Raw genomic sequence first — 41,520 nt, forward strand, 5'->3', positions numbered from 1 at the left:
CAACCATCACTTCTTTTCCTACCATCATGTCGCCGTCGTGATCATGATGATCATCATCGTGTCCACCATCGTCATCGCCGCCATCATCGTCATAAGACATCTCGCTGGTTACTTCTTTTACTTCTTCTTTAGTTGATTCTTTACAAGAGTTCAATCCTGTCATTAATCCTAGTGCCAAAATGGCTAGTGTTATTTTTTTCATGGTTGTAAATTTTGATTAAAAGTAAGCAACTTGTTTAGATTTTTATCATAAGAGTTTCTCAAATTTCATAGGATCGTGATTCCCTATTTTGAGATTTTCCATGGCGTTTAAAGCTAGGTCCACACGTTTTTGAGAACTATTTGCTCGATAAACCATAAAGATAATGTTGCGTTGTTTTCCTGGAAGTAAAGATTCAAAGATTTCATAAGCCTCATAATCACTGAGTAAAACGGCTTCTAGTTCCTCAGTCATGGGAGCTTGATATTTACTGGTGTCTTCACACATAGAAATAGATAGCTGGTCACCTTCGGTAACTTCGAGTTTTTTTTGGTTGGCCTTAGAAAACATCATTTGAGCAACACCGTGTTTTTTACCTACTGCGGCATATAGCGTCAATTCATTCTTGCTCGATGTGATGGTCGCCACGACTCGCTTGATTTTATCTTGAGCGATTTGTGCCGCAATATCCTCAGGAATAAGAATCGCACCGCTGAATCCGTTGTGTCCTAAAGTAGTTGTGAATGTGAAGGTCATTAATTAAAGTCTGTCAATCTGCGCTCGATGCAGAATTTGTTAGGTAGGGAAAGTTAAGGAAATTTTGATTTCAATCGGCAGTAGGCAGGTTGATTTTAGGAAAGCTGCGCTTCCTAAAATGTGAGTAGGCAGTGGTTTGTTTTTTGAGTTTTTCATTGTGAGTGAGACTTAGTCGAGCTTGGCAATCTGTTTATCTTATTCTCAAATGCAGATTACTTCGTCGTTGCTCTCCTCGTAATGACTGTTTTAAAGTTTTAATTTTATGTCAAGTGAGCAAAAAATCTCACCCTTTAGGGTTGGGGAAAGGATTTTGGTTTAAAACAACTTATCGTATTTCAACCTTTCCGACCAAATTTCCGTAAACTCCAATTTGCCCACCTTTCCTTTTCTAAGGAAAGGAGCTTTTTTTTAAGTATGGTGATAAAAGCTCCTCGCCTAAGATCCTGCATCCGACGAGCGAAGTTTACGTAGCGAGAGGAATGCACAGGACAGATTCAATTTTGACATGTCAAGAATTGAATCAGGAGTGGTTGAAAACACGATTGATTTTTCAAACGACTTTTCGTTTATCAACCTATCCGTCTTCCGACTATGTCGGAATCCACCTTTCCTCTCCCAGAAATTTGTGAGAATAAATTATCAAGGATCTGAAAGGAGCTTTTTTTTGTATTCTAATAAACTCACAAACTCACCAACTCAAAGACTCAAAGCTCACAGCTCACAAACTCACAGACTAAAAAACTAATCCACCAACTTAGTAATGACTTGCGTCTCGCTGTGTAGCGTTCTGTGGACTGGGCATTTGTCGGCAATGAGTAGTACTCGTTTTAATTGTTTTTCGTCCAGGTTGCTGGTGATTTTAATTTCGCGTGTAAAAGTGTCTATTTTTGCAGTATCGTCATCGCAATTTTCACAATCTGCTGCGTGTTGTTTATCATAATTCACGTGACATTCTACGTTTTTGATGTCCCATTTTTTACGTCGGGCATACATTTGAATGGTCATTACTGTACAAGCTGCTAGACCGCTAGAAAGCAAATCATATGGTGTAGGACCAAAATCGTTGCCACCTATACTCGTAGGCTCGTCTGCGGTAAAGTAGTGATTTCCTGCCTTCATTTGTGTGGTAAATAATGTCTCTTGATCCAGACTTGCGACCACATTATGTGTTGAATTTAGAGCAGTTTCTTTTTCAACATCTAGATATCGCGATGACCATCCAGCAATCACTTCACCTACATAAATGGAATCTTTTTTATTCATCAACAAATGGTCTGCACCGTCTAGACTTACAAAACTCTTAGGGTGAATGGCCGCGTGGTATAATTTCTCAGCATGCTGAATTCCCACAGTATCATCTTGTGGAGAGTGCATGATAAGTACCGGTTTGCGCAGTTCTTTTAAGGTTTTGGTCACCATTTGCTCGTTGAGATCTTTGAGCAATTGCTCTTTGATTTTGAACGGTCTGCCGCTTAATTGTACGGTAGCTTCTCCGTTTTCTACGATGGCATTGAGTTGGTCTCCAAATAAATGTCTTACATGTTTAGTATCACTCGGTGCACCTATGGTAGCAACTGCTTTTATGGAGCTCGCTTTCGCGGAAGCGTATATCACAGCCGCACCACCTAAACTATGACCTACCAGTAGAGTAGGAGCTTTATAGTGTTCTTTTAAATAGTCAATAGCGGCCAATAAATCATCTACATTTCCAGAGAAATTAGTGTCGGCAAAATCACCGTCGCTGTCACCTAAACCCGTGAAGTCAAAACGCAACACACCAAAACCAGCACTAGTCATGGCACGTGTAATATTCTTAGTCGCGCCGAAGTTCTTACTGCACGTAAAACAATGCGCAAATACAGCATAATTATGTGGTAATCGGTCTGCTGGTAATTCTAAACGACCGCTCAGTTCATAACCAGCAGCGTTTTTAAAATTGATTTTCTCGAAGTTCATGGGTTTTTATTTGGTTCCTACAATTTACAACATCGCTCTGTATTAAAGACTATGGGCGGGAAATATGGGTAAGGAAAAAGGAAATTTATTCCTCAGTCTCAATCTCAGTCCACAGTCTGCAGTCACAGTTTTCAGTCTGCAGCTCAGTAGGCAGTAGGCAGGTCGCACAGTCGCTTCGCTCTTTTAGCGGGAAGTAGGCAATTTTTAAGCTGAATACTTATATGAAATTGAACACGATGACTGCCTACTTACATTTTAAGTTGCGGAGCAAACTTAAAATCAACCTGCCTACTGCCTACTTTTACGAGAAACGAAACCTTTCATTGATCTTAAAACGTGAAGTTCTAGTATCAACCGACAATTGAATGTCACCTCAATTTTTAGGCGTTGTTTTAAGTTTTCCGAAGTGATTTGGGTAGGGATATCGGTTCTGAACCATCAGTCGTGATCCAACCTTTCCGACCAAATTTCCGTAAACTCCAATTTGCCCACCTTTCCTTTTCTAAGGAAAGGAGTTTTTTTTTAACTCTAATGATAAAAAGCTCCTCGCCTTAGATAAGGCGAGGACAGATTCAATTTTGACATGTCAAGAATTGAATCAGGAGTGGTTGAAAACACGATTGATTTTTCAAATGACTTATCGTTTATCAACCTATCCGACCAAAATTACGCTAAGCTACATTTTGCCCACCTTTCCTTATCTAAGGAAAGGAGCTTTCCTAATTTCTAATAAACTCAAAAACTCAACGACTCATCAACTCAAAAACTAATTTCATTCCCACAAATCAATCGTTACTTCTTTCATTTCTACAACAAAAGGATCCCAGTTTTTAGTAAGCCATTGTTGAGATTCTAGGACTTTCTTTTCGGCTAGGTTTTTAGCTTGGTTGTACAATTGAGTTTCTGTAGCGGTTTGTGGTCCTTGACGGCTGCTTATGTACTGATTAGCCAGTCCTATGCGATTCATAACAGTCACTTCAGGATTGCGAGTGATTCCCTGACGCTTATCTGGCGTACCGAAATATTTATGCTGCTCTTTCTCTAGGCCTTTAATGATGGAGTCGGTTTTTTTAATTTGAGCTTTATAGGCTTTTTTATCCTTGTCTTTCATCATTTTTAAGAAGGTTTCGGCTTTCTTTTTATTTTCTGCTAGTTGTTCTGTTATTCCAGAGACCATGGTAGAAAGTCCTTCTAATTTCTTTTGAGCCTCATAGCGTTCTTTTAAATCGGCCGTGGTGATCTCGCTAATTCTAGGATCGTCTTTAATGGTGATGTTTGTTTCACTTGTCGTGTTTCCATAATGTAATACGGCTCTGTAAGTTCCTGGAAGAACTTGAACGCCACTAGGTTCTCTCTTTGATGTATTGATACCGCGTGAAGGTCTGTCAGCTCCTTTTTCACGCATTCTCCAGCTCCAAGTGTGGACTCCTTTTTCTTTAGGAATCTTATTAGAAAGTGTACGTATCAATCGGTCGTCATCATAGATTTTCATAAAAATAGAATCGGACTTGATGGTGTCATTTTTAGCCTTTAAGTCTTTGTCAAAAAAGTATTTGAATTTTGCACCACTGCTTCGGTTTTCTCCATGGAACATCGCATCGGCACCAAATCTACTTCCAGTAGGTTGCTGATAACGAGCAAAGTATGCAGTAGGTGGATTGTATAATTGGATCGCTTTCCCTTCGACAGGCTCAGGGCGGCGCGCGAAAGCAACAAAAGGAGCTAAGTCATCTAAAACCCAAGCCGCACGGCCAAAAGTACCTATCACTAAGTCGTTTTCACGTTCTTGAATCACTAAATCTTTCACAGAAACTGTAGGGAAACCATTTGTATATTTCACCCAATCGACACCTGCGTTAATGCTCACATAGAGTCCATCATCTGTTCCTAAGAACATTAAGTTATCCTCTAGAGGATGCTCGATAATACTCAAAGCGTAGCTCTCCACATCATCTTTATCAACGATGCGTGTCCAGCTTTTACCATAGTTAGTGGTGCGATATGCGTACGGTTCAAAATTGAATCTGCGGTAATCGTTTGCTACGAGTAGAGCCGTTCCTTTTTTAGTTTTGGAAGCTTTTATTTGTGCAATCCAGCTGCCTTTAGGTAGTCCTTTTAAACCATTTGAAACATCATCCCAACTGTCACCACCATTTTTAGAGACATGTACACGACCATCATCAGATCCAGTGTAAATTACTCCAGGCTCTGTGGAACTAGGTTCTATAACTAGTAAAGTGGTATGATTCTCAGCTCCAGTAGCATCCATGGTTAATCCGCCAGATTCTGATTGTTTTTGTTTCTCTGGATCGTTAGTAGTCAAATCTGGAGAAATCACTTCCCAAGTGAGTCCTTTATCTGTAGATTTATGAACAAACTGACTACCGAAGTATAGGGTTGAATTATCAAACGGATCGATGTTAATAGCTGCATTCCAGTTGAATCGTAGTTTTACATCAGGATCTGAATGTGTAGGGCGCACGCTGTAATTATTACCCGTTTGCCAGTCATAACGACTCACAAATCCTTGCTGACTCATAGAATAACCGAAACGATTATCATCTGGATCTGGAACAACGTCAAATCCATCTCCAAAGCTGATTTCCTGCCAGTAACTGTTTCTTATACCTTGAGCACGCCATGAATACGCTGGTCCACGCCAGCTGCCGTTATCTTGCATTCCACCATAAACATTATACGGAATTTCATTATCTACATTAATATGATAGAATTGTGCGACCGGTAAGTTCCCTATAAATCTCCATGTTTTCCCACGGTCACGAGTGATGTTGAGTCCACCATCATTACCGTCGATCATGAACTTTCCATTTTTAGGATGGATGTACCAGGCATGATGATCTGGATGCACACCATTACTCACTCCATAAGCTGGCATGAGCTGTTTAAAGTTTTTCCCGCCATCTTCAGAAACATTTACGTAAGTGAAAACAGAATATACCCGATTCTCGTTTTGAGAATCTACGTAGATTTCAGAATAATAGAATGGTCGGTTTCCTATGTCGCTTTTATCGTTGATTTTTTTCCACTTGAATCCGCCATCTGTGGATTTATAAAGGGCGTTTTTCTTTGCCTCTACGAGTGCATAAACTATGTTAGGTTCGCTAGGAGCAATGGCAATTCCTATACGTCCTAGTTCGCCTTTAGGTAATCCTTCTTCATCGGTTATTTTTTTCCAGTTTTCACCACCATCATGTGTCATGTATAATCCAGAACCTTCTCCTCCAGATTTAAAGAACCAAGGATCACGTTTGTGTTCCCACATGGCAGCAATCAATTTATTAGGATTAGTAGGATCCATTACAAGATCTGCAGCACCAGACTTATCGTTGGTATAAAGAATTTTTTTCCAGGTTTTACCACCATCAGTAGTTTTAAAAACACCACGTTCAGGATGAATTCCCCATGGTGAACCTATTGCTGCGGCATAAACCACATCAGGATTAGTAGGATCTATAACGACTCTATGAATGTTACGTGTTTTTTCCAGTCCCATGGATTTCCACGATTTTCCTCCATCGAGTGATTTATAAATACCGTATCCACCATTCAACGAGTTACGTGGATTTCCTTCTCCGGTTCCTACCCAAACCACACTAGGATTAGACTGTTGAATTGCTACGGCACCAACAGATGCGGTTACTTCGTCTTCAAAAATAGGATCCCAAGTGATTCCACCGTTGATAGATTTCCACAATCCGCCACTGGCAGTTCCTGCATAGATAATCTCTGGATTATCGTGAACTACATCTATAGAAGTCACACGACCCGACATACCACCAGGACCGATATTACGCGGTTTTAAGTTTTTAACGAGTTCTAAATCAAGTTTTTGAGAGAATGCTATGCTCGATATTAAGCAAAGGCAGAGGAGAAGTAATCTTTTCATAGTCAATAAAAGTTGGACTATAAAGATAAGTAATGAAACCGCTTTCGCGAAAGCGTGTTGATAAAGGCTTATAAATTGATGAGAAGCTGTTAGATACTAGGTTGTTGGGTTCTTGGGTTTTTTATGAAACGTGATTAATTTTAATGCAATTGCGCGAACATCCCTCTAAATCTCCCTTCTAAGGGAGACTTTTAGATAGAGATATGATAGTTTATAAGTTTATAACAGCTCCTTCCTTTGAAAGAAAGTTGGGATGGATGTATATCGTTGTTTAGTACAAGTCTTAAATGCTTTCTATTTTTAATTGCTAAATACATTAAATACACCAATCATAATTCCCCAAGCTAATCCGTTCACTCCTAATACTAGTCCAACAATTGAAACAAAACGTTCCCAAGAACTTATCGTTTGTTTGATACGTACTTTTAAGTGACTTGTATCACTGTCGTTTTGTAATAATCTACCGATGGGAAGCATTGATTGATTTACTTTCAATCCTGTATGATTTGTAAGTTGTAACGTATAACGACCTGCTTCTTTGATTCTGAATTTATAAAATTCAATTCCATAGATACCTTTTTTTCTGAAAGTATAATTTGGAAAACTAGTATTTAAACGTACACTTACGTTGTTCCTATTATATATCATAGCGTTAAAAGTCCCGTCATTTGATACATGCTTAGCGCCAATAAAACAGAAGGAATATAAACCAATAGTTTTAAATTCTAACTCATGCTTAATTGAATCGAGAGGAAATTCTATAATAGTTTTACACCTGTAAGATTTAATTAAATATTTAATTGAATAATACAGCATTACCAAACTCATAAGCCCAATACCGATAAATAGAAGTTGCAAAGAAGTCAATTGTTTAATTTTTAAATGTTTGTTTTTTCCTCTATCACCTTAGTTTTTGAAAATATATCGTGAAATCCATCTTTCATAAATAAATAGGAAAGGGCTTCTAATGGTATAAAACGACAAGCTGTTCTCATTAGAATCTCACTTAAATCTGGTTTTTCATTCTTTTCAGACACGACTATAGTTCCGGTTATTATTTTACCTAATGTCTTATCCCAAATTGCTTCTTGAATCACATAATAAGCAAACATTAATAATCCTATCCAAAACTTCTTATAATTATTCCAATTACGTTCTATACTTAGTGAACCAAAGCTTTCTAACGCTAATTCGATAAGAATTAGGAGCAATACGATTATGAAAGAATCAAATAAGTAATTTATAAATCTCAATTTATTACTCGCTCTATGATCAACTATTTTCTCAATTTTAGAAAGTCTGTGATACGCATCACGGTCGTTGACATACAGATAAACATCTAATCCACGTTGCTCTGCGATGCGTTGTGCTTGTTCAATTTCTTGTAAAGAATGAGATTCCTTATCATCAGTGATGATGTTGAGGATTTCTAGGTCGGTTAATGAATTCAATTTATTTGCTAATCAAATAATCGCTCAATTCCATTTCTTTCCACATCTCATTGTATAGTGGTTGTAGAGCATTACTACCACTAAATTCCTCCAGCCTCAAACTCGATTTTTGAATGCTGCCAGGTCTTCCATTAGTCATGATATCTTGTAAACAAGCGGCAAGTAGTGGCTCATTTACATCTCCTAGAATTCCTAAATTGCTGTAATCTTCTTGAAGAGCAATATCTGGAGCTAGTCCATTGAAGTAATCTGTAAAGCCGGCGTTATTGATACTTTTAAGAACTAGTGGTTGCAGTGCGTAACGGTGCGCTGGATTTGCTCCAGATCTACCAAAGTTAGAACTATCATACAAAGTAATACTTGCCTGGAATTTTCCAGCGGTATCATCACCTACTTGAATCACGTCTACATAAGGTTCTAGCGCTGCAATGACTAATTCACTTGCACTGGCGCTGCTACCTGTGGTAATCACGTGGACTTTAGAAAGTCCTAATGTATTCAATGTGCTACCTGCGTTTGTACTCGTTTTAAAGAAATTAGTTAATCGATCAGGTTGTGAGTTTTGTAAAGCTGCCTGAACGTCTGGATTCCATTCTTCGGTAGAGAAGACGTCGCTGGTAGGTTGTCCAGAGATGAGACTTCCTAAAATAATCGATGTATTTACTGATCCACCACCATTGTATCTTAAATCAAGCACTAAATGAGTCACTCCAGCCGCTTGAAAAACTCCAAAAGCATTGTTCAATTCTTCATCAAAGTTTGCCGTAAAGCTGTTATACATCAAGTAACCTATTTTTTGAGCACCTTGATCAATGATTTCGGTTTTAAAAACTGGATTCTCTGTAAGTGATGATTTATCAAGTGTGATAGTCATACCATTTCCCGTAGCAACACCAGCATTCAAATCTGCCAGGCCTATGGTATAAGAGTTAGGCGCTAGCAATACTCTAAAGTTATCTCGAGTCAGTTGTATTCCATCAACCTCGTTGAAGATCATGCCACGTTCTACATTTTGAGCACTTGCACTAGAATTAGGCAATACATAGCGTACATAACCCCAAACATTAGTCGCACTTCCAGATTCACCTACCAGACCGAATTCCATACCGTTGTTCAAAGTCGTCCCAGCAAATAGTTGTTCGAGTGCTACGTAATCATTTACGATTACACTAAAACGATCAGTAAAAGGTCTGTCAAAAACGAGTGATTCAAAGAATTCCTCTGGAGTATCATAAACGCTATGGAAATCCTCTAGTTCCTCAACAGTCGCAAATCGATCGTTTGCTAGCTCAGGAACATCTGGTTTGTATAAATAAAAGGCCTGCATTCCTCTGTAAACAAAGTTCTTAACCGATGTGGAAGAAGCAAACGAGTCGTCGTTATCCTTAAAACAACTTACGGTTACCAGTGCTGTGAGACATAGAATTATTAAACTTTTATAGGATTTTATCATGGTGTATAATTGTAGGGATTAAAAATAGGAAAAAGCCATTACTATAAGGACGATTCCTTTTTTCTTTTATCAAATATAAGGTGCGACTATCACATTTATATAACGTAGAAATTATGAGAATAGTTTGAGATGTTGAGGATACGCTTTCGCGAAAGCGTAATCCCAAAGCCCACCATTTCTATAAAAAAGCATATTTATTAAAAAAATTATAACATCTTGTAACATTAAAATAGCATGCTCGTCATGATAATAGAACCAACACAATGAACCAACAAGAATTCATAGCTGTTTTTAAAGAAGTACAACACAAAATGTACTTTTTATCAAAACGCTTGCTGACCTCACATGAAGAGGCAGCAGACGCTGTGCAGGAAGTAATGGTAAAATTGTGGACCAAGCGCGACACGCTGGAAGAAGTAAAGAACAAAGAAGCCTATGCCATGCAAATGGTAAAAAACTTCTCACTGGATCGCTTAAAGAGCAAGCAAGCGAGTCATTTAAGAATAGTTCACAGTAACTATGAAGATGATCATCGCAACGCTCAAGAAGAAATGGAACGTGAGGCAAAAGTCACTATGGTACAGAATGTGATTAATACCTTACCAGAGCAATATAAAATGGTATTGCAGCTGCGAGACATACAGCAATATGACTATGAAGCCATAGAACGTATTATGGACATGAAGTCCACCGCGGTAAGAGTAACATTAAGCAGAGCACGTAAAATGCTCAAAGAAAAAATAGAAGAACAGTATCAAATAGAAATCGCATGAATGCACTATTAAACAAATATTGGGAAGGACAAACGAGTCTGGAAGAAGAGCAGCAGCTCAAGGATTACTTCAATAGTAATGAAGTAGCACCAGAGCATGAAGTGTATCGCAGTATTTTCAACACTTTTGAGCTGGAAAATGAACTGGAAAAAGGACTAGAGTTTGACGCATTTGCAAAGATGTCTCCAGTAGAAAAGCCTGTAGATCGTAGTATGATAAAAGTACTTAAAGGTTTAGGTATTGCTGCAGGATTTGCCGCTGTGATCGCATTAGGTTCTACATATATAGGAGTAGAAAAGACTGAAACTAATCTAGGAACTTATGACGATCCTAAAGAAGCATACTACGCAACCGTTGAGGCGTTACAACTGGTCTCTACTAAATTTAATAATGGACGTAGCAACTTACAACCTCTAGAAGAAATTAATAATCAGACAGAAAAAGTCTTTAAAACAATTAAATAATAATAAAAACAAGAATCTCTTAAATACAAAAAAATGAAAAAGTTAATTTACATAACAGCCTTTTTACTTACTAGTGGAATCGCTATGGCACAAAATTTTAGTGCACTTGATAATCTTAAAAACACGTCAGAGACTGTCGTTACTAGTGAGATGTTTGGCCTTATCGCAAACATAGAAATAGACAGTGATGATAAAGAATTCAATGATATTAAAAAGATCATAGATAATCTTACAGAACTACGTGTTTATGCTACAGATAATCCTACCAGTGCAGCGACTTTAAACTCGTTTGCTACTAAGTACATCTCTAGTAATAACCTAGTGAAATTAATGCACGTTAAAGAAGATGGACAAATGTTTACCTTCCACATGCGCAAAGGTAGCTCTGACAAGAAAGTACGTAATCTAGTTATGCTTATTAATGATACAGACGGTGATGATAAAGACACTGTGTTCTTAATCATCTCTGGAGATATAGATTTAAAACAAATTTCTAAGCTTACTAAAATGCTTAACGTCCCAGGACAAAAGCAAATTGAAGACGCTACTAAGTAGTCAATCATAAAAAACTAACCAAGTGGTTAACCTTCACTTGGTTTTTTATTTAATAACCATTAAAACTTACCATTATGAATAATATAATAATAAGAGTACTCACCTTAGGTATAGGAATAATTTTATTCTTTACCTCATGTAGTTCAGACCCTAGTTTACAGCAATATTTTGTGGATAGTCAGGAAAAGGACGGATTTGTAACCACGACCATTCCTAAAGGAATTCTAGGACTAGACGTATCTGGAATGAGTGCCGCTTCTCAAGAGGCTTATAATTCTATAGATAAAGTAAACGTGTTGTATTATCCTATTGATAAGAACAATATGGCAGCTTTTGAAAAAGAACAAGCTCAATTAAGCGCAATTCTCAAAAATCAAGATTTTAAAACCCTAATGACGCACAAGTCTGATGGTGTAAATATGCGTTTTCTCTATGACGGGTCTGATGATAGTATCGATGAGATGATCGTTTATGGATCTTCTCCAGAAATGGGATTAGGTGTTGCAAGAGTTTTAGGCGACGATATGAAGCTGGGAGCAATTATGAAGATGATGGAAGAAGTGAAAGACGTGAACGTAGATAAGTCTGCGATGAGCGGTATTCTTAAAAGTATAGGAATAGAAACTAACGAAGATGGAGTGGTAGATGAGGCAGCTATGAAGAGAATTCTAGCGTCCAAAGGTATCGACACTACTGATATCAATGTAGATATGAATAGTAAGGAGTAATCGTTACTCATCATTATATAAAAACCGCTGCAGTTTTCTGTAGCGGTTTTTCTGTTTAAAACAGCCCATTTTTATGCGTGACAATTTGCAAGAATCGGTTTATATTTGCACGCCTTTTGGGATGGTGATGATTTGAATAATCACGCTTTCGCGAAAGCGAATAACAACAAACAATACAACACATGAAAGCAGGAATAGTAGGATTACCTAACGTGGGAAAATCTACCCTTTTTAACTGTCTGTCTAATGCCAAAGCGCAAAGTGCTAACTTTCCGTTTTGTACTATAGAACCTAACGTAGGAGTGGTAAACGTACCAGATCCTAGATTGAAAAAACTTGAAGAGTTAGTAAATCCTGAGCGAGTGATTCCGGCAACTGTAGAAATCGTAGATATCGCAGGACTTGTAAAAGGAGCCAGTAAAGGTGAAGGATTAGGAAATCAGTTTCTAGGAAACATACGTGAGACTGATGCTATTATTCACGTGTTACGTTGTTTTGATAACGATAATATCATTCACGTAGATGGGAAAATAGATCCTATCAACGATAAAGAAACTATAGATATTGAGTTGCAATTAAAAGACCTTGAAACAGTTGATAAAAAACTGGAAAAGGTAAAACGTGCTGCTCGTACCGGTAATAAAGAAGCTCAAAAAGAAGAAGAAGCTTTAATGAAAGTTAAAGACGCTCTTGAGGCTGGAAAATCGGTAAGAACTATTGATTTTGAAGAGACTATTCACGAGGAATTCATCAAGCCATTACAGTTTATTACAGATAAGCCAGTAATGTACTTATGTAACGTTGATGACGCATCGGCAGTTACTGGGAATGCTTATGTAGATCAAGTACGTGAAATGGTAAAGGATGAGAATGCTGAAGTACTTGTACTAGCTGTAGGAACTGAGGCAGACATTGCAGAACTGGACGATTATGAAGAACGCGAAATGTTCCTCGCAGACATAGGTCTGGAAGAAGCAGGAAGTGCAAAGTTGATACGCAGTGCTTACAAGTTATTGAATCAGCAAACATATTTTACGGCTGGTGTTAAAGAAGTAAGAGCCTGGACCGTTAAAATAGGAGCGACTGGACCACAAGCTGCTGGAGTAATCCATACAGACTTTGAAAAAGGATTTATACGTGCTGAGGTTATTAAGTATGATACTTACGTAGAATACGGCTCTGAAGCAAAAGTTAAAGAAGCCGGAAAACTTAAAATAGAAGGTAAAGAATACATCGTTCAAGATGGTGATGTGATGCATTTCTTGTTTAATGTATAAACTTTAGAACTCGAACTCGAACTTGAACTAGAACTAGAACTTAAATTCGAACTTGAAACTTGAAATTTTTGAAACCGAATCTGCTGTGAAGTGGATTCGGTTTTTTGTTGTTTAAAAGTGAAGTGGTAATACCTGCAGTTTCTGCATCAAGTATGGAAAATCATTTATTTATAAATCTAGAGATTTAAGATTTGCATTTTTTTAAATCTGAACCTACCAATTATAGTTAATGAGTAGTGTTGTTTTTCTTTATTCTTCCTCATCAGGTGCACAAGTCTCCACCCAAAGCGCTTCTACCTTATCACGAGCCCATTGCGTGCGTCTCAAGAACTTTAAACTAGATTTAATCGTAGGATTTGTATTGAACGAGTTGATTCTTATACGATCGCCCAGCTCATCCCAGCCAAATTTCTCAACGAGATCTTCAACGATTTGTGCGAGTTTGATTCCGTGTAATGGGTTGTTGGGTTGTGTGCTCAAATTATTTTTATTATAATGTCTATTCTTAAATCAATTGACTGAGTGATAAATTATTTTTTATAACTAATCCTCCATAAAATCCATAGATTCCTTCACACCACTGGATTTACCAGACTCGCTTACACGTGCATAGAAGTAGTGATCATAATCATTATCATCTAGAGCATTATAGACACTATCGTTTTGAAGCTCATTTGTGTAGCCATTTATAGTATTACTGTGTCCAAAAAGCACTACCGTTTTCCCGCGATATTTTTTAAGTAAGTCCATGGCTTTAGTATTTCTAACATCATAAATTTCCACATCCATATCGTGAGCAGCTGCAAGTGGAGCCGCGGTTTCACGAGTACGCTTGTAATCTGAACTAATAATATGATCTACATTTTTTAAGAAAAAGTAGTTGACCCAAGCTTCGGCGCGTTTTTTTCCTTGTTCTGTCAGTTCTGGATCGCTTCCTTGATCGCTGCGTTTCTCTGCATGTCTTATAAAATAAAAGGTCGTGATTCCTTGATTGTCAACTGGTTCACCTTGTTTAGGACCTGTATTGCAAGAGGATAAACTTAATAACGCAACAAGTAAAAGTAATTTTTTCATGGAATTTGTTTAAAGCTTAAATCTAGGGCTTTTCAGTCTTTTTTACCAACTAGAATGTCGTTCATATTTATCCACAATTGAGGTGTAAATAGTGTTAATTAATTTCGCTTTCGCGAAAGCGAAATACCAACACAAATCCCTATATTTCGAGAACGACTGCAGATTTAATTTATGGCTGAAAACACGCAATATACTGAGGATAACATCCGCTCACTAGACTGGAAAGAACACATAAGAATGCGACCTGGAATGTACATCGGGAAACTGGGCGATGGCTCCAGTGCAGACGATGGAATTTATATTCTAGTAAAAGAGGTCATCGATAACTCGATTGACGAGTTTGTGATGGGATCTGGTAAAACCATTGAGGTTTCTATCCAAGGCGATCGTGTAACTGTGCGTGATTATGGTCGTGGTATTCCGCTAGGTAAGGTTGTAGATGTAGTATCTAAGATGAATACTGGTGGTAAGTACGATTCACGAGCGTTTAAAAAATCTGTTGGACTGAATGGAGTAGGTACTAAGGCTGTAAATGCGCTTTCAAGTTTTTTCCGTGTGGAATCTACTCGTGATGGTAAAAGCGCTAGTGCTGAGTTTTCTCGCGGTGAACTCAACGATCAAGAAATGCTGGAGGAAACCTCACGACGCAAAGGAACTAAAATGACTTTTGTTCCAGATAGTGAGATTTTCAAAAACTTTAAATATCGTCCAGAATATATAGCACGTATGTTGAAAAACTACGTTTACTTAAATCCAGGACTAACGATAATGTTCAACGGTGAAAAATTCTATTCTGAAAATGGATTGAAGGACTTGCTGAGTGAAAATATCATCGATACAGATCGTTTATATCCTATCATTCACTTGCGTGGTGAGGACATAGAAGTTGCTATTACACATAGTAGAACGCAATATAGTGAGGAATATCACTCGTTTGTAAATGGGCAAAACACTACTCAAGGTGGAACACACTTGGCCGCTTTTAGAGAAGCGCTAGTGAAGACCATAAGAGAATTTTATGGTAAGAATTATGAAGCTAGTGATGTGCGCAAGTCCATCGTTAGTGCGATTGCTATAAAAGTAATGGAGCCTGTTTTTGAATCACAAACTAAAACCAAGCTAGGTTCTACAGATATGGGCGGTGATTTACCTACGGTGCGTACGTTTATCAATGATTTTCTCAAAACGCAATTAGATAATTACCTTCACAAGCACGCCGATGTTGCTGAGGCGATACAGCGTAAAATCATTCAAGCAGAACGTGAACGCAAAGACCTATCTGGAATAAGAAAGCTCGCTCGTGATCGTGCCAAAAAATCAAATCTTCACAACAAAAAACTACGTGATTGCCGTGTTCACCTTACTGATAGTAAAAAAGAAAACAATCTAGACAGCACGTTATTTATTACCGAGGGAGATTCTGCAAGTGGATCGATTACTAAATCTCGTAATGTAAATACACAAGCTGTTTTCTCACTGCGTGGTAAGCCTTTGAATTCTTACAACATGTCTAAGAAGATCGTGTATGAGAATGAGGAATTCAACTTGTTACAAGCTGCTCTTAATATAGAGGACAGCATGGAAGATTTACGTTATAATAAAATCGTCATCGCTACCGATGCCGATGTGGATGGAATGCACATTAGATTACTGCTCATCACATTTTTCCTTCAGTTTTTTCCAGAATTGATTAAAAAAGGTCACATATATATCCTACAAACACCTCTCTTTAGAGTACGTAATAAAAAGGAAACTAGATATTGTTATACGCCAGAGGAACGCAAGGACGCACTTGCGGCATTAGGTAAAAACCCAGAGATTACCCGATTTAAAGGACTAGGTGAAATCAGTCCAGACGAGTTCAAGCATTTCATAGGAGAAGACATGCGTCTGGATCCATTAATGCTGGATGATAATATGAGTATCGAAGATTTATTGAGTTTTTATATGGGTAAAAATACTCCTACGAGACAGGAATTTATTATTGATAATTTGAAGGTGGAACTTGATATAATTGAGGAGGATACTGTTTAATACGCTTTCGCGAAAGCGTGATGAAAAATCATGAGTAAGTAATAACTATAATTAAATGGCAAAGAACATAATTTACATAGTTACCGGCATGTTACTATTTATAGGTTTGATTACGATAGCAACTGGAGTGTTAATGGCAGTTTTGAACTGGGATTTAGATTATGGTTTTACTAAGTTTAAAGGTTCTATCTTAATATATCTGGGATTAGTATTTGTTGTTCTAGGCGGTCTTTTAGGGATTATAAAGATGATAAGAGAAAAAAGAAATAAAATAAACCGTTAACCGATAACAGTTAACTAACAAATGAGTGAAGAAAACGAAGAATTAGAACCTATTAACGACAGCGAAATGCTGGAACCTAAAGAAACCATTACTCGTATCACGGGAATGTATAAAGAGTGGTTCCTGGATTATGCCAGTTATGTGATTCTAGAACGCGCAGTACCAGCGATAGAAGATGGTTTTAAACCAGTACAGCGTCGTATCATGCAGTCCATGAAGGACTTAGATGATGGTCGTTATAACAAGGTAGCAAATATAGTAGGTCACACGATGCAGTATCATCCACATGGAGATGCCAGCATTAGTGATGCTATGGTGCAAATAGGGCAAAAAGACATGCTCATAGATATGCAAGGAAACTGGGGAAACATCTTTACAGGTGATCCAGCAGCTGCATCTCGTTATATAGAAGCGCGACTTTCTAAGTTTGCGCTAGAAATTCTCTTCAATCCTAAAATTACTGAGTGGCAAGCCAGTTATGATGGCCGTCGCAAAGAACCCGTTAACCTACCGGTAAAATTCCCATTACTTCTCGCACAAGGTGCAGAAGGAATAGCCGTAGGATTAAGTACCAAAGTATTACCACACAACTTTATAGAACTCATCGATGCTTCTATAAAGCATTTACAAGGGAAACGTTTCACCATTTATCCAGATTTTCCAACTGGTGGAGAAATAGATGTTTCTAACTATAATGATGGATTACGTGGTGGAAAAGTACGTGTGCGTGCAAAAATGCATTCACCAGATAAGAATACTATCGTAATTACTGAAATCCCGTATTCTACAAATACGAGCTCATTAATAGACTCGATTTTGAAAGCCAATGAGAAAGGTAAAATCAAAATCAAAAAGATTGAAGACAACACCGCTGCAGATGTCGAGATAATGATCCACCTGCACGCAGGAATCTCTCCAGATAAAACGATGGACGCGCTGTTTGCATTCACAAACTGTGAGTCGAGCATTTCGCCGCTGGGTTGTGTTATTGAAGATAACAAACCTCTATTTGTAGGTGTGACTGAGATGTTACGTCGTAGTGCAGACCACACTGTAGATTTATTAAAGCAAGAACTGGAAATACAACTCGATGAAGTAGAAGAGCAGTGGCACTTTGCATCTCTAGAACGTATTTTTATTGAGAATAGAATCTATCGCGATATAGAAGAAGAGGAAACTTGGGAAGGCGTTATCGCTGCGATAGATAAAGGATTAAAACCTCACATAGGTCATTTAAAACGCGCTATTACTGAGGAAGATATTACGAGACTGACAGAGATACGTATCAAACGTATTTCTAAGTTTGATATTGATAAAGCACAACAAAAAATTGATGCGCTGGAAGATCGTATTGCTCAGTTAAAAGATTACCTGGCAAATCTTATTGAATATGCCATCAATTACTTCACAGCCCTTAAAAAGAATTATGGTGAAGGAAGAGAACGTAAAACTGAAATCAAAACCTTTGATGATATTGTTGCTACTAAGGTAGTAATGAGAAACACAAAACTCTACGTTAATAGGGAAGAAGGTTTCATAGGAACTTCACTTAAGAAAGACGAGTACGTCACCGATTGTGCTGATATTGATAATATAATCGTCTTTACCAGAGATGGGAATATGACGGTGACTAAAGTGGATTCTAAGACCTTTGTAGGTAAAGATATCATTCACGTTGCCGTGTTCAAGAAGAAAGATAAACGTACTATATATAATGTTATTTATCGTGATGGTAAATCAGGTCCTAGTTATGTAAAACGATTTGCAGTTACCAGTGTGACAAGAGATAAAGCTTATCCTATGGGTAAGGCAGAGAAAGGATCGCACGTGCATTACTTCAGCGCAAATCCTAATGGAGAAGCAGAGGTAGTTTCCATTAATTTGCGCCAGCAAGGAAGTATTAAAAAAGTGAAATGGGATCTTGATTTCTCTGAAATTCTTATCAAAGGAAGAGCTTCAAAAGGTAATCAAGTAACTAAATATAATATTAAGAAAGTTGAGCTTAAAGAAGAAGGCGTGAGTACTTTGAAACCACGTAAAATTTGGTTTGATGATACCGTACAACGATTAAATGTAGATGCACGAGGAGAACTTTTAGGTGAATTTAGAGGAGAAGATAGGTTGTTGATTATCAATCAAAAAGGACTGGTTAAAACGATCATACCCGATGTTACCGCACGATTTGATGAAGACATGATTGTTTTGGAAAAATGGAGTCCTAAAAAACCAATTAGTGCGATTTATTTCCACGGTGAGAAGGAATTATTTTATGTCAAGAGGTTCCTTGTAGAAAATGAGGAAAAAGAGGAAACATTCTTACCAGAGGTTGAAGGTTCTTATCTAGAAGTCGTTTCTACAGATTATAAGCCTGTGGCAGAACTGGTTTTCAATAAGCCTAGAGGTAAAGAACAACCACCTAATGAACCTGTGGATTTAGATGAATTTATATCTGTAAAAGGTTTAAGTGCTCAAGGTAACCAATTGACTAAGAGTAAAGTTAAGCAAATCAATTGGCTTGATCCATTGCCTTATGAAGAGCCAGAAACTACACCAGCTGCTGAGGTTGAAGTAAATGAGGAAACAGTAATCTCACCAAATGAGGACCAAGAAAATGCCACTAAAGCTACTGAGATCAAAAAAGATCCTAACGAGCCAGATCCTGATATAGATGATACTGGACAGGCGAGTCTGTTTTAAGTGTTAAAAGTTTTATATAATCCTGCTTTCGCGAAAGCGGGATTTTTACATTTGTACCATATAATAAGATACTATGAAGTTTTTACAAGAGTTTAAGGAATTTGCTGTTAAAGGAAATATGATTGATATGGCGATAGGTATCATCATAGGTACTGCCTTTAATAATGTGGTACAAACATTAGTAAAAAAAGTGCTATTACCACCACTATCTTATTTAACTGACGGAGTAAATTACCAAGATAAAAAATGGGTATTGCGTGAAGCAAATGAAGAATTAACAGGAGATGCTGCTACAGCTATAGAGATAGGCTACGGAGAGTTTTTGCAAGTAAGTTTAGACTTTGTAATCATTGGATTTACGGTGTTTATCGTTGTGAAATTAATGAATAGATTGCGTAACAAATCTCATGATTCCAAAGATAAAACAGTCGTTACTCCTAAGGATATTGAATTACTATCTGACTTGAGAGAACTCATGAAAGAGCAAAATGAGATCTTATTAAAGAGCACGGCTACAGATCATCGAGCTTAAAATTACTCTATTCAGTACTTTAATCGTTATAAGTAAACATGTTATCCAAATGGATATGAATGACTTATAAGAAAAGATGTAATCGTGGTATTGTTCTTAGTTTTGCAAAATGATTAAAGATATTATGAAAAACAATGTTTTGTTGATTCTAGGTTTGATGTCGATGATGTCCATGGCACAGGTTGGTGTTAATACTGAGACTCCTCAAGCTACACTAGATGTAATAAGTGGAACGACGGTATTACCTAACTCTGGAGTTTTAATTCCTAGAGTTGATGATTTTTCTGCAGCTAATCCAGGTGCTGCTCAACAATCTATGTTAGTTTATTTAACAGCTACCGTAAACCGCGATATTACTGGAGCTGGAGCAGTTGATTATGTATCAGGTTTCTATTATTGGGATAATACAGCGACAAACTGGATTCCATTTGATGTAGGTGCTGCAGGCTGGAAAATTGATGGAAATGCAAATATAGATGATACTCAACATTTCATAGGAACTACAACAAATGAAGAAGTTGCCTTTAAAATAAATAATACGCAACGTTTCAGAATGACAGAATCTGGTCAACTAGAAGTTTTTGCAGAAGCTAAATCAATTTTCATAGGAGAAGAAGCAGGAGAAAACTACATACCGACTGATGGTGGTGGACAGAAAGGAGAACAAAATGTTTTTATAGGATATCAATCTGGTACCGCAAATACGATAGGTAGAGATAATATGGCTATTGGTACTTTTTCTCTTACAGCAAATACAGTAGGTAATTATAACACTGCCATAGGTGATGAAGCAATGCAAAGCAATGTGGATGGTGATGAAAATACAGCGATAGGAAATGACGCTATGAGATATGGTGACTCTGGAACAGGTAATACAGCCATAGGAGAAGATGCCCTTGCCCATAACACAGGAGATCATAATGTTGCTATTGGTCAAGCATCTATGTTTAATAATGCAGGTGGTGATGATAATGTAGCCATAGGAATTCAAGCTTTGAGAGAGAATGATGAAGGAGATGAAAACATAGCAATAGGGAAACAATCTTCATTTTCAAACTCTGATGGTAGTAACAATGTTGCCATAGGATTAGAGGCTTTAAAGGCTAATGTAGATGGTAATTTTAATATTGCTATCGGAGATAAGTCGTTGGATAAAACACTGGGATCTAATAATGTAGCTGTAGGAGACGATACTGGTGTCACAAATACGACTGGAACTGGTAATACGTTTATAGGTAGTGGAGCAGACGTTAATGGAATAAATTTATCAAACGTGACTGCTATAGGTAACGGTTCTTTATCGGGAAATAATAAGGCAACTGCAATAGGTTACCAGGCATTTGCAAGTGGTTTAAATTCTATAGCTTTAGGTCAATCAAGTAGTGCGGTCGAAAACAGTACTATAGCAATAGGAGACACAAGTAGTGTAGATGGCACTCGCTCGATAGCTATAGGAAACGCAGCCACAGCAAAAAATACTGATGGACTTGCAATTGGAGTAAGCTCTTCTGTTGATGGAGTAAATACTATAGCGATAGGGAAAAGTGCAAATGCTGTCAATATAGGTTCTACTGCAGTAGGTGCACTTACTGACGCCACGGAGCAGTATGCTGTTGCACTAGGTTATAACGCTCAGGCCGTAGGCGTGAGATCAACCTCTGTCGGATTTAATTCAGTTGGAACAGGTGATAATTCGGCATCATTTGGTTACACTGCCAAATCAACTGGAACAAACGCACTCTCCATGGGTACAATTTCTACTGCAACAGGTGCAGATGTTATTGCAATTGGGAATAATGCAAATAATGTATCTGACAATTCAATCGCTATAGGTAGTAGTGCAAAGAATACAGGAGACAATAGTGTGGTTCTAGGCGATACATCAAATAATGCTGGAGCAAATAATGTCGTTATAGGGTCCAATGCCGATGCTACAGGAGCAGATTCAGTAAATCTAGGTCGCAATGCAGATACTAGTGCTGCAAATGCAATTTCCATAGGTGCTAATACAGATGCTGCTCTTCGATCAATCTCAATAGGTAGTGACTCGCAAGCTCTAGGAGAACGAGCAATTACATTAGGTGAGAGTTCTAAAGCAACTGCCACAAATAGTGCTGCAATAGGAAGTAAGACAAATTCTAGTCATGAGAACAGCACTGCCATAGGTCATGGAGCTACAACCACTGCAGATAATCAAATTATCTTAGGTGATAATAATGTGACAGAGGTGGTAACTATAGCTGTTATGAAGGCTGATAGTTTTCTTGCAACTACTTCAAATACACCTTATGCAGATTACGTTTTTGATATCTACTACGACGGTCGATCAGATCTTAGTAAAACTTATAAATTCCCAACTTTAGAAGAAGCTGAAGCTTTTGTAAAAACAAATGGTCACTTAATAGGTGTGAAGTCTATTGAAGATATTGAAGCACAAGGTATGACAGTAGATGTTACTGAAACCACTTTGAAAAACCTTGAAAAATTAGAAGAACAATTTTTATATATCACTGAGTTGAATTCAAAATTAAAATCTCAAGAATTAAGGATTAAGGAATTAGAGCTTAAAATGAGTCGAATAGACGCTATTGAAAAAAGACTTAATAATCTTGAAAAGAAATAAGATTATTCATTCTTACTTTAAACAAAAAAACTCAGTTTTAAGCTGAGTTTTTTTTGTTTTAAACTTTGCTCTGAAAAGTGAATCTTATAATAAACTTATTATTATGAATGTATTCAAAAAAACCTTTAGTATTCTTGCGATGGCCACGTTGCTTATAAGCTGTGGTTCATCAAATCAATCAGCATCTAAAACAACTGAAGAAAGCTCATCTAACAGACCGCAAAGAGGTCAAGAAATGCCTGATGCGGCAACAATTATTCAACAAATGGACGCTAATAAAGATGGTAAACTTTCGCTAGAAGAAGTAAAAGGACCTTTAAAGAATGATTTTTCTAAGATAGATACTAATGAGGATGGTTTTTTAAGTAAAGAAGAGATTGAAAAAGCTCCTAAACCGCAAAGGTCACCTAATGGCTCGCGTCCTGGTGGCAGATCAAACGGAGGAAGATAACGGTAAGATTTAAGAAAATAAAAGAGCCGTAAACACATGTTTACGGCTCTTTTATTAAAAGCAGTTTTAAGGTTTACTTGATAACTTCATCTTCTTCAAGTAATTCTGTAATACTATTTCTTTTGATCTTTTTACTACGTAGCAGAAAATTCAAGAAAAGAATACCCATCGTAAAGAATATCGTGAAGTATAAATATCCTTTAGGAATATCACCTGTAATTTTCTTTCCAAACAGTTCTAAATTTGCGAGTTGTGCACCATCTATAAGTAAAATGAAACCTATCAATAGTAGCAAAGCAAGCCCAAATACTTGAACAGATGGATGCCTACTTACAAATCTCCCGATAGGCTTAGCAAATAAGAACATTATAAAAACAGCTGTAACAACTGCAATAAGCATGAGAATTAATGCCCCATCAGGATCATCTGTTAAGCCGTTAGTCATTCCTACTGCTACAAAAACACTGTCGAAAGAAAAAACTATGTTGATCATTATAATTTCTATAAGCACCTTTGAAAAAATGTTTGACCTTTTAATTTTTACTTCTCTGTAATCATGTCTTATATCTTCCGCTTTCTCATATAATTCTTGGGTTGATTTATAAATAAGAAAAATTCCTCCAGCGAGTAGAAGTAAGGATTGTCCAGTAAAGGCACCATTTAACCAATTCCACTCCATTGTTAACCAAGACGCTCGTTGAGAAACAAGAACACCTATACCTAGTAGAAGTGCAACACGTAATATCATTATTAGTGCTAAACCTAGAGTTGTCGCATTTTTACGTTGTTTCTCTTGTAATTTATTTGCAGCAATGGTTATAAATTGAATATTATCGATACCTAAGATAATTTCTATGAATATTAGAGCTAGTAAAGCTACCCAAGCATCGGTAGTGGAGAAAATTTCAAACATGGTTATTGTTTTATGGCCGTACCTTGATAGGTTTGTTCACGACCAGATTGTTTAAATTCAAAGGTATAAGAATCCTCAGTAGTATTTAAGATTCTAAAAAGATACGCACGACTGTCAGCATTTGTTTTAGGATTGATAGGAATAACTCTCCACTCACAATCATTAACCCATTCCACACGTGAACTATCTGTTACTCCTTCATAAGTTTCAACTTGAAACTCTTCAGTACGAGTAAAAGTGGTTGTTAAAAGTTTCCCACCTGATTCTTGTTCCCATATAAAGCTACCTGTTTTAAAATTAGAACAATCTCTTTCCACTTGATAACAAGAACTAACAAGTAAAAAAAGCAACAAAACAACAAAGTACTTCATGGTAAATTTTTAAACAAATTTAAGCATTCGTGATTCTATTCGGGAACGTAATCTTTAAAACTTCCATCAGAATAAAGGATAATTACTTTTGTTATATTTTTCCCTTTTTTAACATTGGATAGAATTTCTTCTTTTTGACTTTGCGTTGAAGAAAATAAATCTGGAGTAGTGCTATTTAAATTCTTGTCATCAGAATCAGCTTCAATTTTCTGAGGTAATGGAGCAGCCGTTGTTACAGATTCAGGTGATGGAATAGGTGGAGCAATAACCTTTTCAGATTTAGGATAAGTTCCTTTTCCATTGAGTAACCAGTAGAGATCTACCTCTGGAAATTCGCTCACTATATTCATGACTAAATCTAGACTAGGCTTGTTTCTACCAGACAAAATATGTGAAATGGAACTACGTCCTACACTGATAGCCTCAGCAAAGGAAGATGCATTTAAATCATTTTTTTCCATGATTTTATTGATTCTCTTAGTAAAATCAGCCGAATTAACCATGTGTTACATTTGTAAACAAAAACAACGTCGTTTAAGTGTTTACAAAACTAAACAATTATAGTTACATGTGCAATAAACTTCCTAAAACAGGTGGTTTTATATGAACTTAAACTTTATATAGATGGTTTTAATTGTTTGGATAATAGTAATATAGTTACATTAAATTATATTCGGCTATTTGAAGTAAGTATCTTGCTGGGTTTTGGATCACTAACAATAGTAACATTGATTACATCTGTAAACACATTGAATAATAACTTTGTTTACAATTGTAAATTAATTGATGTTTACATCTGTAAACTAAAACTAAGTTACATTTGTGTCACATTGATAACCATTATATATGTCTTTAGAAAAACAACCAGAATTCATGCGATTGGTAACTACCCAAAGGTATTTCTCCTACTCACGATTCTTAACGGTTATTAATGAATTACTAAGTGAGTTTAGAAAAGACAAATTTGAATTTGTAGAGATAGGCAAATCGGTGTTGAAGAATCCTATTTATAAACTAACCGTAGGAACTGGATCTACTAAAATATTAATGTGGTCACAAATGCATGGTAATGAATCCACGACTACTAGATCTCTTCTACCATTTATAAATTGGTTTATGAAATCTCAACATTCTTCAATTTTTACATTGTGTATTATTCCTGTTTTAAATCCCGATGGTTTAACAGCTTGGACTCGAGAAAATGCAAATAATGTAGATTTAAATCGTGATGCGCAAGATTTATCACAGCCAGAAAGTCTATTATTAAAAACCACATTTGATTCCTTTCAGCCAGATTATTGTTTCAATCTACATGATCAAAGAACCATCTATGGAACCCCAGATGGGACACAAGCTGTAGAATGTTCTTTTCTCTCTCCAGCGGCAAACGAGTCTAGAGAAATTACCCCAGAACGTATCAAGTCTATGAATGTAATTCAACATATAGTGGAACATATTAAAGAAAAGACTATAGGTGTTATAGGTAGGTATAATGATACTTTTAATATCAATTGCGTAGGAGACACGTTTCAATCCTTAGGTGTCCCCACTGTTTTATTTGAAGCAGGACAAGCAAATACCGATTATTACCGCTCAAACACTGTAGAGTTGATGTTTAATTCCTTACAAAGTGCACTAGAATGTATTGCAGCAAATGATTCTAAGCCTCAGGAAGAGATGATTCAAGCATACCATGCAATTACTCCTATAAGTACTAATTTTTGCGATATATGGATTAAAAATGTCTCGTCTGGAAATCGGGTAGTGGACTTAAGTGTTATGTATAAAGAAGTTGTAAAAGAAGATGTGCTTTATTTTATACCTATCCTTTCAGGAATAAACGATGTTACTGTGAAAAACGCGCATCGCATTATTGATTTAGAATTATCTAATGAATTAGTAGATTTTGAAGTCTCAAAAGGACAAAAATTTACTAGTAATAACTTAGATATCCATATTTTCTATTAATTTTATGATAAAATTTAAATTTTAAGAGATTTATCGTAGAGTTTTGTGTTTTTTTGTAAATAATTCACAAAGTAAGAAAATGGCAAGAATTGACGACATAGACAAGCAAATACTAGACGTTCTTATAGAGAACACTAGAACACCTTTTACAGACATCGCAAAACGATTGAACATATCTGCAGGAACGGTTCATGTACGTGTAAAAAAAATGGAGGAAAGCGGTATTATTCAAGGTTCCTCATTGACGGTGGATTATCAAAAACTGGGTTACACGTTTATTGCATATATAGGTGTTTACTTGGAAAAAACTTCTCAAACACAGTTCGTAATTAGTCGTATTAAGGAGATTCCTTATGTAACAGTTGCACATATCACCACAGGTAAGTTCAATATATTTTGTAAAATACGCGCTCAAGACACAACTCATGCTAAGAAAGTCATCTTTGAATTAGATGATATCGATGGAGTAAGTCGCACAGAGACTATGATTTCCTTAGAGGAAAGTATCAATGATAAAAAGCGTTTACTTCACAAGGTTTTTCAAGATCTGTAGATGATAAGAGCTGATCTATTACCTAGCGAGTATAATTCATATTACAAGCACTATCTTGAATTAATTTCAGGTTTAACTTCGGTTCACGAGGTATTGAATATTGGTCTGAAGGAAAGTTTAGACTTTATAAATTCAATAAATGCAAATTTGGATTATCGTTATGCAGCTGGTAAGTGGACCATCGCCCATGTAATTATGCATAATATAGACACAGAACGTGTGTTTGCCTACCGTGCATTGCGTTTTATGCGAGGTGATGCAACTCCTTTACCAGGATTTGATCAAGATATTTTTGCGTTAGATTATGAGAATCACGCTTTCGCGAAAGCGGACTTATTACAATCATTTCAAACCACAAGAGAAGCTACTATTGCTCTATTTAATAATGTCACTACGGAGCAACTTTTAAAACAAGGTATGGCGAGTGATAATAAAATGAGTGTGAGAGTGATACCATTTTTAATTGCAGGTCACACAAAACATCACGAGAATATCATAAGAGAACGATATTTGTAATTGTTGTACTCTAAACTAAAAAAGGCTCGCATTGCGAGCCTTTTTTCATGGGTAAAAGTTAAATCTTATTGATTTAACATCACTGGCATAACCAGCATAGTTACATGTTCACCTTCATCTAGGCCATCTACTGGAGTTAATATCCCAGCACGATTAGGCATAGACATTTCAAGAGAAACATCATCACAGTTTAAATTATTCAACATTTCAATTAAGAAACGGCTGTTAAAACCTATTTGCATGTCATCACCTTGATAATCACAAGTTAATCTCTCATCTGCTTTGTTGCTATAATCTAAATCCTCTGCAGATATATTTAACTCTGCACCAGCCATTTTAAGTCTGATCTGGTGAGTCGTCTTGTTAGAGAAAATGCTCACACGTCTTACAGAATTTAAAAATTGGTTTCTAGTGATTACTAATTTATTAGGATTCTCTTTAGGGATTACCGCTTCATAATTAGGATATTTCCCATCAATTAATCTACAGATAATACTTGTCGAGTCAAAAGTGAATTGAGCGTTACTCTCATTATATTCAATAAGAACTTCAGTTTCACTTCCTTGAAGCATCGCCTTTAAAAGGTTCAATGGCTTCTTAGGCATAATGAACTCTGCTGTTTCACTTGCTGCAAGATCTTCTCTACGATATCTAACTAGTTTATGCGCATCAGTAGCTACAAAGGTTAAAGAGTCTGTTGAGAACTGGAAGAAAACTCCCGACATTACAGGTCTCAAGTCATCATTACCGGCTGCAAAAATCGTTTTGTTGATTGCTGTTGCTAGTGTGTCACCTAGGATAGTTGTACTACTAGGATCAGTTAAACTTACAGCCTTTGGGAATTCTTCACCACTTGCACAAGCAATTTCAGAACTTCCTTTATCATGACTTACGGTCATAATATTCTTGTCAGCACTGAATGTAAGAGGTTGTTCAGGAAATGTTTTTAAAGTATCTAGTAAAAGTTTTGCTGGAATTGCGATACTTCCTTCATCTTCACTTTCTACTTCAAGTGCTGTTAACATAGTAGTTTCCATGTCAGACGCACTTACTTTTAACTCTTTACCATTTAATTCTAGTAAAAAATTATCTAGGATAGGTAAAGTATTGTTACTATTAATAACGCCACCTAACATTTGAAGGTGTTTTTGTAAATAAGAACTCGAAACAATGAATTTCATGTGGTGTTATGCTTTTGTGATACTAATTTAGCTTATTTGTTATCTAAGAATAAGTTAATTACAAAACCGATTGTAATTATTTTACGTATTTTTAGACTCAGTTTAAAGAGTTATGCAAAGATATTTGAATATACTTTAGGCTGACAGATACTTATTAACAAAAGAACCCTATTTATAAATAAAAACATGAAAAAGACTACACTTATTCTTGGATTAGCTTTGCTTAGTTCAGGTCTTTCTTTTGGGCAGACTGCTGCTGAGCGTGCTCAAATAATAAAGAATTATGATCAAGAAAATCTTGAAGAATTAAGGCAAGATTTAATTGCACAAGAAAACTCAAGATTAACTAATGCAATTGCCGTTGCTAAGGCAAACGACTGGCCTATTACTAAGGTTTTAGAAAACGGTCAGAAAGCGCATCTTTATGATGTAGGTGAAAAAGGTCCTATTTATAGATCAACTAATAATAGAATTGCAGGTCTAATGCAAGGTGCAGACCATCTATGGAATGGTGGATCACTAGGAATTAACATCGAAGGGCAAAACATGGAAGCTGGAATATGGGATGGTGGAAAAGTACTTGATACTCACGAATCTCTAACAGGTCGTATTACCGCAGGTCAGTTTTTAAGCGGATCTGATGATCATGGAACTCACGTAGGTGGTACTATGATAGCAGACGGTACTAATGCAAATGCAAAAGGAATGGCGCCACAAGCAAGCCTAGTGTCTTATGATTTTCAAAATGACACTCCAGAAATTGTTGCTGAAGCAAGTCAAGGAATGCTTATTTCAAATCATAGTTATGGTTTAATTATAGGTAATGTTTCTCAATCTGATTTAGGGAAATATACGATTACTGCCACTCAGTGGGATAATATAACTTATAATGCTCCTTATTATTTACCTGTAATTGCTGCTGGTAATGATAGAAATAATGGAGTTAATACAAGTGATAATGGATATGATATTCTTACGGGAAATAGTGTGGCTAAAAACCCACTTCTTGTAGGAGCAAGTATAGGGAATCCTAATTATAGTGGTCCAGCATCAGTACCTATGTCTAATTTTAGTTCATGGGGTCCTACAGATGATGGTCGTGTTAAGCCAGATATTACTACTAAAGGTGTGGGAATGTATTCCACAGATAATTCAAGCAATTCATCTTACGTCTTTAGACAAGGAACTAGTATGTCTACTCCTGCAGTTTCAGGTGGATTAATTCTATTACAACAATACTATAACTCGTTAAATTCTCAATACATGTTAGCTTGTACTGCAAAGGGACTTGTTCTTCACACAGTAAAAGAAGCAGGAGTTGCAGATGGTCCAGATTACCAATTTGGTTGGGGACTACTAGACACAGAAGCTGCTGCTACAGCAATTCAAGAAGATGGAAACACAGCTTACATTAAAGAAGAAGTATTATTGCAAGGAACGACTATCACGCAAAGCTTTGCTGCAAACACAGCATCTAAAGTTATCGTTTCTATATCATGGTATGATCCTGCTGTTGCTCCTAACAATGGACCAGAGGATGATGCAACTCCTTCGTTAAGAAATGATCTTGATATTATTGTTACAGATGATAATGGTACTACTTTTTATCCTTGGAAATTAAATCCTCAAAATTTCAATAACGTAGCAACTAGAAATAGTTCTAACGATGTAGATAATTTTGAGAAAATTGAAATTGATAATCCTGCTGGAAATTATACGGTTACAGTTTCTCATAAAGGAACTTTACAAGGTGGAAATGAAGACTTTGCATTAATCATTACAGGTGGTGATCAAGGAACTTTCTCAACTACTAGTCCAGATGAATTGAACACATTCAGCATTTATCCTAATCCTGCAACAGATCATTTCACAGTAGCATTTAACAATCAGTTAAGTGGTGATAAAATCGATGTTGTATTATATGATGTTTTAGGACAAGAAGTTATGTCTAAGTCTTATGATAACAATGGTATTTTTGAACAACGTATTTCTACTTCTAGTTTGGATTCTGGAATTTACTTAGTAAGAGTAGGAAATGGTGTGACAGCAAGTACCAGAAAATTAGTTGTGCGATAGTTTATTACACAATTTAAAAAGCAACCGCTTCATTAATTTGAAGCGGTTTTTTTATACCTTTATTTTATGATAAATAAGGAATTACTCAAGTTTTTAAGTCAGCTAGAAAAGAATAATAATAAACCATGGTTTGAAGAAAACAAACCTAGATTCAAGAAGTTAGAAGAAGAGTTTAAAGATCAAGTAAGCGGCATAAAAAGTTTACTTAATCAACATGACATCATTGAAAAAGCCAAAGTTTTTAGAATCTATAGAGATGTGCGTTTTTCTAAAGATAAAACACCGTTTAAAGCGCATAGAAGTGTAAACTGGATGCGTGAAGGGAAAGATAGACGAGGCAGTTATTTCATGAGCATTAAGCCTGGCAACAGTGTAATAGGTATAGGGTTCTTTGGTCCAGAGAAAGAGGATTTATTACGTATAAGAAAAGAACTAGAGGTAGATGCTCAAGAATTAAGAGATATTATAGAAAAGCCAGCATTTTTAAAAACTTGGGGAACTTTTCAAGGTGAGCAGCTTAAAACAGCACCACGCAATTTTGATAAAACCCATCCTGACATAGACTTAATCAGATTCAAAAATTTCTTTTTCACTAAAACCTTAACTGATAAGGAGATTCAAAGCCCTAACTTTTTTCAAGAAGTGGATGCAGCATTTAAAACAGCTAGACCTTTTCTAGATTACATGACAGATGTGTTAACTACTGATCTAAATGGTGAATCGTTGCTTTAAGAAATCTTCAATATTTTACGAGTTACTTCATTAAAGGTGAAACTATCTCCTTCTTTAAGACCTTTTATAGAAGGATAAATAGGAGCTTGAGTAGATATGGCGTAGAATTTATCGCCATCGTCAGTTACGAGTTCGCCTAGCGATACGCTTATTAAAAACACATTAAGGTTAGTTGTCACCAGCGCACCTTCACTAACTATAGTCTTTCCACTACCGTAGGAGATGTTTTCAAATGCTGTTTTTAGTTTTTGATGCTCATCTTTAAGATTGTTGTAACGCTCAAATTCTGCCATGAGTTCACCAGAGCCGTCATCATCCTCAGCATCGTTACTGGAATCGTTATCTGCTAGAGATTCACTAAGTTCTTGAACTCGTTCTTTATAACGATTAATTTTTTCTTCAATAACATTTTTACACTTATTTACTACGTTGATTTTAAGCATAATAAATCATTTTAGTACCTCATATTTATTCATGAGTTTGAAAGAGTAAATGTATGTTTAAAGTTTATAATTTTACTGGTGGACGTTCAAAAAGTTGGATGCTATTAATCAATCTTTCTCGCACTAAATTCATCATGCGTTTATTGAGAGCGCTAGAATTTTTAATATACTCATCATACTCATTTACAGTGAATTGCCCCATGATAATTCCTTTTAACGCATTGCGGAATTTCTGATCTCGATTCACTGCATTCTCAATGTAATCCACGCGCTTGTCTGAAGTCAAGCCAAAAAACACATTCTTATGTTTCCTGATGTAGTTATGAAAAACGGCAATCAGTAAGTCGTGCTGCAGTTTTGCAATAGGTCGCAAGGTTCGGTTTTGAAACTGTTCCTCGCTAGACATATTTTCATCCACTCTAGCATTAGGAATCTCAGGTCTGAGAGCAACTAGATATTCATCTCGATTATTCATAGTAGAAGGTTTTTTAAAGTTAAGAAGGCTAGTGGTTATTACGCTTTCGCGAAAGCTGACTTTCTCAACAACCTTATCAACACTATAATTTAATCGTTAAACACTTGCAAACCTTACCTTATATACCTGTCAAAATAAGTACCTTTAAAATAAAAATTAATGAAAACCATCAATCCATATAACGGTAAAAAGCTAGAAGAATTCAAAGAAGATAACTCTGCTCAAGTCGATAAAAAGCTTTTCGTAGCACAGCAACAATTTAAAGAATGGAGACAGACGAGTTATGAGCATAGAGCAAAACATATCTTGAAAGTTGCAAGTTTATTACGTTCAAATTCAGATAAATATGCGCTCAAGATGACTCAAGAAATGGGGAAACCCATCTCACAATCACGCAGTGAAATTGAGAAATGCGCTTGGTTATGCGAGTATTATTCAGAGCATGCTGAACGCCAATTACAAAACGAATATGTAGATACAGACCATTTTAAATCCTACGTGTCTTATGAACCGCTAGGTGTCGTGCTGGCAGTAATGCCTTGGAATTATCCATTCTGGCAGGTCATGCGTTTTATAGTCCCGGCATTAATGGCTGGTAATGTAGGTGTGTTGAAACATGCGAGTAGTGTAATGGGTAGTGCTCAATTGCTAGAAGAATTGTTTCTAGACGCAGGATTTCCTAAAGGCTGTTTTACAAACTTAATTGTAGGAAGTAAGGCTGTAGAAGACATCATCAAAAATCCAATCGTAAAAGCTGTAACACTTACTGGATCTAAACCAGCCGGTAGTGCGGTAGCATCTACCGCAGGAAGTGAGATCAAGAAAACGGTACTGGAATTAGGTGGAAATAATGCCTTAGTCGTTTTCAGTGATGCTGACTTGGATAAAACCGTAGAAACCTGCGTAGCTGCTCGTTACCAAAATACCGGTCAAAGCTGCATCGCAGGAAAAAGATTGTTGCTCCATAAAGACATCGCAAACGAATTCATGAAGAAATTTATAGCTGCCGTAAAAGATTTAAAAGTAGGAGATCCAGAAGATGAGGATACTTACATAGGTGTTATGTCTAGAGAAGATCTTGCCGAGGAACTAGAAGAACTCATGAATAAATCTTTAAAAATGGGAGCGAAGCTCGAACTAGGAGGAAAGCGCGATAAAGCATTTTATGAACCTACTATTTTAACTGGTGTAACCAGAGAAATGCCTGTTTTTAAAGAAGAAACCTTTGGTCCATTAATGGCAGTCACCACTTTTGAAACAGACGAGGAAGCAGTAGAGTTAGTAAATGATTCTGAGTTTGGTCTAGGAGTTTCCTTATTCACTCAAGATTTAGAAAAAGCAGAAAAACTCGTATCACGTTTTGACGACGGAGCTGTATTTATAAATGCCAAAGTAGCGAGTCATCCAGCATTACCATTTGGCGGAACAGGAATCTCAGGATATGGTAGAGAATTATCGCATTTTGGAATCAGAGAGTTTTGTAATGTGAAAACTGTGGTGATTGATTCATAACATATGTTTGTCTAGTCGAGCGGAGTCGAGACCTAAACACGCATATAATTTGTAATTTAAATTAGAGACCTCTCGACTCCGCTCGAGGAGCCATAAACTTATTCAACAAATACCATTGAATCCCAATCAACGAAATAGAATTATTAAAAGCACCTTTATCAAGGTGTTTTTTGATTTCAGTTCTCTTAATCTTTACCAGTTCAATATCTTCCTGTTCAACTACCGCGCCGCCACCTTTTAGGGTTTTGTCTGTTGAACTGACCTCAGTATAATACAAATGGATTTGCTCAGAGCAGCCACCAGGTGATGGAAAGTAAGTGGTTATGAGTTCCAGTTGTTCAGTTACATAGCCTATTTCTTCTTCTATTTCTCGTTGAGCACAGTTAATAGGATTTTCTCCATCTTCTACAGAGCCTGCCACCAGTTCAAGCATCCATGGACAGTTACGTCTCGCGCTAGGATATCTAAATTGCTTTGTGAATAAAAAGCTATCAGTATCCTTTTCATAAATCAATACGGCAATACTATCACCTCGCTCTAGACAAATGCGTGTAGCGTCTATCATACCACTTTCATTAAATTTATCATGAGAAACTTGTGCTTCTAGAACTTTAAAGAAGCCATCGTAAACTGTTTTTTCTTTGTTGATGGAGTGTTTCATATAGGGTATTAGAAAGCCAGTCTGTTGGACTGGCTTTATGAATGACTAGTTGTTTTTTCTTTTCTGTAATTCTTGAATATCTAATAAGTCTTTAGGTCGTCCAGCCTTAATTTTACTAATAATAAGATCATCATAAGATATGACTCGCCATCGATAAACTTTTTCTTGTTCAAAATCTACTTGAATAGATTCTTCGAAAATATCATCAAAACTTTTGTTGACTGAAAATCTTGTAATCAATTCTAAATTAAGAGAACTAGGTGAAAATTTAATGGATATATTTTGTTCTTGTTTTAAAACTTTTTCTGGAAATGAATCTATATCGTAATTCATTTCTTGAAACACTTTTAAGAGCTTTTTAAAATTATCTTCTGTAGGGTTGATCCAGAAGTCTAAGTCTGCTGAATGACGCTGATAACCATGAAAATTTACCGCACCACCGCCAATAAGAATCATTTGGACTTGATGCTTATTTGCTATAGTTATAAATTCTAAAATATTGTTGTCCCATTCCTGCATTACTTCCTTTTTTCAAGAACAAAATTTCCACGATCATCTTTAATGTGATTTTTGCGAGGTAATTTTAAAATAGCATTACTCAAACTCATAAAACGAAGTAAACGTTCAGCACCACTAAGTGCTAGAAATTCCTTCTCTTGTGCGGCGTTGCTTTCCGCTTTAGTTTGAAATGTAATTTTCATAATCTATTGCTTGTTGTACTTCTCATCGTAACTAGAGTTTTTAACTCGTGTTCTAAAATACCTACAATATCAAATTTACTAATTATTGTTGATACTCTTTTCAAACCATAGGTAACAATAAAGCCAGTCTTTATGGACTGGCTTTAAGTTTAATGAGAAATAAATTTACTGCTTACTATACTTCTCCATATAACGATCGCTTAATTGCTTTTGTCTGGTGTACAACGAGATATCACGGCCATCTATAAAAGCACGAGTCAATTGATTACCACGCATATCTAGCGCGTCTCCTTTTGAAATAAATAAGGTAGCGCTCTTTCCTTGTTCTAGAGAACCATAATCTTTCTCTATTCCTAGAACTGTTGCAGCGTTAAGTGTTACTAGTTGTAGCGCTTTTTCTGCATCCATTCCATAACCAACTATTGTTCCTGCATAAAAAGGGAAGTTACGTGCTTGGTGACGTTCCATATCTCCAGAGTTTTCTAGTGCTACCATCACTCCAGCATCACTTAATAGCTTAGGGAACTTGTAAGGCATATCATAGTCTGCATCATCTCTTGCTGGTAAATCGTGTACACGACCGGCAAGAACTGGAATTTTCATTGCATTCAATTCCTTGGTTACATTTTGTGCACCTTGCGCACCTACTAAAACTACTTTCTTTAATCCTTGCTCTTTTATAAAACCTAAAACATCACGTATGGCTTTCTCTCCATTCACATGAAAATAAGCTGTAGCATTTCCAGCAAGAACTGGTTTTAAAGAAGCATATTTTAAATCCATCTTTCCCGTTCCTGTATAAGCTTTGGCAGCTGCCATGAATTGTGTGAGCTCTTCAACTTGCTTATCATAGTTTTTACTAGGAATAGTTGGTCCTGGTTCATACCAGCTACCAGATCTACTAAAAGTTCTAGGCCAGTTGATATGCACACCATCATCTACACGTACAGCTGCATCTTCATAGTTCCAAGCGTCCATTTGCATCACGCTGCTTTGACCAGAAATACGTCCACCACGTGGAACGACCTGAGCAATTAAAACACCATTAGGTCTCATGGTTTCAACCACACGACTCTCAGCATTATATGCAATCAAACTACGTATATGCGGATTAAATGTTCCTATTTCTCTATCATCATCACTGGCTTTTACAGCATCGATTTCTACCAGTCCTAGCGTTGTATTACAAGCGATAATTCCTGGATAAACGTGCATACCGCTAGCGTTAATAACTTCGCCTTTTGGAGACATGCGTACCGTCGTAGCATCAGCCACCGTGGTGATTTTACCGTTTTCTATGACTATGACACTATTTTCTATCACTTCACCATTTCCTATGTGCGCGGTTGCGTTCATAATCGTGTAAGCCTTACTCGACTCAGGTGCTGGCGTTTGTTGTGCTGCTGCGGTAAATCCGAGTACAGCGCAAAATATGTATATGATTCTTTTCATGATTACCATTCTAGCGTGTTACACTCATATAGAGTTTTAGTAGATTGTTTAGGCTCTTGAGTTTTAAGCCCTTTATTCTTTGCAGCAATCATCTCATTGATGAGCTGCTGGCGTTCTTCTTTTATGCTTTCGCGAAAGCGTAAATCACGTTCCTTATCAAAAAACACAATCCCATCGATCATCGTAATCTCTGCGGTTGCCGTAACTGATAATGGATTTGCGTTCCAAAGAACCAAATCTGCATCTTTTCCAGTTTTGATACTTCCAGTACGGTCGTCTATGTGAAGTAGTTTTGCAGGATTCAAAGTCACAAATTTCCAAGCATCTTCTTCACTAACACCACCGTATTTTACAGATTTTGCAGCTTCTTGATTCAGTCTTCTTGACATTTCAGCATCGTCAGAGTTAATGGCTGTAACGACTCCTTGTGAGTGCATGATTGCAGCATTGTAAGGAATAGCGTCGTTTACTTCATATTTATAAGCCCACCAGTCTGAGAACGTAGATCCACCTACGCCGTGCTCCTTCATTTTGTCAGCCACTTTATAACCTTCAAGAATGTGTGTAAATGTGTTGATACGGAAACCGTGTTTCTCAGCAACGTTCATCAACATCGTGATTTCGCTCTGTACATAAGAGTGACAGGAAACAAATCGCTCACTTTCTAGAATTTCTAGCAGTACTTCCATTTCCTCATCATAGCGGAATTTCTTAGTTCCTTTTGAATTTGCATATTCTCTTGCACGAGTGAAGTAATCTTCAAACACCTGTTCCACACCCATACGAGTTTGCGGGAAACGCACACCATTCTGGTAACGAGATTGCTTTACATTTTCACCTAGTGCAAACTTGATGAATTTAGGACTGTCAGCATAGATCATTTCGTCAGGAGAGAAACCCCATTTCAATTTGATAATAGCACTGCGTCCACCTATAGGATTTGCAGATCCATGCAATAGCTGGGAAGTAGTAACACCACCAGCAAGATCTCTGTAAATGTTTACATCTTCATGATCTACAACGTCTTCAATGGTAACCTCGGCAGTAGAATTGTGTCCAGCCTCATTTACTCCATTATCAATAGCGATGTGACTGTGTTCATCTATGATACCACTTGTCAAATGCTTTCCAGTAGCATCAATAATACGAGCGTTGCTAGCACTTAAGTTTTTACCTATTTTGGAGATTTTTCCATTCTTAACGAGAACGTCTGTGTTTTCAAGAATTCCGTCCTTCTCGTTAGTCCATACTGTAGCGTTGCGATAGAGTACTGTTTCTTCTTGAGGTTTCATCGCGCTACCATAACTTACATTTGGGAAAGTAAGGTTAGTTATAGTTTTCATTTCTTCCTTTTCCTCTTTATCCTTTTCTTCTTTCTCTTTAGGATCTTCTTTAGTAGCTGTAAATACCATTTCGTTTCCGTTAGGTAGATATGCGGTTCCTGTTAAGCGGTCTTCATTTGATACTTTACTTACCATTCTGGTAAATGATTTATTGTCAGCATCTTTATGAGAAGCGGTAATAGTCACCCAATTACCGTCATAACTTATTTTTCCACCTAGTTTAGTACTGTCTATTTTAATACTCACTTTCTTAGCATCTCCAGAGATGTCCATTTTATAAGTGTCTCCAGCAATAAGTGCTGTATAAGTTCCGTCGATATCTTTACGATTGCGGTCTTTAACAACATGCTTAGAACCTTGAACCCAATTCTCATAAATCTTGCTATCCTTTTCAAATAAAGGACCCGAAGTCATAATGAAGTTGGCCACTTTTCCATTTTCAAGTGTTCCTACCATATTATTTACGCCTAGGATTTGAGCAGGCTTAGTAGTAAGTGCAGCAAGTGCTTGGTCTGCAGTAAGTCCATATTCCATGGCCATTTTTAATTTCTCCATGATTTTATCTGGAGATTTTAATCCTTTAGTAGTTATCGCATAGTTGATTCCTGCTTGAGATAATAGATAAGGATTTGCAGGCGCTTGTTTCCATTCACGCATATCTGCAAGGTTCACATACCATTCTTGGTAAGGATTTGTTACATCATAAGCATCTGGGAAATTGATTGGTAGAATAAGAGAAGCTTTAGTGGCTTTAATATCATCTATCATTTCATAAGCATCTTCACCACCTATGATGACAAATTGCTTTCCTACGCGATCACCCATTTTATCAACTCGCAAGATATTTTTCTTATCGCCAGCTTCTATGAATTGAACTAAATTTTTGTTTGCCACAAGAGCTTCTAGCGATAGATCACGAGTAGTACTATTTCCTTTAGCATACCAGTCAGCATCAAAGTGAGTCTGACGTAATAAAGCCAGTGTTCCCATCAACGAAGTAGGATAGGACTGTCTGGTTTGTGTACTGCGTTTTAAAGAGAAGAAGTTTCCGCTTTCTTTTTTGAGAATACGTGTAGCATCATTACTGTTGTTATTTAAAGCGACCAGCATACCTGTTCCACGCGCGATTCCATCATTTAGGTGAGTTTGAACAGCACCATAACCAGCCTCGATCATCTTCTTAGCTTCTTTCTCATCATACTTGTAGAAATTCATGGCATCTTGCTCAGAGCGTATGTGGTCGTTCCAGTAGAATCCTTTACGGCCTTCATCATACTGCTGTCCACTACCAGTAGCTTTTTTAGGTTTTTCCATACCAAAATCTGCATAAGGCTCAATAAACGACGGATAAATGTAGTTTCCTTTTGCATCTTGAATTACTGCTCCAGACGGAATAGCAATACCGCTACCTATGTTTGAGATTTTTCCATCCTTGAGGATGATGGTTCCATTTGTAATAACGGTTCCTGGTTTAGTGACTATTGTAGCATTTGTAATGGCTACAATTACTTCACCACGAGCAGAAATATCGTCGTTATTAGGGAAGTATTCCTGTGCACTGGCAATACCGCAGGCAAGGAATAAGAGTAGAAGTACTCGTTTCATTAATAAATGTTTTTGAAATTAGATTTTAAAGATAGGGAATCGAGTCATTTACAATCCTTAAAAAGTGTTAATGAAATTAACAACTTATCAGCCGTTTACAAGCAATGCCACTACATAGCTATAGGTTTTCATCCCATCGGGTTGATTGTTTGCCTTTAAATACTGATTATAGGTGGCTTGAGAAACTTGCTCAATGACTCCATCATTATATGGTTCCCAGAAATCGCTGAGTTCTTTATAGTTTTTAAGTATTCCAGGTCTTAAAGTGGACTTTATTTCTTCAAAAGCCTCTGGATCTTTTTTATATAAATCATTCAGCAAATAACGTAATCCAAAAATATAAGCACTGTAATTAAAGTAAGGATCTTCATGTTGTATTCCAGCATAAATGGCTACATAATTAGCTTCGTTTTCTTTTGCAAATCCTAGTTGGTGCGACATCTCGTGTAATATCAAAACAGGTGTTTTATAGCAATTGATCCATGCATTAGTCTGCGCTTCTCCTGTAATAGGATTCAAGTAACCACTATAACCCATATGCGTCAACGGCATGGTGAGTAAAGATTCTTTAATGCTGTTGGGAAATAATTTTTGTCGCAATTGAGGTTGTGGTAAATGTTCAAATCCACTACTGGCAATAGAGAAAAGTTCTTGCTGTGAACGCTCAAAAGCCACCGGCATACTATCTACAGCCTGTAGTTTTTCATGAGTGATATTAGAAAGATCAGCATATAACTCGACGGTTTTCTTCAAATCTTCTAAGCTGTATTCTTTTTCAATATTTAGTGTAACGTTCAGCGGTTGTCTGTAATAATTAAAACCCCATAAGAAATGAAATAATAATAGGATGATATTTAATGCTGTAAAAAGTTGGGTATATCGCTTTCGTACCGCAACAAGTGCGGCACAAGCTCCTTTTTTATTACGCTTTCGCGAAAGCAAAATAGAAAAAGGAAGCGTAATGAATTCCTTCTTAGAAATCCACAACCATCGCAGAATCATAATAATTCCTGCTCCGTACATTATGTCTCCAAAAGAAAACGGAATCCAGCCTAAACCGATGCGCATCGCTCTCGAGATGTATAGATAAATACCATTACTGTAATAGGTTTCTATGAACTCTGGGAAATTGCGCAGACTGTAATAGAAAGCGATTTGCAGCAAGAGCAAACCTATGGCGATGAATAAATGGCGTTTTCTAGTTCCGAGCATGGTGCTAAGATACTTTTTAAACTTAAATCTAAATTTAAACCAAAACTTAAAAAGCTATCAAATGAAAAATCAGAATCAAAATCAAAACGAAAATCAAAATCAATAGAACAGTTGTGTGAATAATTTTACTACTATCAAGAAACCTCACCCTTTAGGGTTGGGGAAAAGGTTTCGGATTTCAAATTGCTTGAGCTTTGATTTAAACTTAAATCTAAATTTAAACCAAAACTTAAAAAGCTATCAAATTAAATATCAAAATCAAAATCAAAACCAATTCAATGATAATACAACCTGTCATGCTGAACAGCGTTTCAGCATCTGCTTGTGATGGAAATCAATCCTCATTCTATCTCATTTTCCACAATCTTATCTTCTCAACCAGCAGATTGAAGTCTGCCGCTGTGAATGTAACCTGTCGCCTACGGCGTTCTTACTATTTGCGCCGACTGAAGTCGATTTTTTAATTTTCATTTTGCATTTGCCTTTGAAAAAAGGTTTAATGCGGAATCTGCTTGTGATGTAAATCAATGTTTATTCTATCTCATTTTCGACAATCCTATATTCTCAGCCAGCAGACTGAAGTCTGCCGCTGTGAATGTAACCTGTCGCCTGCGGCGTTCTTTTTATTTGCGCCGACTGAAGTCGGCTTTTTAAATGGCGGCGGTAATAAATTTTGTAGAAAAAAATTGTCAGCAACCAACATTTGACTAGGGTTTTTTTTTCTTTTAACTCACCAACTCACCAACTCACCAACTCACCAACTCACCAACTCACCAACTCACCAACTCACCAACTCACCAACTCACCAACTC

38 protein-coding genes (1 of these 38 cut by a window edge) are annotated in these 41,520 nt (G+C 36.7%); 17 read left to right on the plus strand and 21 right to left on the minus strand.

Features of this window, described 5'->3' with window-relative positions; genetic code table 11:
* The 7 genes from ACSHWW_RS11170 to ACSHWW_RS11200 all read right to left on the minus strand — a co-directional run.
* Positions 1-202, minus strand: partial view of a superoxide dismutase family protein gene (locus ACSHWW_RS11170; protein WP_435682542.1) — the beginning only. It extends 428 nt beyond the left edge of the window; 202 of the gene's 630 nt are visible here — the first part of the coding sequence; it begins with the start codon at positions 200-202; its stop codon lies off the left edge, out of view.
* A gap of 45 nt (positions 203-247) precedes the next feature.
* Positions 248-736 (minus strand): YdeI/OmpD-associated family protein, encoded by a 489-nt coding sequence (locus ACSHWW_RS11175; protein ID WP_435682543.1) that lies wholly within the window; start codon positions 734-736, stop codon positions 248-250.
* Between the two features lie 741 nt (positions 737-1,477).
* Positions 1,478-2,692, minus strand: a complete 1,215-nt coding sequence (locus ACSHWW_RS11180; RefSeq protein WP_435682544.1) for a bifunctional alpha/beta hydrolase/OsmC family protein — start codon at positions 2,690-2,692, stop codon at positions 1,478-1,480.
* 772 nt (positions 2,693-3,464) lie between these two features.
* Positions 3,465-6,599, minus strand: a complete 3,135-nt coding sequence (locus ACSHWW_RS11185; protein ID WP_435682545.1) for a WD40/YVTN/BNR-like repeat-containing protein — start codon at positions 6,597-6,599, stop codon at positions 3,465-3,467.
* A 300-nt stretch (positions 6,600-6,899) separates the two neighbouring features.
* On the minus strand, positions 6,900-7,466 hold the full coding sequence (locus tag ACSHWW_RS11190) for a hypothetical protein (RefSeq protein ID WP_435682546.1): 567 nt from the start codon (positions 7,464-7,466) through the stop codon (positions 6,900-6,902).
* Positions 7,467-7,477: 11 nt separating this feature from the next.
* On the minus strand, positions 7,478-8,050 hold the full coding sequence (locus ACSHWW_RS11195; protein ID WP_435682547.1) for an RDD family protein: 573 nt from the start codon (positions 8,048-8,050) through the stop codon (positions 7,478-7,480).
* 1 nt (position 8,051) lies between these two features.
* A complete protein-coding gene (locus tag ACSHWW_RS11200) occupies positions 8,052-9,503 on the minus strand; it encodes a S41 family peptidase (RefSeq protein ID WP_435682548.1) in 1,452 nt (483 codons plus the stop codon).
* Between the two features lie 263 nt (positions 9,504-9,766).
* Between ACSHWW_RS11200 and ACSHWW_RS11205 the strand changes: the two genes are divergently transcribed.
* The 5 genes from ACSHWW_RS11205 to ychF all read left to right on the plus strand — a co-directional run bounded on the left by ACSHWW_RS11205 (position 9,767) and on the right by ychF (position 13,300).
* Complete coding sequence (locus ACSHWW_RS11205) at positions 9,767-10,276, plus strand: RNA polymerase sigma factor (RefSeq protein WP_435682549.1); 510 nt, start codon at positions 9,767-9,769, stop codon at positions 10,274-10,276.
* Positions 10,273-10,740 carry a hypothetical protein gene (locus tag ACSHWW_RS11210; protein WP_435682550.1) on the plus strand — a complete coding sequence of 156 codons (468 nt, stop codon included), beginning with the start codon at positions 10,273-10,275 and terminating at the stop codon, positions 10,738-10,740. Before ACSHWW_RS11205 ends, ACSHWW_RS11210 begins: the two co-directional genes overlap by 4 nt.
* A 33-nt stretch (positions 10,741-10,773) precedes the next feature.
* Complete coding sequence (locus ACSHWW_RS11215) at positions 10,774-11,295, plus strand: DUF4252 domain-containing protein (protein WP_435682551.1); 522 nt, start codon at positions 10,774-10,776, stop codon at positions 11,293-11,295.
* 74 nt (positions 11,296-11,369) lie between these two features.
* The gene (locus ACSHWW_RS11220) at positions 11,370-12,023 is read left to right on the plus strand and encodes a DUF4252 domain-containing protein (RefSeq protein ID WP_435682552.1); all 654 of its coding nucleotides are present in this window, start codon (positions 11,370-11,372) and stop codon (positions 12,021-12,023) included.
* 182 nt (positions 12,024-12,205) lie between these two features.
* Positions 12,206-13,300 carry a redox-regulated ATPase YchF gene (gene ychF / locus ACSHWW_RS11225; protein WP_435682553.1) on the plus strand — a complete coding sequence of 365 codons (1,095 nt, stop codon included), beginning with the start codon at positions 12,206-12,208 and terminating at the stop codon, positions 13,298-13,300.
* Between the two features lie 249 nt (positions 13,301-13,549).
* Here the strand turns inward: ychF and ACSHWW_RS11230 are convergent, their stop codons facing one another.
* Complete coding sequence (locus ACSHWW_RS11230) at positions 13,550-13,780, minus strand: VF530 family DNA-binding protein (RefSeq protein ID WP_435682554.1); 231 nt, start codon at positions 13,778-13,780, stop codon at positions 13,550-13,552.
* Positions 13,781-13,843: 63 nt separating this feature from the next.
* A complete protein-coding gene (locus ACSHWW_RS11235) occupies positions 13,844-14,374 on the minus strand; it encodes a SixA phosphatase family protein (RefSeq protein WP_435682555.1) in 531 nt (176 codons plus the stop codon).
* A gap of 171 nt (positions 14,375-14,545) precedes the next feature.
* Here ACSHWW_RS11235 and ACSHWW_RS11240 point away from each other — a divergent pair, with 171 nt between their 5' ends.
* The 6 genes from ACSHWW_RS11240 to ACSHWW_RS11265 all read left to right on the plus strand — a co-directional run bounded on the left by ACSHWW_RS11240 (position 14,546) and on the right by ACSHWW_RS11265 (position 22,994).
* Entirely contained in the window at positions 14,546-16,408 is a 1,863-nt protein-coding gene (locus ACSHWW_RS11240) for a DNA topoisomerase IV subunit B (RefSeq protein WP_435682556.1), read from the plus strand.
* A gap of 55 nt (positions 16,409-16,463) precedes the next feature.
* Positions 16,464-16,691 carry a hypothetical protein gene (locus ACSHWW_RS11245; RefSeq protein ID WP_435682557.1) on the plus strand — a complete coding sequence of 76 codons (228 nt, stop codon included), beginning with the start codon at positions 16,464-16,466 and terminating at the stop codon, positions 16,689-16,691.
* Between the two features lie 21 nt (positions 16,692-16,712).
* A complete protein-coding gene (locus ACSHWW_RS11250; protein WP_435682558.1) occupies positions 16,713-19,388 on the plus strand; it encodes a DNA gyrase/topoisomerase IV subunit A in 2,676 nt (891 codons plus the stop codon).
* Between the two features lie 73 nt (positions 19,389-19,461).
* Entirely contained in the window at positions 19,462-19,920 is a 459-nt protein-coding gene (gene mscL / locus ACSHWW_RS11255) for a large-conductance mechanosensitive channel protein MscL (protein ID WP_435682559.1), read from the plus strand.
* Positions 19,921-20,029: 109 nt separating this feature from the next.
* Positions 20,030-22,543 carry a hypothetical protein gene (locus ACSHWW_RS11260; RefSeq protein ID WP_435682560.1) on the plus strand — a complete coding sequence of 838 codons (2,514 nt, stop codon included), beginning with the start codon at positions 20,030-20,032 and terminating at the stop codon, positions 22,541-22,543.
* A 103-nt stretch (positions 22,544-22,646) separates the two neighbouring features.
* Positions 22,647-22,994 (plus strand): hypothetical protein, encoded by a 348-nt coding sequence (locus ACSHWW_RS11265; RefSeq protein ID WP_435682561.1) that lies wholly within the window; start codon positions 22,647-22,649, stop codon positions 22,992-22,994.
* A 73-nt stretch (positions 22,995-23,067) separates the two neighbouring features.
* Here the strand turns inward: ACSHWW_RS11265 and ACSHWW_RS11270 are convergent, their stop codons facing one another.
* From ACSHWW_RS11270 to ACSHWW_RS11280, 3 genes are read right to left on the minus strand one after another with little or no spacing between them, the layout of a single operon-like run.
* Complete coding sequence (locus tag ACSHWW_RS11270) at positions 23,068-23,907, minus strand: TerC family protein (protein WP_435682562.1); 840 nt, start codon at positions 23,905-23,907, stop codon at positions 23,068-23,070.
* A 2-nt stretch (positions 23,908-23,909) separates the two neighbouring features.
* On the minus strand, positions 23,910-24,278 hold the full coding sequence (locus tag ACSHWW_RS11275; protein WP_435682563.1) for a DNA topoisomerase IV: 369 nt from the start codon (positions 24,276-24,278) through the stop codon (positions 23,910-23,912).
* A 35-nt stretch (positions 24,279-24,313) separates the two neighbouring features.
* Positions 24,314-24,781 carry a helix-turn-helix domain-containing protein gene (locus ACSHWW_RS11280; protein WP_435682564.1) on the minus strand — a complete coding sequence of 156 codons (468 nt, stop codon included), beginning with the start codon at positions 24,779-24,781 and terminating at the stop codon, positions 24,314-24,316.
* Between the two features lie 343 nt (positions 24,782-25,124).
* Here ACSHWW_RS11280 and ACSHWW_RS11285 point away from each other — a divergent pair, with 343 nt between their 5' ends.
* From ACSHWW_RS11285 to ACSHWW_RS11295, 3 genes are all read left to right on the plus strand, one after another.
* Entirely contained in the window at positions 25,125-26,246 is a 1,122-nt protein-coding gene (locus tag ACSHWW_RS11285; RefSeq protein ID WP_435682565.1) for a M14 family zinc carboxypeptidase, read from the plus strand.
* 79 nt (positions 26,247-26,325) lie between these two features.
* Complete coding sequence (locus tag ACSHWW_RS11290) at positions 26,326-26,799, plus strand: Lrp/AsnC family transcriptional regulator (protein ID WP_435682566.1); 474 nt, start codon at positions 26,326-26,328, stop codon at positions 26,797-26,799.
* A complete protein-coding gene (locus ACSHWW_RS11295; RefSeq protein ID WP_435682567.1) occupies positions 26,800-27,315 on the plus strand; it encodes a DinB family protein in 516 nt (171 codons plus the stop codon).
* 65 nt (positions 27,316-27,380) lie between these two features.
* Here ACSHWW_RS11295 and dnaN read toward each other — a convergent pair whose 3' ends face one another.
* Positions 27,381-28,496 carry a DNA polymerase III subunit beta gene (gene dnaN, locus ACSHWW_RS11300; protein WP_435682568.1) on the minus strand — a complete coding sequence of 372 codons (1,116 nt, stop codon included), beginning with the start codon at positions 28,494-28,496 and terminating at the stop codon, positions 27,381-27,383.
* A 186-nt stretch (positions 28,497-28,682) separates the two neighbouring features.
* On the opposite strand from dnaN, the gene ACSHWW_RS11305 reads away from it, so the two are divergent.
* Together ACSHWW_RS11305 and ACSHWW_RS11310 are read left to right on the plus strand one after the other, a co-directional pair.
* Positions 28,683-30,572 (plus strand): S8 family serine peptidase, encoded by a 1,890-nt coding sequence (locus ACSHWW_RS11305; protein WP_435682569.1) that lies wholly within the window; start codon positions 28,683-28,685, stop codon positions 30,570-30,572.
* Between the two features lie 66 nt (positions 30,573-30,638).
* Positions 30,639-31,304 (plus strand): DUF2461 domain-containing protein, encoded by a 666-nt coding sequence (locus tag ACSHWW_RS11310; protein WP_435682570.1) that lies wholly within the window; start codon positions 30,639-30,641, stop codon positions 31,302-31,304.
* On the opposite strand, the gene ACSHWW_RS11315 is transcribed toward ACSHWW_RS11310, so the two are convergent.
* Both ACSHWW_RS11315 and ACSHWW_RS11320 read right to left on the minus strand, forming a co-directional pair.
* Complete coding sequence (locus ACSHWW_RS11315; protein WP_435682571.1) at positions 31,301-31,747, minus strand: hypothetical protein; 447 nt, start codon at positions 31,745-31,747, stop codon at positions 31,301-31,303. The genes ACSHWW_RS11310 and ACSHWW_RS11315 overlap by 4 nt on opposite strands.
* Positions 31,748-31,811: 64 nt before the next feature.
* Positions 31,812-32,222 (minus strand): glyoxalase, encoded by a 411-nt coding sequence (locus tag ACSHWW_RS11320; protein ID WP_435682572.1) that lies wholly within the window; start codon positions 32,220-32,222, stop codon positions 31,812-31,814.
* Positions 32,223-32,381: 159 nt separating this feature from the next.
* Here ACSHWW_RS11320 and ACSHWW_RS11325 point away from each other — a divergent pair, with 159 nt between their 5' ends.
* On the plus strand, positions 32,382-33,734 hold the full coding sequence (locus ACSHWW_RS11325) for an NAD-dependent succinate-semialdehyde dehydrogenase (protein WP_435682573.1): 1,353 nt from the start codon (positions 32,382-32,384) through the stop codon (positions 33,732-33,734).
* Positions 33,735-33,795: 61 nt separating this feature from the next.
* On the opposite strand, the gene ACSHWW_RS11330 is transcribed toward ACSHWW_RS11325, so the two are convergent.
* The 6 genes from ACSHWW_RS11330 to ACSHWW_RS11355 all read right to left on the minus strand — a co-directional run bounded on the left by ACSHWW_RS11330 (position 33,796) and on the right by ACSHWW_RS11355 (position 40,708).
* Entirely contained in the window at positions 33,796-34,395 is a 600-nt protein-coding gene (locus tag ACSHWW_RS11330) for an NUDIX domain-containing protein (protein ID WP_435682574.1), read from the minus strand.
* Positions 34,396-34,440: 45 nt separating this feature from the next.
* Positions 34,441-34,914, minus strand: a complete 474-nt coding sequence (locus tag ACSHWW_RS11335) for a nucleotidyl transferase AbiEii/AbiGii toxin family protein (RefSeq protein WP_435682575.1) — start codon at positions 34,912-34,914, stop codon at positions 34,441-34,443.
* A complete protein-coding gene (locus tag ACSHWW_RS11340; RefSeq protein ID WP_435682576.1) occupies positions 34,914-35,096 on the minus strand; it encodes a hypothetical protein in 183 nt (60 codons plus the stop codon). The genes ACSHWW_RS11335 and ACSHWW_RS11340 overlap by 1 nt, the downstream gene beginning before the upstream one ends.
* A 165-nt stretch (positions 35,097-35,261) precedes the next feature.
* Positions 35,262-36,548 carry an amidohydrolase family protein gene (locus ACSHWW_RS11345; protein WP_435682577.1) on the minus strand — a complete coding sequence of 429 codons (1,287 nt, stop codon included), beginning with the start codon at positions 36,546-36,548 and terminating at the stop codon, positions 35,262-35,264.
* 2 nt (positions 36,549-36,550) lie between these two features.
* Complete coding sequence (locus tag ACSHWW_RS11350; RefSeq protein WP_435682578.1) at positions 36,551-39,496, minus strand: amidohydrolase family protein; 2,946 nt, start codon at positions 39,494-39,496, stop codon at positions 36,551-36,553.
* Positions 39,497-39,583: 87 nt separating this feature from the next.
* Complete coding sequence (locus tag ACSHWW_RS11355; RefSeq protein WP_435682579.1) at positions 39,584-40,708, minus strand: DUF3810 domain-containing protein; 1,125 nt, start codon at positions 40,706-40,708, stop codon at positions 39,584-39,586.
* Between the last annotated feature and the right edge of the window lie 812 nt (positions 40,709-41,520).

Source organism: Nonlabens sp., from assembly GCF_051251825.1.
Taxonomy (GTDB): domain Bacteria; phylum Bacteroidota; class Bacteroidia; order Flavobacteriales; family Flavobacteriaceae; genus Nonlabens.

Excerpts from the sequence above, each read along its gene's own strand:
- ACSHWW_RS11175 (WP_435682543.1), bottom strand. The coding sequence starts at position 736 with ATGACCTTCACATTCACAACTACTTTAGGACACAACGGATTCAGCGGT.
- ACSHWW_RS11180 (WP_435682544.1), bottom strand. The coding sequence starts at position 2,692 with ATGAACTTCGAGAAAATCAATTTTAAAAACGCTGCTGGTTATGAACTG.
- ACSHWW_RS11185 (WP_435682545.1), bottom strand. The coding sequence starts at position 6,599 with ATGAAAAGATTACTTCTCCTCTGCCTTTGCTTAATATCGAGCATAGCA.
- ACSHWW_RS11200 (WP_435682548.1), bottom strand. The coding sequence starts at position 9,503 with ATGATAAAATCCTATAAAAGTTTAATAATTCTATGTCTCACAGCACTG.
- ACSHWW_RS11205 (WP_435682549.1), top strand. The coding sequence starts at position 9,767 with ATGAACCAACAAGAATTCATAGCTGTTTTTAAAGAAGTACAACACAAA.
- ACSHWW_RS11210 (WP_435682550.1), top strand. The coding sequence starts at position 10,273 with ATGAATGCACTATTAAACAAATATTGGGAAGGACAAACGAGTCTGGAA.
- ACSHWW_RS11215 (WP_435682551.1), top strand. The coding sequence starts at position 10,774 with ATGAAAAAGTTAATTTACATAACAGCCTTTTTACTTACTAGTGGAATC.
- ACSHWW_RS11220 (WP_435682552.1), top strand. The coding sequence starts at position 11,370 with ATGAATAATATAATAATAAGAGTACTCACCTTAGGTATAGGAATAATT.
- ychF (WP_435682553.1), top strand. The coding sequence starts at position 12,206 with ATGAAAGCAGGAATAGTAGGATTACCTAACGTGGGAAAATCTACCCTT.
- ACSHWW_RS11235 (WP_435682555.1), bottom strand. The coding sequence starts at position 14,374 with ATGAAAAAATTACTTTTACTTGTTGCGTTATTAAGTTTATCCTCTTGC.
- ACSHWW_RS11240 (WP_435682556.1), top strand. The coding sequence starts at position 14,546 with ATGGCTGAAAACACGCAATATACTGAGGATAACATCCGCTCACTAGAC.
- ACSHWW_RS11245 (WP_435682557.1), top strand. The coding sequence starts at position 16,464 with ATGGCAAAGAACATAATTTACATAGTTACCGGCATGTTACTATTTATA.
- ACSHWW_RS11250 (WP_435682558.1), top strand. The coding sequence starts at position 16,713 with ATGAGTGAAGAAAACGAAGAATTAGAACCTATTAACGACAGCGAAATG.
- mscL (WP_435682559.1), top strand. The coding sequence starts at position 19,462 with ATGAAGTTTTTACAAGAGTTTAAGGAATTTGCTGTTAAAGGAAATATG.
- ACSHWW_RS11260 (WP_435682560.1), top strand. The coding sequence starts at position 20,030 with ATGATTAAAGATATTATGAAAAACAATGTTTTGTTGATTCTAGGTTTG.
- ACSHWW_RS11265 (WP_435682561.1), top strand. The coding sequence starts at position 22,647 with ATGAATGTATTCAAAAAAACCTTTAGTATTCTTGCGATGGCCACGTTG.
- ACSHWW_RS11270 (WP_435682562.1), bottom strand. The coding sequence starts at position 23,907 with ATGTTTGAAATTTTCTCCACTACCGATGCTTGGGTAGCTTTACTAGCT.
- ACSHWW_RS11275 (WP_435682563.1), bottom strand. The coding sequence starts at position 24,278 with ATGAAGTACTTTGTTGTTTTGTTGCTTTTTTTACTTGTTAGTTCTTGT.
- ACSHWW_RS11280 (WP_435682564.1), bottom strand. The coding sequence starts at position 24,781 with ATGGTTAATTCGGCTGATTTTACTAAGAGAATCAATAAAATCATGGAA.
- ACSHWW_RS11285 (WP_435682565.1), top strand. The coding sequence starts at position 25,125 with ATGTCTTTAGAAAAACAACCAGAATTCATGCGATTGGTAACTACCCAA.
- ACSHWW_RS11290 (WP_435682566.1), top strand. The coding sequence starts at position 26,326 with ATGGCAAGAATTGACGACATAGACAAGCAAATACTAGACGTTCTTATA.
- ACSHWW_RS11295 (WP_435682567.1), top strand. The coding sequence starts at position 26,800 with ATGATAAGAGCTGATCTATTACCTAGCGAGTATAATTCATATTACAAG.
- dnaN (WP_435682568.1), bottom strand. The coding sequence starts at position 28,496 with ATGAAATTCATTGTTTCGAGTTCTTATTTACAAAAACACCTTCAAATG.
- ACSHWW_RS11305 (WP_435682569.1), top strand. The coding sequence starts at position 28,683 with ATGAAAAAGACTACACTTATTCTTGGATTAGCTTTGCTTAGTTCAGGT.
- ACSHWW_RS11310 (WP_435682570.1), top strand. The coding sequence starts at position 30,639 with ATGATAAATAAGGAATTACTCAAGTTTTTAAGTCAGCTAGAAAAGAAT.
- ACSHWW_RS11315 (WP_435682571.1), bottom strand. The coding sequence starts at position 31,747 with ATGCTTAAAATCAACGTAGTAAATAAGTGTAAAAATGTTATTGAAGAA.
- ACSHWW_RS11320 (WP_435682572.1), bottom strand. The coding sequence starts at position 32,222 with ATGAATAATCGAGATGAATATCTAGTTGCTCTCAGACCTGAGATTCCT.
- ACSHWW_RS11325 (WP_435682573.1), top strand. The coding sequence starts at position 32,382 with ATGAAAACCATCAATCCATATAACGGTAAAAAGCTAGAAGAATTCAAA.
- ACSHWW_RS11330 (WP_435682574.1), bottom strand. The coding sequence starts at position 34,395 with ATGAAACACTCCATCAACAAAGAAAAAACAGTTTACGATGGCTTCTTT.
- ACSHWW_RS11335 (WP_435682575.1), bottom strand. The coding sequence starts at position 34,914 with ATGCAGGAATGGGACAACAATATTTTAGAATTTATAACTATAGCAAAT.
- ACSHWW_RS11340 (WP_435682576.1), bottom strand. The coding sequence starts at position 35,096 with ATGAAAATTACATTTCAAACTAAAGCGGAAAGCAACGCCGCACAAGAG.
- ACSHWW_RS11345 (WP_435682577.1), bottom strand. The coding sequence starts at position 36,548 with ATGAAAAGAATCATATACATATTTTGCGCTGTACTCGGATTTACCGCA.
- ACSHWW_RS11350 (WP_435682578.1), bottom strand. The coding sequence starts at position 39,496 with ATGAAACGAGTACTTCTACTCTTATTCCTTGCCTGCGGTATTGCCAGT.
- ACSHWW_RS11355 (WP_435682579.1), bottom strand. The coding sequence starts at position 40,708 with ATGCTCGGAACTAGAAAACGCCATTTATTCATCGCCATAGGTTTGCTC.